Annotated in this window: 49 protein-coding genes and 6 pseudogenes (1 of these 55 cut by a window edge); 22 read left to right on the plus strand and 33 right to left on the minus strand. The window is 61.8% G+C overall.

Annotated features, from left to right (window positions below; translation table 11 throughout):
• Positions 1-156: 156 nt before the first annotated feature.
• Positions 157-2,043 (plus strand): M23 family metallopeptidase, encoded by a 1,887-nt coding sequence (locus QNJ43_RS18975; RefSeq protein ID WP_300472096.1) that lies wholly within the window; start codon positions 157-159, stop codon positions 2,041-2,043.
• Between the two features lie 124 nt (positions 2,044-2,167).
• Here QNJ43_RS18975 and clpB read toward each other — a convergent pair whose 3' ends face one another.
• The 6 genes from clpB to QNJ43_RS19005 form a co-directional block, all read right to left on the minus strand.
• Positions 2,168-4,786, minus strand: a complete 2,619-nt coding sequence (clpB, locus tag QNJ43_RS18980; protein ID WP_300472097.1) for an ATP-dependent chaperone ClpB — start codon at positions 4,784-4,786, stop codon at positions 2,168-2,170.
• A 311-nt stretch (positions 4,787-5,097) separates the two neighbouring features.
• Positions 5,098-5,844: a DUF4167 domain-containing protein gene (locus QNJ43_RS18985; RefSeq protein ID WP_300472098.1), complete on the minus strand. Its 747-nt coding sequence runs from the start codon at positions 5,842-5,844 to the stop codon at positions 5,098-5,100.
• Between the two features lie 258 nt (positions 5,845-6,102).
• Entirely contained in the window at positions 6,103-7,062 is a 960-nt protein-coding gene (prmC, locus tag QNJ43_RS18990) for a peptide chain release factor N(5)-glutamine methyltransferase (RefSeq protein WP_300472099.1), read from the minus strand.
• Positions 7,059-8,138: a peptide chain release factor 1 gene (prfA, locus tag QNJ43_RS18995; protein ID WP_300472100.1), complete on the minus strand. Its 1,080-nt coding sequence runs from the start codon at positions 8,136-8,138 to the stop codon at positions 7,059-7,061. The genes prmC and prfA overlap by 4 nt, the downstream gene beginning before the upstream one ends.
• Positions 8,139-8,232: 94 nt before the next feature.
• A complete protein-coding gene (gene ptsP / locus QNJ43_RS19000) occupies positions 8,233-10,506 on the minus strand; it encodes a phosphoenolpyruvate--protein phosphotransferase (protein ID WP_300472101.1) in 2,274 nt (757 codons plus the stop codon).
• Between the two features lie 109 nt (positions 10,507-10,615).
• The gene (locus tag QNJ43_RS19005) at positions 10,616-11,866 is read right to left on the minus strand and encodes an aspartate kinase (RefSeq protein WP_300472102.1); all 1,251 of its coding nucleotides are present in this window, start codon (positions 11,864-11,866) and stop codon (positions 10,616-10,618) included.
• A 223-nt stretch (positions 11,867-12,089) separates the two neighbouring features.
• On the opposite strand from QNJ43_RS19005, the gene ubiG reads away from it, so the two are divergent.
• Positions 12,090-12,830, plus strand: a complete 741-nt coding sequence (gene ubiG, locus QNJ43_RS19010; RefSeq protein WP_300472103.1) for a bifunctional 2-polyprenyl-6-hydroxyphenol methylase/3-demethylubiquinol 3-O-methyltransferase UbiG — start codon at positions 12,090-12,092, stop codon at positions 12,828-12,830.
• Positions 12,831-12,901: 71 nt separating this feature from the next.
• Here the strand turns inward: ubiG and QNJ43_RS19015 are convergent, their stop codons facing one another.
• Positions 12,902-14,068, minus strand: a complete 1,167-nt coding sequence (locus QNJ43_RS19015; protein WP_346433046.1) for a GNAT family N-acetyltransferase — start codon at positions 14,066-14,068, stop codon at positions 12,902-12,904.
• A gap of 484 nt (positions 14,069-14,552) precedes the next feature.
• On the opposite strand from QNJ43_RS19015, the gene QNJ43_RS19020 reads away from it, so the two are divergent.
• Positions 14,553-14,771: a hypothetical protein gene (locus tag QNJ43_RS19020; RefSeq protein WP_300472104.1), complete on the plus strand. Its 219-nt coding sequence runs from the start codon at positions 14,553-14,555 to the stop codon at positions 14,769-14,771.
• 156 nt (positions 14,772-14,927) lie between these two features.
• Here the strand turns inward: QNJ43_RS19020 and QNJ43_RS19025 are convergent, their stop codons facing one another.
• The 4 genes and pseudogenes from QNJ43_RS19025 to QNJ43_RS19040 all read right to left on the minus strand — a co-directional run bounded on the left by QNJ43_RS19025 (position 14,928) and on the right by QNJ43_RS19040 (position 17,449).
• Positions 14,928-15,422, minus strand: coding sequence for a DUF1178 family protein (locus tag QNJ43_RS19025; RefSeq protein ID WP_300472105.1), 495 nt, complete (start codon positions 15,420-15,422; stop codon positions 14,928-14,930).
• A pseudogene (locus tag QNJ43_RS19030) lies at positions 15,419-16,248 on the minus strand (carbon-nitrogen hydrolase family protein). Before QNJ43_RS19030 ends, QNJ43_RS19025 begins: the two are co-directional and overlap by 4 nt.
• 186 nt (positions 16,249-16,434) lie before the next feature.
• Entirely contained in the window at positions 16,435-16,689 is a 255-nt protein-coding gene (gene grxC / locus QNJ43_RS19035; protein ID WP_300472106.1) for a glutaredoxin 3, read from the minus strand.
• A 142-nt stretch (positions 16,690-16,831) separates the two neighbouring features.
• Entirely contained in the window at positions 16,832-17,449 is a 618-nt protein-coding gene (locus QNJ43_RS19040; protein WP_300472107.1) for a ComF family protein, read from the minus strand.
• 329 nt (positions 17,450-17,778) lie between these two features.
• Between QNJ43_RS19040 and QNJ43_RS19045 the strand changes: the two genes are divergently transcribed.
• Positions 17,779-18,681 (plus strand): methyltransferase domain-containing protein, encoded by a 903-nt coding sequence (locus QNJ43_RS19045; protein WP_300472108.1) that lies wholly within the window; start codon positions 17,779-17,781, stop codon positions 18,679-18,681.
• Positions 18,682-18,762: 81 nt separating this feature from the next.
• On the opposite strand, the gene QNJ43_RS19050 is transcribed toward QNJ43_RS19045, so the two are convergent.
• The 6 genes from QNJ43_RS19050 to QNJ43_RS19075 form a co-directional block, all read right to left on the minus strand.
• Positions 18,763-18,975: a Flp family type IVb pilin gene (locus QNJ43_RS19050; RefSeq protein ID WP_300472109.1), complete on the minus strand. Its 213-nt coding sequence runs from the start codon at positions 18,973-18,975 to the stop codon at positions 18,763-18,765.
• Between the two features lie 38 nt (positions 18,976-19,013).
• Positions 19,014-19,424 (minus strand): (deoxy)nucleoside triphosphate pyrophosphohydrolase, encoded by a 411-nt coding sequence (locus QNJ43_RS19055; RefSeq protein WP_300472110.1) that lies wholly within the window; start codon positions 19,422-19,424, stop codon positions 19,014-19,016.
• A 66-nt stretch (positions 19,425-19,490) separates the two neighbouring features.
• Positions 19,491-19,694 carry a GNAT family N-acetyltransferase gene (locus QNJ43_RS19060; protein ID WP_300472111.1) on the minus strand — a complete coding sequence of 68 codons (204 nt, stop codon included), beginning with the start codon at positions 19,692-19,694 and terminating at the stop codon, positions 19,491-19,493.
• Entirely contained in the window at positions 19,678-20,328 is a 651-nt protein-coding gene (locus QNJ43_RS19065) for a hypothetical protein (RefSeq protein ID WP_300472112.1), read from the minus strand. Before QNJ43_RS19065 ends, QNJ43_RS19060 begins: the two co-directional genes overlap by 17 nt.
• Positions 20,309-21,550 (minus strand): bifunctional glutamate N-acetyltransferase/amino-acid acetyltransferase ArgJ, encoded by a 1,242-nt coding sequence (gene argJ, locus QNJ43_RS19070; protein WP_300472113.1) that lies wholly within the window; start codon positions 21,548-21,550, stop codon positions 20,309-20,311. Before argJ ends, QNJ43_RS19065 begins: the two co-directional genes overlap by 20 nt.
• A gap of 246 nt (positions 21,551-21,796) precedes the next feature.
• A complete protein-coding gene (locus QNJ43_RS19075; protein WP_300472114.1) occupies positions 21,797-22,693 on the minus strand; it encodes a peptidylprolyl isomerase in 897 nt (298 codons plus the stop codon).
• Positions 22,694-22,964: 271 nt separating this feature from the next.
• Between QNJ43_RS19075 and secA the strand changes: the two genes are divergently transcribed.
• Positions 22,965-25,769, plus strand: coding sequence for a preprotein translocase subunit SecA (gene secA, locus QNJ43_RS19080; protein ID WP_300472176.1), 2,805 nt, complete (start codon positions 22,965-22,967; stop codon positions 25,767-25,769).
• 865 nt (positions 25,770-26,634) lie between these two features.
• Here the strand turns inward: secA and QNJ43_RS19085 are convergent.
• Positions 26,635-27,222 carry a hypothetical protein gene (locus QNJ43_RS19085; protein ID WP_300472115.1) on the minus strand — a complete coding sequence of 196 codons (588 nt, stop codon included), beginning with the start codon at positions 27,220-27,222 and terminating at the stop codon, positions 26,635-26,637.
• Between the two features lie 160 nt (positions 27,223-27,382).
• Between QNJ43_RS19085 and QNJ43_RS19090 the strand changes: the two genes are divergently transcribed.
• From QNJ43_RS19090 to QNJ43_RS19100, 3 genes and pseudogenes are all read left to right on the plus strand, one after another.
• Positions 27,383-28,429 carry a glycosyltransferase family 2 protein gene (locus QNJ43_RS19090; protein ID WP_300472116.1) on the plus strand — a complete coding sequence of 349 codons (1,047 nt, stop codon included), beginning with the start codon at positions 27,383-27,385 and terminating at the stop codon, positions 28,427-28,429.
• A pseudogene (locus QNJ43_RS19095) lies at positions 28,422-28,777 on the plus strand (GtrA family protein); the annotation flags it as partial. The gene QNJ43_RS19090 and the pseudogene QNJ43_RS19095, both read left to right, overlap by 8 nt.
• 347 nt (positions 28,778-29,124) lie before the next feature.
• Positions 29,125-30,249: an adenylate/guanylate cyclase domain-containing protein gene (locus QNJ43_RS19100; RefSeq protein WP_300472117.1), complete on the plus strand. Its 1,125-nt coding sequence runs from the start codon at positions 29,125-29,127 to the stop codon at positions 30,247-30,249.
• 68 nt (positions 30,250-30,317) lie between these two features.
• On the opposite strand, the gene QNJ43_RS19105 is transcribed toward QNJ43_RS19100, so the two are convergent.
• Complete coding sequence (locus tag QNJ43_RS19105) at positions 30,318-30,923, minus strand: L,D-transpeptidase (protein ID WP_300472118.1); 606 nt, start codon at positions 30,921-30,923, stop codon at positions 30,318-30,320.
• A gap of 341 nt (positions 30,924-31,264) precedes the next feature.
• Between QNJ43_RS19105 and QNJ43_RS19110 the strand changes: the two genes are divergently transcribed.
• From QNJ43_RS19110 to QNJ43_RS19120, 3 genes are all read left to right on the plus strand, one after another.
• Positions 31,265-32,050, plus strand: coding sequence for an alpha/beta fold hydrolase (locus tag QNJ43_RS19110; RefSeq protein ID WP_300472119.1), 786 nt, complete (start codon positions 31,265-31,267; stop codon positions 32,048-32,050).
• 446 nt (positions 32,051-32,496) lie between these two features.
• Positions 32,497-32,901, plus strand: coding sequence for a hypothetical protein (locus tag QNJ43_RS19115; RefSeq protein ID WP_300472120.1), 405 nt, complete (start codon positions 32,497-32,499; stop codon positions 32,899-32,901).
• Positions 32,902-35,562, plus strand: a complete 2,661-nt coding sequence (locus tag QNJ43_RS19120; protein ID WP_300472121.1) for an autotransporter domain-containing protein — start codon at positions 32,902-32,904, stop codon at positions 35,560-35,562. It begins immediately after the preceding gene.
• Positions 35,563-35,579: 17 nt separating this feature from the next.
• Here QNJ43_RS19120 and QNJ43_RS19125 read toward each other — a convergent pair.
• The 4 genes and pseudogenes from QNJ43_RS19125 to QNJ43_RS19140 form a co-directional block, all read right to left on the minus strand.
• Positions 35,580-36,566: pseudogene (locus QNJ43_RS19125) on the minus strand (FAD-dependent oxidoreductase).
• Positions 36,567-36,813: 247 nt separating this feature from the next.
• Positions 36,814-37,353, minus strand: a complete 540-nt coding sequence (locus QNJ43_RS19130) for a methyl-accepting chemotaxis protein (protein WP_300472122.1) — start codon at positions 37,351-37,353, stop codon at positions 36,814-36,816.
• Between the two features lie 33 nt (positions 37,354-37,386).
• The gene (locus QNJ43_RS19135) at positions 37,387-38,019 is read right to left on the minus strand and encodes a hypothetical protein (RefSeq protein ID WP_300472123.1); all 633 of its coding nucleotides are present in this window, start codon (positions 38,017-38,019) and stop codon (positions 37,387-37,389) included.
• 21 nt (positions 38,020-38,040) lie between these two features.
• A complete protein-coding gene (locus QNJ43_RS19140; RefSeq protein WP_300472124.1) occupies positions 38,041-38,742 on the minus strand; it encodes a hypothetical protein in 702 nt (233 codons plus the stop codon).
• Between the two features lie 301 nt (positions 38,743-39,043).
• Between QNJ43_RS19140 and QNJ43_RS19145 the strand changes: the two genes are divergently transcribed.
• Positions 39,044-39,379 (plus strand): EamA family transporter, encoded by a 336-nt coding sequence (locus tag QNJ43_RS19145; protein WP_300472125.1) that lies wholly within the window; start codon positions 39,044-39,046, stop codon positions 39,377-39,379.
• Positions 39,380-39,563: 184 nt separating this feature from the next.
• The gene (locus QNJ43_RS19150) at positions 39,564-39,827 is read left to right on the plus strand and encodes a hypothetical protein (RefSeq protein WP_300472126.1); all 264 of its coding nucleotides are present in this window, start codon (positions 39,564-39,566) and stop codon (positions 39,825-39,827) included.
• Between the two features lie 164 nt (positions 39,828-39,991).
• On the opposite strand, the gene QNJ43_RS19155 is transcribed toward QNJ43_RS19150, so the two are convergent.
• On the minus strand, positions 39,992-41,674 hold the full coding sequence (locus QNJ43_RS19155) for a methyl-accepting chemotaxis protein (protein WP_300472127.1): 1,683 nt from the start codon (positions 41,672-41,674) through the stop codon (positions 39,992-39,994).
• On the opposite strand from QNJ43_RS19155, the gene QNJ43_RS19160 reads away from it, so the two are divergent.
• The 3 genes and pseudogenes from QNJ43_RS19160 to QNJ43_RS19170 all read left to right on the plus strand — a co-directional run bounded on the left by QNJ43_RS19160 (position 41,673) and on the right by QNJ43_RS19170 (position 44,737).
• On the plus strand, positions 41,673-41,882 hold the full coding sequence (locus QNJ43_RS19160; protein WP_300472128.1) for a hypothetical protein: 210 nt from the start codon (positions 41,673-41,675) through the stop codon (positions 41,880-41,882). The two genes, QNJ43_RS19155 and QNJ43_RS19160, sit on opposite strands and share 2 nt — an antisense overlap.
• Positions 41,883-42,516: 634 nt before the next feature.
• Positions 42,517-44,195: pseudogene (locus QNJ43_RS19165) on the plus strand (acyl-CoA dehydrogenase family protein).
• A 332-nt stretch (positions 44,196-44,527) separates the two neighbouring features.
• A complete protein-coding gene (locus tag QNJ43_RS19170; RefSeq protein WP_300472129.1) occupies positions 44,528-44,737 on the plus strand; it encodes a cold-shock protein in 210 nt (69 codons plus the stop codon).
• A gap of 175 nt (positions 44,738-44,912) precedes the next feature.
• Here the strand turns inward: QNJ43_RS19170 and QNJ43_RS19175 are convergent, their stop codons facing one another.
• Positions 44,913-45,380 (minus strand): Lrp/AsnC family transcriptional regulator, encoded by a 468-nt coding sequence (locus QNJ43_RS19175; protein WP_300472130.1) that lies wholly within the window; start codon positions 45,378-45,380, stop codon positions 44,913-44,915.
• A 154-nt stretch (positions 45,381-45,534) separates the two neighbouring features.
• On the opposite strand from QNJ43_RS19175, the gene QNJ43_RS19180 reads away from it, so the two are divergent.
• The 3 genes from QNJ43_RS19180 to QNJ43_RS19190 all read left to right on the plus strand — a co-directional run bounded on the left by QNJ43_RS19180 (position 45,535) and on the right by QNJ43_RS19190 (position 48,527).
• Positions 45,535-46,530, plus strand: coding sequence for a mitochondrial fission ELM1 family protein (locus tag QNJ43_RS19180; RefSeq protein ID WP_300472131.1), 996 nt, complete (start codon positions 45,535-45,537; stop codon positions 46,528-46,530).
• 25 nt (positions 46,531-46,555) lie between these two features.
• Positions 46,556-47,521: a thioredoxin-disulfide reductase gene (trxB, locus tag QNJ43_RS19185; RefSeq protein WP_300472132.1), complete on the plus strand. Its 966-nt coding sequence runs from the start codon at positions 46,556-46,558 to the stop codon at positions 47,519-47,521.
• A gap of 115 nt (positions 47,522-47,636) precedes the next feature.
• Positions 47,637-48,527 carry a LysR family transcriptional regulator gene (locus tag QNJ43_RS19190; protein WP_300472133.1) on the plus strand — a complete coding sequence of 297 codons (891 nt, stop codon included), beginning with the start codon at positions 47,637-47,639 and terminating at the stop codon, positions 48,525-48,527.
• A gap of 864 nt (positions 48,528-49,391) precedes the next feature.
• Here QNJ43_RS19190 and QNJ43_RS19195 read toward each other — a convergent pair.
• A pseudogene (locus QNJ43_RS19195) lies at positions 49,392-51,435 on the minus strand (elongation factor G).
• 328 nt (positions 51,436-51,763) lie between these two features.
• On the opposite strand from QNJ43_RS19195, the gene QNJ43_RS19200 reads away from it, so the two are divergent.
• The gene (locus QNJ43_RS19200; protein WP_300472134.1) at positions 51,764-52,135 is read left to right on the plus strand and encodes a rhodanese-like domain-containing protein; all 372 of its coding nucleotides are present in this window, start codon (positions 51,764-51,766) and stop codon (positions 52,133-52,135) included.
• Between the two features lie 118 nt (positions 52,136-52,253).
• Here QNJ43_RS19200 and QNJ43_RS19205 read toward each other — a convergent pair whose 3' ends face one another.
• The 5 genes from QNJ43_RS19205 to QNJ43_RS19225 all read right to left on the minus strand — a co-directional run bounded on the left by QNJ43_RS19205 (position 52,254) and on the right by QNJ43_RS19225 (position 55,566).
• A complete protein-coding gene (locus QNJ43_RS19205; protein ID WP_300472135.1) occupies positions 52,254-52,430 on the minus strand; it encodes a hypothetical protein in 177 nt (58 codons plus the stop codon).
• A 19-nt stretch (positions 52,431-52,449) separates the two neighbouring features.
• A complete protein-coding gene (locus tag QNJ43_RS19210) occupies positions 52,450-53,055 on the minus strand; it encodes a hypothetical protein (RefSeq protein ID WP_300472136.1) in 606 nt (201 codons plus the stop codon).
• A 173-nt stretch (positions 53,056-53,228) separates the two neighbouring features.
• On the minus strand, positions 53,229-53,654 hold the full coding sequence (locus QNJ43_RS19215) for a DUF992 domain-containing protein (protein WP_300472137.1): 426 nt from the start codon (positions 53,652-53,654) through the stop codon (positions 53,229-53,231).
• Positions 53,655-53,714: 60 nt separating this feature from the next.
• A complete protein-coding gene (locus tag QNJ43_RS19220; protein ID WP_300472138.1) occupies positions 53,715-54,167 on the minus strand; it encodes a DUF992 domain-containing protein in 453 nt (150 codons plus the stop codon).
• 196 nt (positions 54,168-54,363) lie between these two features.
• Positions 54,364-55,566, minus strand: coding sequence for a pyridoxal phosphate-dependent aminotransferase (locus QNJ43_RS19225; RefSeq protein ID WP_300472139.1), 1,203 nt, complete (start codon positions 55,564-55,566; stop codon positions 54,364-54,366).
• Positions 55,567-56,032: 466 nt separating this feature from the next.
• Here QNJ43_RS19225 and QNJ43_RS19230 point away from each other — a divergent pair, with 466 nt between their 5' ends.
• Complete coding sequence (locus QNJ43_RS19230) at positions 56,033-56,341, plus strand: antibiotic biosynthesis monooxygenase (protein WP_300472140.1); 309 nt, start codon at positions 56,033-56,035, stop codon at positions 56,339-56,341.
• 68 nt (positions 56,342-56,409) lie between these two features.
• On the opposite strand, the gene QNJ43_RS19235 is transcribed toward QNJ43_RS19230, so the two are convergent.
• Positions 56,410-56,769, minus strand: coding sequence for a hypothetical protein (locus tag QNJ43_RS19235; protein ID WP_300472141.1), 360 nt, complete (start codon positions 56,767-56,769; stop codon positions 56,410-56,412).
• 227 nt (positions 56,770-56,996) lie between these two features.
• Between QNJ43_RS19235 and QNJ43_RS19240 the strand changes: the two genes are divergently transcribed.
• Complete coding sequence (locus tag QNJ43_RS19240; protein WP_300472142.1) at positions 56,997-57,152, plus strand: hypothetical protein; 156 nt, start codon at positions 56,997-56,999, stop codon at positions 57,150-57,152.
• A gap of 223 nt (positions 57,153-57,375) precedes the next feature.
• Here QNJ43_RS19240 and ppa read toward each other — a convergent pair.
• Positions 57,376-57,671 (minus strand): annotated as a pseudogene (ppa, locus tag QNJ43_RS19245) (inorganic diphosphatase); it runs 242 nt beyond the window's last position.

Below are 57,671 nucleotides of genomic sequence, written 5' to 3' on the forward strand. Positions count from 1 at the left end.
GTAGACGATTGACTTGGCCGTCCTCAGATGGTCAGAGAGATCATTCCAAGTTGCACGGTCGCAAGGCCGGCACGCTTTTCGGGGAGCCGACGCCTGCCGATGCAAATAGGTTTTCATCCCACTCCGGCCACGATCGACCTCGGTAACGAACCGCCTTTGGTTGCCTTCGAGGATCGCAATGGCCCGCCGACCCGGCGCGAGGTTTCGCTGCGCTGGCTGACGGGCACCGCGCTGACGGGCTTTACATCCATTGTTCTCATCGGTGGCGCGCTGACGGCAGCGCTCGACGGTCGGTATACAGTTGAAGCGGCAACGCCGCCGCACGACAGCGCCCAGATCGCGCCGCAGGAAGACAAGGCGGAAAAGGGTGACCGGATGACCGGCGCCGATTCCCAGTTCGCCACCCGCCAGGTCATTCAGGTGAACACCCTCACCCGCGAAGGCGACACCGTCCACATTCAGGCAAAGCCCTATGCGCTGGTGAACGCCACGCTGGAAACCCGCCGCTCCAACGAGATCGCGGCGAACATTCCGCCGTTCAATCCGCTCAAGCTGGTTTCGGGCAACGACGTTCTGCCCGACCGCAGTGCCAGCGACTCCATTTATGCCGCGCACGTGGAAGGCGAAGTCACCATTGCCGAACATGACTTTCCGCTGAACGAGGTATCGGTCGATACCCTCGATGCCGCCGACGACGCCGAGATCGAGCGCATCGTTCGCGGTTCCGGCCGCTTCCTGTCCGACGACAAGGTCGAGGTCGCCTCCCTGCCCGTCGTCGATCCGGGCCGGTTCGATTTCGACCTCGCCCAGCAGAGCGGTCTGTCGAATCTCTCCGTGCGCATCGCGGCGGAAAACGTCTCCTTCGTTTCCAAGACCGACAACAACCAGGCCTATTCGGACATGGAGGAGCGAATCGTCCCGATTCGCGAACAGACGTCGCTGAAAACGATCCTCCTCGACAACGAAGCAACCGAGGAAGAGGCGGAGGAAATTTCCGAACGCTTCGCCGACGGCTTCAATATCAGCGAGCTTCACCCCGAACAGCGGGTGCGCATCGGCAAGAGCCTGGACGACGTGAACGGCGACATGCGCGTCGAGCGTGTCTCTCTATATGTCGATCAGGTCCACCAGGGCACGGTCGCCATGTCCGACGAGGGTCGATACGTGGCTGCGGCAGCGCCCACCACCCTAATGCCGGACGCCTTCGCCGCCGCCGACCGCATGACGCTCTCCGGTCCGACGCCGTCACTCTACAATTCGCTTTACCAGACCGGCCTCGGCAACGACCTGGCCGAACCGCTGATCGAGGATCTGGTCCATATCTTCTCTTATGACGTGGACTACAATTCGCGGGTAAAACCGGGCGACCAGCTCGAAGTTTTCTATTCTCTCGACAAGCCCGGAAACGGCCAGCCGCCGGAGGTGCTCTACACCTCGCTCACAACCGGTAACGAGACGCATCACTTCTACCGCTTCCGCACGCCCGACGACGGCTCCGTCGATTTCTATGACGAGGACGGACGCAGCGCGAAGAAGTTCCTGACGCGCAAACCGATCGTCGGCGGGCGCGTGAGTTCGCCTTTCGGCAAGCGTCGCCATCCGATTCTAGGCTATGTGAAGTTCCACACCGGCGTCGACTGGGCAATCTCGCGCGGCACGCCGATCCATGCGACCGGCGACGGCGTCATTGAAAAGGCGGGCTGGAGTTCCGGCTACGGCCGCTTCACGCTGATCCGTCACGCCAACGGCTACGAGACCGGTTACGGCCACCAGCAGGCGATCGCCAAGGACATCAAGCCGGGCGTCCATGTCAAGCAGGGCGAGGTGATCGGGTATGTGGGCTCGACCGGCCGCTCCACCGGTCCGCACGTGCACTATGAAGTGCGCATCAACCAGAAGTTCGTGGATCCCAACCGCATCAAGCTGCCGCGCGGTCGCGTTCTGGAAAGCGACATGCTGGCAAGCTTCGAACGCGAGCGCGACCGCATCGATGCCCTTCTTGAGCGCGGCGGGAACTTCGCGAACCGGATCGCCTCGCGCTGAGGCGGAACCGTTCGCCTTGCGACCGGTCACACCCGAGCAAGATCCTCATCTTCTGCACCGGATATGAAAAAGGCGGCCCACAGGCCGCCTTTCCCGTTTTATTCCGCGATTTATCCGAACAGGCTCAGGCCTGCGCCGCGATCGGGGCTTCCCCCTCGCCTTGCGGCGAGAAGAGCAGCTTGTCGCTGCCGGCCGACACGGTCACCGTGTCACCGTCGCGAACCTCGCCCGACAGGATCCGTTCGGCCAACAGGTCCTGCACTTCCTTCTGGATCACCCGCTTCAGCGGACGTGCGCCGTAGACGGGGTCGTAGCCCTTCTCCGCCAGCCACGCGTGGGCCGAGATATCCAGTTCCAGGTCGATCTTGCGATCCGCCAGCAACCGTTCCAGGTAGCCGAGCTGGATGTCGACGATCGCCGCCATCTGCGACTTCTGCAGCCGGTGGAAGAGGATGATCTCGTCCAGACGGTTGAGGAACTCGGGACGGAAGTGCCCGCACACCACGCCCATGACCTGTTCGCGCACCGCGCCCGAATCCTGGCCCTCAGGCTGATTGGCCAGATATTCCGACCCGAGGTTCGAGGTCATGATGATCAGCGTATTGCGGAAATCGACCGTGCGCCCCTGACCGTCGGTCAGCCGTCCATCGTCAAGCACCTGCAACAGCACGTTGAAGACATCCGGGTGCGCCTTCTCGATTTCGTCGAACAGCACGACCTGATAGGGTCGACGCCTGACCGCCTCGGTCAGCGAACCGCCTTCCTCATAACCGACATAGCCCGGAGGCGCGCCGATCAGACGGGCGACGGAGTGCTTTTCCATGAACTCCGACATGTCGATCCGCACCATCGCGGTCTCGTCGTCGAACAGGAAGTCGGCCAGCGCCTTGGTCAGCTCGGTCTTGCCGACGCCGGTGGGGCCGAGGAACATGAACGAGCCCATGGGCCGGTTCGGATCCTGTAGACCCGCCCGCGCACGCCGGACGGCGGTCGAGACGGCATGCACCGCCTCCTCCTGCCCCACGACGCGCTTTGCCAGCTCGTCTTCCATGCGCAGGAGCTTTTCCTTTTCGCCTTCCAGCATCTTGTCGACCGGAATGCCCGTCCAGCGCGAGACGACCTGCGCGATGTTGTCGGAGGTAACCGCCTCCTGCACCATCACCTCGGAATTGGCGTTGGCTTCTGCGACCTCGACCTCGCTGATCTGCTTTTCGAGCTTCGGTATGATGCCGTAGGCAAGCTCGCCCGCCTTGGCCAGATCACCTTCGCGCTGCGCCTTTTCCAGATCGCCGCGCGCCTGATCGAGCTGTTCCTTAATCTTCTGCGCCAAGGACAGCTTTTCCTTCTCGCTCTGCCAGCGAGCCGTGTAGGCTGCCGATTCCTCTTCCAGATCGGCCAGCCCCACCTCCAACTTCTCGAGCCGGTCGTGCGAGCCCTGATCCGTTTCCTTCTTCAGCGCCTCACGCTCGATCTTGAGCTGGATGATACGGCGGTCGAGTTCGTCGAGTTCCTCCGGCTTTGAATCGACCTGCATGCGCAGCCGCGATCCCGCTTCGTCGACAAGATCGATCGCCTTATCGGGCAGGAAGCGGTCGGTGATGTAGCGATTGGACAAGGTCGCGGCCGTCACGAGCGCCGAATCCGCGATTCGCACGCCGTGATGCAGCTCGCACTTCTCCTTCAGGCCGCGCAGGATGGAGATCGTGTCCTCCACCGTCGGCTCATGGATAAAGACAGGCTGGAAACGACGGGCAAAAGCCGCGTCCTTTTCCACGTGCTTGCGGTATTCATCGAGCGTGGTCGCGCCCACGCAGTGCAACTCACCGCGTGCCAATGCGGGCTTCAAGAGGTTGGAGGCGTCCATCGCCCCGTCCGCCTTGCCCGCACCGACCAGCGTGTGCATCTCGTCGATGAACAGGATGACCTTGCTTTCTTCGGCCTGGACTTCCTGCAGGATCCCCTTCAGCCGCTCCTCGAACTCGCCGCGATACTTCGCGCCTGCAATCAGCGCGCCCATGTCGAGCGCCAGCAGCGACTTGTCGGCCAGCGATCCCGGCGCGTCGCCATTGACGATCCGCAGCGCCAGCCCTTCCGCGATCGCGGTCTTGCCGACGCCCGGCTCACCGATGAGCACGGGATTGTTCTTGGTCCGCCGCGCCAGCACCTGCATCGTGCGACGGATTTCCTCGTCACGCCCGATCACCGGATCAAGCTTGCCCTCGCGCGCATCCTGGGTCAGATCGCGCGTGTATTTCTTCAACGCATCGTAGCGGTTTTCGGCCGACTGGGTGTCGGCGGTGCGGCCCTTGCGCAATTGGTTGATCGCCTCGTTGAGGCCCGCAGGCGTAACGCCCGCATTGGCCAGGATCTTCGACGTCTCAGCGCCCTTCTCCATGGCCAGCGCCAGGAGCAGACGTTCCACGGTGACATAACTGTCGCCGACCTTCTCGGCGAGCTTTTCCACCCGCTCGAAGACCTGCGCCAAAGGCTGCGCCATGAAGAGCTGCCCGTTGCCGCCGTTCACCTTCGGCATCTTGTCGAGCGCAAGCTCCACCGCGGTAAGCGCGTCCTTCGGCCGACCTCCGGCGCGCGAAATCAGGCCCGATGCCATGCCTTCGCGATCATCGAGCAAAACCTTGAGAATGTGTTCGGGCGTGAATTGCTGGTGCCCCCGGCCAAGCGCGTAGGTCTGTGCGCTCTGGAGAAATCCGCGCACACGCTCGGTGTAACGTTCCATATCCATGGTCAAACCTCCTCACCGCAGCGCTACCCGAAGCATGGTCTGCGAAATCGGACAGGCGAGGCCGACAAGGCCCTCGCACGGCTTTTTCTTTCTAGGAAAGCAGCCTTGCCCGTGTTCGGACAAAGCCGGCTTTCAAGCCGCTGACTGGATATAGTGTTGCAGATTGACAACAAAAAGGGGAGGCGTGACCTGACGGCGAATAAAGGAAAATTCCGTACGCCAACGCAAAAAACCGCGGACAAAGCCGCGGTTCTTCATCGTAAGGCCGCCGGTCGAACCGACGCCTTATGGAAGGTTGCAGAGCGGAAGCCTCAGACTTCGCTGGCCTCGGCAGCCGGAGCATCGCTGCTGCCCGCCGCTTCTTGGTCGACCGCATTGGCCGCCGCGCGACGAACGTTGCGACCGCGGGCACCGCGAGCCCGACGACGCGGACGTGCGGGCTCTTCGCCCTCCTCGCTCGCACCGTTCTCCTCGGCACTCGCCGCTTCCTTGGCGTCTTCCTTGGCAGCGTCTTCGCCGCTGTACTTGGCAGAAGCCTTGGCCGAACTGCGGGACCTGCGAGGTGCGCGGGCCGGAGCCTTTTCCTTTTCCGCGTCCTTGTCGTCCTTCGCTTCGCCGTTAACTTCACCGTTGCCGTTCTTGGCATCGATGCCCGGCATGCGGTCAACGAACGGCTGCGGCGCATCTTCCGACATCACGCGCGGCTTGGCGGCAGTAGGAGGCGTGGCGGCGGCAGGCGTTTCGACCGCCTGATCCTCGTTCATGTCGTCGTCATTGTCGCTCGAGGCACGAGCCTGCGGCGCGGGACCGTTGTTCTGAGCCTGAGCCGCAGCGACGATGCGCGAATAGTGTTCGGCATGCTGCAGGTAGTTCTCAGCCATGATGCGGTCGCCTGAGACCATCGCATCGCGTGCGAGCTGCTGATATCTCTCCGCGATGTGCATAGCCGTTCCGCGGATCTTTACGTCCGGACCGTTCGATTCAAACGCCCGGGTCAGCGGATTCGGTCCTTTGCGACCGCGTCCGCGCAAACGCTTGTTCTGATTGTTTTGTCTCATACTGCCGTTATCTCTTCAGAGCGGCTCGCCATGCTCATGCATCGGCTTTTCGACCGAACCCAAGGGGTGACTCCGGGCATCGGGGACTTCACCCCCCTTGCCGCTAACCAGCGCGCGTGATTGTCCGAGCAATCGGTCCATCTAAAGTATCGGTGGTCTCTGACATCCCGCTGTCTCGGACAGGCGATGAACGCATCACCGCGGGCCGAATTTAGAATTGAACCGTAGTCCAAGTCCCATTGCGCTACCGGTCTTTGGCTATTCCCCAGCCCGGCTGGCAATGATGCCAAGCGGATCGACCGGCGTCATAGCGCCTCGGCGAGATGACCGTAGCCCCTTCGCATCATAAATCCAAGTGCAATTTTCAAAGCCGACAACGCGATCACGCTCCGCCAGATCCCGCACGATGTCCAGTTGGTTGAAAGCCGCTTCCCGAAAAATACTGATGACATCTTGCTCTTGATCGTATCCGATTTCAACGATCACGGCCGCCTTCGTTTCGCGGAGCTTTTCCGCAGAATCCCGAGCAATCACACGATAGGGCGCAAGCCCGTCCTCGCCGCCGTCGAGAGCCGTGAGCGGATCGTGTTCGCGCACCTCCGGGTCCAGACCGGGAATGATCCCGCTCCGGATATAAGGGGGATTTGAAACGATGAGATCCCAGCCCCCGCCGACACCCTCCATCCACGACGTGCAAGCGAAATCCATACGGTCTCCGACGCCGCACGCTGCGGCATTTCGCCGCGCAACATGCAATGCACCGGGTTGAATATCCGTCGCTAGCCCCCGCGCATTCGGCAATTCCGAGAGAAGCGCGACGAGAATTGCCCCCGTCCCCGTCCCCAGATCAACGATGTTCAAAGGCCGCTCGCGATCGCCCGTCTCATCGACGAATGCGAGGGCGGCTTCCACCAGCGTCTCGGTATCGGGACGCGGTTCCAGCGTTTCCGGCGAGAGCTCGAAATTGAGCCCCCAGAAATCCCGGTGGCCGACAATACGCCCCACAGGCTTGCGCTCCAGCCGGGCGGCCAGATGCGCCTCGAGACGCGCCTCTTCCGCCTCGCTCAAGGGACGAGTTTCTTCAAGCACCAGCCTTTGCGGAGAAAGTCCCGTGACATCGGCGACCAGCAGTCGAGCATCCGTTTCCGGGCTTGCCAGATCGGCCGCGCGCAAGGCGTCGCGAACCCATCGATAGGCGATCCCGAGCCGCGTGCTCACTGCAACTCGGCCGCATCGGCCGCCAGCAACTGGGCCTGATGCTCGGTGATCAGCGGATCGATGACCTCATCCAGCGCTTCGCCGGAAATGACCTGATCGAGCTTGTAGAGCGTCAGGTCGATGCGGTGATCGGTGACGCGCCCTTGCGGGAAATTGTAGGTGCGGATGCGTTCCGACCGGTCGCCGGAACCAACCTGTCCGCGGCGCGCCTCCGAACGCTCACTGGCCGCCTTTTCGCGTTCCCTGTCGAGAAGACGGGCGCGCAGAACGGTCATCGCCTTGGCGCGGTTCTGGTGCTGGGACTTCTCGGCCGAGGTGACGACGATCCCCGACGGCAAGTGCGTGATTCGCACCGCCGAGTCGGTCGTGTTGACGTGCTGTCCGCCTGCCCCGGAAGCGCGCATCGTATCGATGCGGATGTCTTCGGAGCGAATGTGGATATCCACCTCCTGCGCCTCAGGCAAAACCGCGACGGTGGCGGCAGACGTATGGATGCGGCCGCCCGATTCGGTCACCGGAACGCGCTGCACCCGATGCACACCCGATTCGAACTTGAGTCGAGCGAAAACGCCATTGCCCTCAACGGAGGCGATCGCTTCCTTGTAGCCGCCGACTTCGCCCTCGCTGGCGGACAGGACCTCGACCTTCCAGCCCCGCGTTTCGGCATAACGCTGATACATGCGGAAGAGGTCGCCCGCGAAAAGCGCGGCCTCGTCGCCGCCCGTTCCCGCGCGCACTTCCAGGATGGCACTGCCCGCATCGGCGGCGTCCTTCGGCAGCAAGGCGACCTGTAGGTCCTGCGTCAGCACTTCGACGCGCTCCACCAGTTCCTCGCGCTCGGCCTCCGCCAGCTCGTGCATTTCCTTGTCGATCCCCGGATCGGCGAGCAGCTCCTCCGCCCCGGCAAGATCGCCCTCGACCTGCCGAAGCTCACGGATCATCCCGACGACAGGTTCCAGCTCCGCATAGTCGCGCGACAACCGGACATAGGTCGTGGGATCCGGATTGGACGACATCCGGGCCTCGATTTCGGCAAAACGGTCGAGAAGGTGGTCCAGTTTTTCCTGCGCAAGCATCGCGCATCAACTCCAAGGCAAGAGCGAATTCAATTCACGGCCAGGCGAACGGGATCCGCGGGCACGCCGTCGCACGACATCATGCAGGCGTTCGCTACAACAGAACGTTGTTTTCGCTGGCAAAGGCCCGCAGCAGAGCGCGCACGGACCCGGCATCGGGCTGTCCCGGTTCCAGCCGGGCAAGCAACTGTTCACGCAAGCGGCCAACATCCAGTCCGTGCACCATCGACTTCACGGGTCCGACCGCCGACGGCGACATGGATATGGTCTCAAAGCCCAGCGCCAGCAAGGCCATCGCCTCCAGTGGACGTCCCGCAAGCTCGCCGCAAAGACCGACGGGAACGTTTGACACCTTCGCCCGTTCCACGATCATCTTCAAGGCCCGCAGGAACGCCACGTTGAGCGTATCGAAGCGATCGGCCACCCGCGTATTGCCGCGATCGACCGCGGTGAAGAACTGGAACAGATCGTTGGAACCGACCGATGCGAAATCGACCGCCGCAAACAGCTCTTCGAGCTGGAACAGCAGCGAGGGCACCTCGATCATCACGCCGAGCTTGATCGTGTCGGGCACCGGCCGCTCGTGGCGGCGCAAGTGGTTGATCTCGCGCTCCACCATCGCCTTGGCTTCCCGGAATTCCGAAACGTCGGACACCATCGGGAACATCAGCCGCAATTCGCGTCCGCCCGCAGCACTCAACAGCGCGCGAAGCTGGGGGCGCAGCAAACCCGGACGGTCGAGCCCGAGCCGGATCGCCCGCCAGCCCATCGCCGGATTTTCTTCCTGGATGGAACGCAGATAGGGAAGAACCTTGTCTCCGCCGATATCGAGCGAGCGGAAGGTCACCGGCCGGTCGCCCGCCGCATCAAGCACGGTGGAATAGAACCGCATCTGCTCCTTCATGCGCGGGAAGGTCGACGCGATCATGAATTGCAGTTCGGTGCGGAAGAGGCCGATCCCCGTCGCCCCCGATTCGTCCATGTGGGGCAAGTCGACCAGCAGCCCCGCATTGAGCTGCAGCGTGACCGGCTTGCCGTCCTTGGTGACCGACGGCTTGTTGCGCAACCGGCGATACTGCGCCTGGCGCCGCGCCCGGAACCGGACCTTTTCCGCGTAGGCGTTCTCAACGTCGGAGGGGGGCCGCAGATGAACCTGACCGGTTTCCCCGTCGACGATGACAGCGTCACCCGCTTCCACCAGCGAGACAATGTCGGAAACCAGTCCGACCGTCGCGATGCCTAGCGCACGCGCAACGATGGAGACGTGGCTGGTGGGGCTGCCTTCCTCCAGAACCAGGCCGCGAATGCTGTCGCGGTCATAATCGAGAAGCTCCGCCGCCCCCATGTTGCGGGCAACGATGACGGCGTCCGTGGGCAGCTCCTGACCGTTCGGCCCGTGCGGCCGACCCATCAGTTCGCGCAGCAGGCGGTTCGCCAGATCGTCGAAATCGTGCAGCCGTTCGCGCAAGTAGGGATCGGTCTGGCGCAGCATCCGAGCGCGGTTGTCGCTCTGGACCTTCTCCACCGCAGCCTCGGCCGTCAGACCGTTGCGGATCGCTTCCTCGATCTTACGAATCCAACCCCGGTCGTAGGCGAACATCCGGTAGGCTTCCAGAACCTCCCGGTATTCGCCTGCCTGAGCGGCGGCATCGCCGTGCGCCAGCATATGATCGAGCGAGAGCCGCATGCTCTCCACCGCACTCGCCAGCCGGCCCAGTTCGTCCTGAGTGTTTTCCGCGATCAGATTGGTAACGACGACGCGCGGCTCGTGCAGAATCGCATGGCCGAGGCCGACGCCGTCGCACAGCGCCACGCCTTCCAGATGCAGCGGCCGCGTCAGATCGAGCCGGGCGCCCACATTGGAGATCGCCTCCAGCTCGCCGGCGGCCAGCATTTCCGCGATCACCATCGCGGTGGTCTGCAGCGCCTCGACCTCGTCTTCCGAATAGGTGCGGTGTGCCTTGTTCTGAACGACAAGAACGCCAAGCGTGCGCCCTACCCTCAGGATCGGCACGCCGAGGAACGAATGATAGACCTCTTCCCCCGTCTCCGGCCGGTAGGCAAAGGAGGGGTGAGCCTGAGCATTGGGAAGATTAAGCGGGCGCGCCTCGGCCGCAATCAGACCGACAAGCCCTTCGTTGACGGCGAGACTGGTCTGGTGGACGGCGCTGGGATTAAGACCCTCGGTCGCATAAAGCTCCAGCAGGCCGTCGGCGCGCAGAATATAAACCGAACACACCTCCGCAACCACATTGGCCGCAATGTGTCTGGCAATCTGATCAAGCCGCTCCTGGGCGCCGCTCGGCACCGCCATGACTTCACGGAGGCGTCGCAGCAGCACGCGCGGACCGGCGGAATTGTCCCTCATCCTCCGCCAACTCCCCCTGTCTCGGATCGGCAGTCTAGCGCTCGCCCTTACCGGATCTCCGCAATGAGATCCCGTTCAGCGTTCGACGTGCCGGCGGGCGGTGGTCCAACTATCCGTCGAGCCCGTATAGCGAATGCAAAGTTCGAACCGCAAGTTCGGTATAGGCGGAATCGATTAGCACGGAAATCTTGATCTCCGAAGTGGTGATCGCACGAATGTTGATCCCCTTCTCGGCCAAGCCCCTGAAACATTGTGCCGCAACGCCTGCATGGCTTCGCATGCCGACGCCGATCACGGAGACCTTCACGACTTCCGTCGCCCCTTCCAGGACGCCGAACTGAAGCGTTGGCCGCCGGTCTTCCAGAACCTGCATTGCGCGGTTGTAATCGCCCTGCGGGACGGTGAACGTGATGTCCGTCGTCGATCCGTCGGGCGAAATGTTCTGGACGATCATGTCCACGTTGATATTGGCGTCCGACAAGGGCCCGAAGACGATGGCCGCCACGCCCGGTTTGTCCGGCACGTTCCGGATCGAAATCTGTGCTTCGTCCTTGGAAAAGGCGATGCCGGTGACGACTTGCTGTTCCACGATCTCGTCCTCGTCGCAAATAAGAGTGCCCGGGGGCAGGTTGTCGACGCCCACCTGCGGCGCGTCCGGATCATCGAAGGAAGAGCGCACGAAGGCGCGCACGCCATGCACCATGGCAAGCTCGACTGACCGCACCTGCAGCACCTTCGCCCCGAGCGATGCCATCTCCAGCATCTCCTCGAACGCGATTCGGTCCAGCCGCTTCGCCTTCGGCACGATACGCGGGTCGGTCGTATAAACGCCGTCGACGTCGGTATAGATATCACACCGATCAGCCTTGATGGCGGCGGCGACTGCGACAGCGCTGGTATCCGACCCGCCGCGCCCGAGCGTCGCGATGCGGTTGTCGGGCGACAGCCCCTGGAAACCGGCCACGACCGCAACCTGCTCGATCTCGAGCCGTTCGATCAGCTTGTCGCCGTCGATTTCCGTGATGCACGCCGCGCCGTGGGCTGAATCCGTGTGGAGCGCGATCTGCCAGCCGAGCCAGGAGCGGGCATCCACGCCCATGTCCTGCAGCACGATTGCCAGAAGGCCCGCGCTGACCTGCTCGCCGGATGAGACGATCGTGTCGTATTCGCGCGCATCGTGCAGCTTCGACGCCTCGCGACACAGGGCGACCAGTTCGTTGGTCTCGCCCGCCATGGCGGAGACGACGACGGCGACCTGATTGCCCGCATCGACCTCGCGTTTCACGCGTCGCGCCACGTTGCGGATGCGGTCGAGATCTGCGACGGACGTGCCGCCGAACTTCATTACCAGTCGGGCCATCGGGATCGAATTCTGGAACAAAATACTGATGTCGCAAACCGCCCCCCAAGCCAAGGCGTACGACAGCTCGTAACGGCGCGTATGCATACATAGAAGCCGGGGAACCTGCAACTGGCCAGAGTAGAAACACCGTGCGAGAACGAGCCGCGGGCGCTTGACAAGAGCCCGGCGAAGACCCACGAACGAGCGGCCGTTTGGGGCGTGAACGAGGAGATGTCCGGCAATGACGACGAAGACGACCGTAAACGATCGGGAAATCGCCCGCTTTTCGGCGATGGCCGACGAATGGTGGGATCCGACCGGCAAGTTCCGGCCCTTGCACAAATTCAGCCCCGTCCGCCTCGGCTACATCAAGGAACACGTGTCCGCCCACTATGGGCGAAACGCGGAAGACCCGAAGGCCTTCAAGGGTCTGCGCTGCCTCGACATCGGCTGCGGCGGCGGTCTTTTGTGCGAACCTATGACGCGGCTGGGCGCCGAGCTCGTGGGTGTCGACCCCTCCCCCGTCAACATCGAAGTGGCTCGGCTTCATGCCGAACGCTCCGGCCTCGACATCGACTATCGCGCAACGAGGGCTGAAGACCTTGCCGCGGCGGGCGAGCGTTTCGACTTTGTTTTCAGCATGGAAGTGGTGGAACATGTCGCCGACGTTCCGGCCTATCTCAGCGCCTGTGCGGAGATGGTGAAGCCGGGCGGATTGATGTTTATCGCGACCATCAACCGCACCCTCAAGGCCTATGCGCTTGCCATCGTGGCGGCCGAGAGGGTGCTGCGCTGGCTGCCGGCCGGCACCCATTCCTACAAAAAGCTGGTGAAGCCGTCGGAGATCGAGGGCCCACTGCAGGAATCGGGCATGACGATCATCGAGCGGTGCGGCGTCACCTACAATCCGCTGTTCGACCGCTGGGGCCGCTCGCGCGACATGGACGTCAACTACATGATGCTAGCGTCCAGGCCGAAATAGGACGGTCGAAACGGCGCTGCGGGTGGGCTTGCAAGCCCAAAAGACAGGCCGCCGAGCGCCCTCCGCCGCTCTCACGACAGATCCAGTTCCCAGATTTGACCGACCAGATCATGGCCGAAACTGTGGTGCGGCTCCTCTTCCACGAGCTTGAACCCGGCGCCTTGATAGATCCGCCGCGCCGCAATCAGCACGTCGTTGGTCCAGAGTTTCACGCGAGCATATCCCCGCTCGCGTGCAAACCGGACAATCTCCGCCACCAGCCGCCTGCCAATGCCATGACCGCGGGCCTTGGCCTCCACATGCAGAAGTCGGATCTTGGCCGTTCCCTCCTCGCCGGAATCGATCAGGAAGATCGCCCCGACCGGTTCGCCGTCCAGTTCCGCGATGAAACAGGCTTCGCGCGCAGGATCGACATTCTGCAGGAACGTCGCGACGATTTCCGCAACCAGCGCCTCGAAACTGTCGTCCCAACCATATTCGCCCGTGTAGAGACAGGCCGGGACGATCAGCACGGGCTCGCGCTGAACGGTCTCCGTGGTCGGCGAGTACTGGATGAGCTCGATCAGCCGGTTGCGGAAAACCACCTTGCCCGGCGTCGCTGCGAGATCCTCCCCGACGTTGAAATTCTCCGTTCCGGCGGGAGGTTTGTCGCCGATGTAGCGATCGAAATCCTCAAGGAAATTGGCAAAGCCACGGGCAAGATTCACCCTGCCTTCGCAGCGCGTGCGCTCCAGGACTTCCGGATTCGTGAAGGGATTGTTGGACGGCGAGAAGATATAGAGCATCTGCCGCGTCACGAACTCCACCACCTTCTCATGATGGTGGAAGACCCCGTGATGGTGGAAGACCCCGCGCACGCCCGTTGTGGCGTTGTACCAGAACTGCTGATTGAGCAGGAATCCCTGGTACATCATGTTGAAGGGGAAGCGGTTCCAGCCCTCATACGCAAACCGGTGGTCTTGCGGCAACGGCTCGATACAAGGCTCCGATGCTTCGCCGCCCGCGCATTGCCCCGCATAACGCGCGAGCCGCGCGCCCTTGCGCCACACCTTGCCCGCCAGCCGCATCTGATGGCCGGGAGAAATGGCCAGATGCGACAGCCAGTCGACATAGGCGAGCGCCAGCGAACTCGGCGAAATGCCGCCCGTCATGTTCGCCAGCCCGGATCGCGTCGCCCGGTCAACCAGCTCGGAAAAGGCGCGCGCGGTGTGCCTGTCCTGATCCCCGTCGAAGGGGATTCGTTCTGGGTCACCGGATCACCTGTCGTTCTGAGCACGCATATCTGATCACCTTAGGCTCAATCTATTTCGAAAACATGCCGCTAGGGAATTGCGTCGCCACGAACCGCAACATGCGACATTCCACCGCACCATAATTTGATACCGCAACGCACATTTCCAAGCATCGCGCCATCTTTCCGTTACGTAACATGGCAAATTGTAATGTATCGGCCCGGTGCGGTCCCATTCGCCCGCACCTCCATGTTTCCGCCGAACCCGGGTTTCCAACGAAGTCACAGGGAGTATTGCCATGCCGCACCAGACAAAGCCCCCCGCCAAGGATCCCAACGTCGTGCCCATGCCCTGGCTCAACCCGTCCTGAATGGAAAAGGCGGATGTTTTCGGCAGCCGTTTCTTCGATCAGTTCACGAAGGTCAACGTCGAGACGATCTCCAAGACGGAAGCGCTGGTGGAAGATCAGCTGAGCTTCGTCTAGGACCGTGTGCGCGCCGATTTCGAATGCGCCAAGGCGATTACGGAAGCCCGCGATCCGATCGAAGCAAGCCGTATCCTGACCGAGTTCTGGGAAAAGCTGTTCGCCGACTACAGCGCCTGCGCGGAACGCCACGGAGAGAAGCTGCGCGAGCTCGCCGCCAAGGCATGTGAAAGCAGCATGGAACTGGCGGAAATCTCAAACGAGGCGGTCACGTCGGTCGAGTAGGAAATCGAGAAGACGGCGAAGTCCACCGCCGCCTGAACCGCGCGCGGGAACGCTGCCGTCCGCGAGAGATCGAGGACGGCTGACAATCGCGGAAACAGATTCGGGATATACTGGAGACGGAATGAACCGTGCCGAGCGTATGCGGGCGCGGAACGTCTAGTTCTTGTCTTCCGGCAACACGGGCAAGGGAAGGATCTCGATTCCTTCCTCGATCAGATCGCGCGCATCCTCCGGCGTCGCTTCGCCGTAGATCCCGCGCTGTTCCACTTCACCGTAATGCATGCGGCGCGCTTCGCTGGCGAAACGGGAACCGACATTGTCGGCGCTCTCGGTGATCAGGTTGCGCAGCTTGCGCATCATGTCGACGATCTGCGCCTGATGCGGATTGGGCATCGCCATGACGGGCACCGCCCCGGCATGAGCCGGTTCCGCAACCGCATCGGTCTTCGCCACCGCCGGCGGGGTTTCCTGCGTCTGCGCTTCACGCGTACCTGACACCGCAGGCGCCATCAGCGCCTTCGAAATACGGTCGTCGCCGCAGATCGGGCAGGTCAGATGCCCCTCTGCCGCCTGGCAATCGAAATCACCGGCATTTCGGAACCACCCCTCGAACTCATGCCCCTCCGAGCAGATCAAGCAATAGTGGATCATGGAACGGGCTCCGTACGCGCAAGCGCGACTGTATCGAGAGTGAAGGGACGCTCATTGACGAGTGCAGGCACGCGACTGCGCGCCTTGGCCGCCTCGTCTACGTCAATATCGGCGAGGGTGAAACCGGATTCGTCATGATCGGCTTCCGCCAGGATCTCGCCCCACGGACCGATCACCAGCGAATGGCCGAAGGTCTCGCGCCCATCCTCGTGTCGCCCGCCCTGCGCCGCCGCGAACAGGAACGCCCCGTTCTCGATCGCGCGGGCGCGCAACAGCGTGTGCCAGTGCGCCTGCCCGGTCTGGCGGGTGAAGGCGGCGGGAACGGTCAACACGTCCGCCCCGGCCTTGGCCTGAGCGCGGAAGATCTGCGGAAAACGCACGTCGTAGCAGACGGCAATGCCCAGTTTCGCCCAGGGCAGCTCGGCAACGATGCTGTTCTCGCCCGGCCGGTAGGTGCGCGATTCCCGCCAGCTCTCGCCATTGTGGAGATCGACGTCGAACATGTGGATCTTTTGTCGTAGCCCGCCGCGATCTCTCCGTCCGGCGAAATCAGGAAGCCGCGATTGGCGACGCTGCCGTCTTCATTGAGAATGGCGAGCGAACCGATATGCAGCCAGACCCCCAGTTCCCCGGCGAGCTTGCGGTAGCGGGCAAGGGCGACGTCCTCGTCTTCGATCGCAATCTTCGCCATCAAGGCGGCACGGTCGCGCTCCAGGGCGTTGATCATTTCCGGCGTCAGGACGTAAGACGCCCCGGCCTCCGCCGCCTTGCAGATCAAGGCCTCGCTCTGCGCGACGTTTTCCGCAACATCACGTCCGGACCGCATCCGAACCGCATCTGGATGCAGGCAGCCTTGAATGCACTCATTCTCACGTTTCTCCAGGCCCGCTTGCCGCTCAGTATGGTAGCGCACAAGCCTTAATCATTCCGGATCGGACAGGCGCCGCCTTCTGCCTTCGCCAGTCGACCAAAAACGAGCGTCCGGGCGAAACCTCATGTAAACGCCAGTTTATCAGGCCGCAATCATCGCGTCGAGCTTGCCCGCGCGTTCCAGCGCATGCAGCTCATCGCAACCGCCCACATGGGTTTCGCCGATGAAGATCTGAGGAAACGTCATGCGATGCGAACGGGAAATCATTTCCTTTTTCTTTTCATGTGCATAGGTTGCATCTATCTCCTCGTAGGCAACGCCCTTGGAATCGAGAAGATGCTTGGCGGCCGTACAGAAACCGCAGAACTGTCGCGTATAGATCACGATCTTCGGCATGGACTTTCCATTCGAAACAAAGGGGCGGGCTCACGGCATCGGCCTCGCCCCGAAGGAAATGAAAACCGGACACAGCCTTGCTGGCGCACGTCACCGGAGCCGTACGCCATGCAAGAATTCGGAGCCGGATTGGTGTTGTGATTTATATTGTTGCGGCAGCCGGAGATACAACCCGCGCAAAAGTTAAGAACGTCGACCTGCAACGCGCGCGCGCGTTTGAGCGCACGCGCGCACGCCTTGACCGTGACTCCGGTCGTATAACGTCATCGATCAGCAAAACGCGCCGCCCTTCGATCATCGCCCGTTGCTCACGATCAACCACGAAAGCCCCGCGCACATTATCCCGCCGCGGATCGCGATGAAGCCCAACCTGGCGCGGCGTCGCCCGGATCCTGGCCAGAACGGCCGGGTCCATCGACTTGTTGCATTGCCGGGCGATCGATCCCGCCAGCACCGCCGCCTGATTGAACCGCCGCGACCACAGCCGACGCCGGTGCAGCGGCACCGGCACGATGATATCGGCCTCCGCGACAAGCTCCGCCCCGGCCCGCGCCATCCATCCGGCCATGGCAGGCGCCAGTCCCAAACGGTCGCGATATTTCAGTCCGTGCACGAGTCCGCGCGAGATGTCGTCGTGAATGCAGGCCGCCCGCGCGCGCTCAAGCGGCGGCGGATCGGCAATTGCCTCCGCCGACAGCCCCACCTCGCCCAGATCATAGGCTAAGGGGCACACCGAGAACCACGCAATAGGATCGTTCAATCCAGGTGAGCTTCGACCAGCACGTCATACAGATCTCGGGCGCGGCATCGAGCGGCCGATCGCAGACAAAACAGACCGGCGGCAAGGCCAGATCCAGCAGCGCGGTGGGACGCCAATGTTTCAGAGCACTGTAAGAACACTGTAAAAGCCTGAGGTCGCGCCACGTCGCGAGCCATCCTCGGCCCGTTTTATGCCTGCCGTCTCATCGTCTGCGGCCTGCACGGCGATCACACCCCTCCCCTTGCGCGCAAAGAAGTTTGGTCCCGGCGCCGGAATTTTGACGCCCGGCCCTTTCCGCGGCATAAGCAGCCTACCATGTTCCGTGGGCCATGCCGATGAACTCTCCCTTCAACCGTCGCCTGCTCGCCCTCCATCGCGCCCGCGCCCTTGCGCAGCGTACGGAAGGAGCGGATTTCCTGCTGCGCCTGGTGGCGCAGGATATCGAGGATCGCCTCGCGGTCACCACGCACAAATTCGCGCTGGCGCTCGATCTCGGCGGACATACGGGGCAGGTCCGCAATGCGCTTGAGCGCTCCGACCGCGTCGAGACAGTCCTGCGCGCGGACCTCTTCGTCCCCGATCAGGGAAGCGGCAAACCCGACCTCGTCGTCGACGATGAAATCTTGCCCTTTGCCGACGGATCGCTCGATCTCGTTGTCTCCGCGCTATCGCTCCATTGGGTGAACGACCTGCCGGGCGCCCTGATCCAGATCCGGCGCGCTCTGAAACCCGATGGGCTCTTTCTGGGCGCTCTGGCGGACGGCGACACCTTGTGGGAATTGCGCGACGCGTTGCTGAGCGCGGAAGCGGAACTGACCGGTGGGGCGAGCCCGCGCGTTTCTCCCTTTGCCGATACGCGCGAGATGGGCGGTCTCCTGCAACGTGCGGGCTTCGCGTTGCCCGTTGCCGATCAGGACCGGCTGACAGTGCGCTATGACAGCGCCTTCCATCTGATGCGGGATCTGAGAGCAATGGGCGCGACCGGCATTCTGGCCGAGCGCGGAGCTCCAGCGAGCCGGGCGCTTTTCATGAAAACAGTCGAGATCTACGCCGAGCGCCATGCGGACCCGGACGGCCGTATCCGCGCGACGTTCCAGATCCTGTCCGTCTCGGGCTGGGCACCGCACGAAAGTCAGCAACAGCCTCTGAAACCGGGATCTGCGAAGATGAGTTTCGCCGAAGCGCTGGGGACGAATGAGATCGCCACGGGCGACAAGCCGTCCCGGACATAACAAAACCGGCACACCCACAAGAAGCGCACCGGTTCGAACATTTTCCGAAAGCCTGGAAGATCGGCCTTTTCCGACGAGGGGTTACTCGATCCCGCTCAGCCCGGCACTGACCGGCTCGTAATAGTCGGTCTTCAGGCTCTCGCCGATGGCGCCGACCGTGCCGACGATCGCAAGCACGATGATCCCGGCGATCAAGCTGTATCCGATCACCGTCGATCCCTGTTCGTCTGCCCAGAAGGCCTTGAACGTTTCGCGGAGCCGGCACGATTTGGTGGATGCGGGATCATGCGACATGGAAACTTATTTTCTTCCGGCCCATGCCGCCGCCGATCCTAGAGAAGATCGAGAAGGTGCGGAATGAGCGGTTCGTCTGCTGGCGGCATCGGATAATCCCTCAAGGCCGTCGGCCGCACCCATTTGAGCGCCTGACCTTCACCTCCCTGAACGATTCCTTGCCACCGTCTGCAAACGTAAAGTGGCATCAGGAGGTGAAAATCGTCGTAAGCGTGACTGGCGAAGGTCAGCGGCGCGAGGCACTCTTTCTTAACCGTGATCACCAGCTCTTCAGACAGTTCCCGGATCAGAGAATCCTCCGGCCGCTCGCCCGGCTCCACCTTGCCACCGGGGAATTCCCACATTCCCGCGAGCGCCTTTCCCTCCGACCTTTGAGTAATGAGAATCCGGCCGTCGACATCGATGAGAGCGCAGGCAACAACAAGCAGTAAATCAGGCATGTCAGGCATGTTCCATGGTGAGACGCGAAAGGAACCGGCGATTAACGATAACGAATCTCTATTTATTGGGCTCGCTCATACGAGCGGTCGCATCCAGAAATAGTGATAGGAATAGAGCGGCTTGAAGCCGAATCGACTGTAGAGCGCCTTGGCCGGAACGTTGTCGGCCACGACCTGCGACCACGCTTTCTTCGCGCCGCTCCGCCCGCCATGGGCAAGCGCGGCAGTCACGAGTTTCGCCGCCAATCCGCGCCGCCGCCGCTCAGGCGCGGTCGCCACGTCGAAGATCCCGACAAGCCCCCCCGTCGCATACCGCGAGAAGCATTACCTGCGGATCTCCGTCCTCACCGCGCAAGGAAAGGGCCAGCAACTCCGCCGGCACCTTTTCAAGCGAAGCACGGAGGGTTGCGAGAGCCCCGGGTGTCACCTTGTCCGCCCCCGTCCCGCCGACGGCAGCAAAATCGCGCAACCATTCTCCGCGCGGCAAACGGACGATCTCGTTCTCCGCCGAAGTATCGGGGACAGTTCCGTCGCCCGCAATCGCCACCGACCAGACCTCCGTCTGCGCATAACGCTGCCAGCCGCGGGCATCGATCAGATCGTCGAGCGCCTGCGGCACGAGCGGCGTCCAACGCAGATGCATCGGAATGTCCGCGTCAGCGAAGCGCACGACCGCCCGCTCCAGCCGAGCCTCGACATCCCTGTCGTCGGCCGGGTCGTAGATATTGAGCGAATTGACCCGGCGCACGGGATTGCCCAGCGACAGCCACGTCAGCCAGGCCCCGTCGAAATGCAGCATCAGGCTCGGAAAGGCCGTGAGATTGGCCTGTTCGAGAAGGAAGATGTCGCTCAGATCCTCGGGCCGCTCGCGCCGAATCGGATCATCAAGCAGCTCAGCTTCGGTAGTCTCCATTGATTTCGACATATTCTTTCGTGAGATCGCAGGTCCACACCGTCGCCGCGCCTTGGCCGAGGCCGATATCGGCGCGGATCACGATCTTGTCCCGTTCCATGACGGCAGCGGCCGCTTCCTCGCTGTAGTCGGGATCGCGTTCACCGTCGACGGCAACGCGCACCTCGGCGAACCAGATGGCGAGCCGGTCGCGATCGGCGGGCTCGCCGGCCTTGCCGACGGCCATCACGACCCGGCCCCAGTTCGCGTCCTCGCCCGCGACCGCCGTCTTGACTAACGGCGAATTGGCGATGGAAAGCGCGATGCGCTTGGCCGAAGCCTCGCTCTCCGCCCCCGTCACGCGAACCTCGACGAATTTGCGCGCGCCCTCGCCGTCGCGCACGACCTGATGCGCAAGATCCCGCATCAGACCGGCGAATGCGACACGGAACGCGTTCATCCGCGGATCCGTCAACGCCTCGATTGCAGGCGCGCCCTTGGCCGCCGCTTTCCGGGTGGAAAAGGCCAGAACCGTGTCGGACGTGGAGGTGTCGCTGTCGACCGTCACCGAGTTGAACGAACCGCCGACGCCCTCGTTCAGAAGATCCTGCAGTACATGGACGGCAATCGGTGCGTCGGTGACGATGAAGGAGAGCATGGTCGCCATGTCGGGCGCGATCATGCCCGCGCCCTTGGCGATACCGTTGATGGTGACGGTCGTGCCGCCCAGATCGACCGTGCGCGTGGCGACCTTCGCATAGGTGTCCGTGGTCATGATCGCCTTGGCCGCCTCGATCCACGGCCCGGAAGCAACGCGCGCAACAAGATCGCCGATGACCGGAGCGAATTTCTCCGCCGGGAGCGGCTCACCGATCACGCCGGTAGAGGCGAGGAAGATTTCGGACGGCTTGCACCCGACCGCCTTTGCGACGATTTCGGAGGATAGTTCCACCGCGGCCCGCCCCTTCTTGCCGGTGAAGGCGTTGGCATTGCCGGAATTGACCATCAGGGCCCGTGCCTTGCCCTGGGCAAGGTTGGCGCGGCACCAGTCCACCGGCGCCGACGGGCAGCGCGAGCGGGTAAAGATGCCGGCGACCTCCGTCGCCTCATCGAACAACATCAGCAGGACGTCGGTGCGCCCCTGATACTTGATGCCGGCCTCGACGGTGGCAAATCGCACGCCGTCGACCTCGGGCATCTCGGGAACAGTCTTGGGAGCAAGCGGAGAGATGGCGGTCGACATGGGATCCTCGTTCAAAACAGGGCGGAAAAGCCCCCGCTCCGTTTTAGCGGGGGCCGTTCAGCGCGCAAGCCCCCTTGTTGCTTGACCCACCGCCTGTGACGGCGAAGGTCGCGGGACCAGGTCACCGACATTGCCCCTTTTTCGAGGGGCGCATAATGGTTCGAGGCGCCCTGAAAACGAAGAAGCCGGGCACAAGGCCCGGCTTCCTACACTTAAATTTTCTATAAGGCATTCTATTAAGGCGGCTTATTTGTCCGCCTTCTCCGGAGCGGCACCGTTCGCGTCGGCCTTGTTGGCATCCTGGGCGGCCTTTGCATCTTCATCCAGGATCTTGATGTCGGCCTTTGCCTTCAGCCCATCCACCACCTCATTGTATTTGGTGCGAATGGCCTCGGCGCGAAGCTGGTTCTTGACCGCATCGAATGTCGGCGCGGGCTGATCGCGGACATCTTCGACCTTGATCACATGCCAGCCGAACCGCGTCTGGACCGGCTCCTTGGAATAGGTGCCCGGCTTCATGGCAAAAGCGGCGTCGGCGAACTTTGCCACCATGCGATCCTTGGTGAAGTAGCCGAGGTCACCGCCGGACTGCGCGGACGGGCCGGTCGACGTCTCCTTGGCGAGCTCGGCGAAGTCCTTGCCCGCATCCAGTTCCTTGATGACCGCCTTCGCCTCGTCTTCCGTTTTCAACAGAATGTGACGAGCGTGAATTTCCTTGGGGCCCTGAAAATCGCCGGACTGCTTGTCGTAGAGCTTTTTCAGCGTCGCCTCGTCCGGCTCGAGGGAGTTGCCATCGTTGAAATAGGAATCGCGCAGCGTGCGCAGGCGGACATATTCGAGATGCCGCTTGACCTCGGGATCGTTTTCCCGGCCGGCGTCGATCGAGGCCTTCGCCAGAACACGCATGTCCACGAGCACGCCGATCAGCAGATTGCGGCGCAGCTCCTCCGGCACCTGAGCCAGATCCTGCGCATAATTGTCCTGGGCGATGGCGAGATCAGCTTCTGTAATTTTCGCCCCGTCGACGGTGGCGATCACCTTGTCGCCGTCCTCCGCCGCATGGAGCGGCGCGGCGGCAAAAAGCGCGATCATGCAACCGGTGATAAGCGGACGCATCGCGGCAGCCTTCGGTGTCTGGAACATGTAAGCATCCTGTTTGTAGGTGTTGAGTACGAATCCGCTCTCAAGCGGTCCGCAGGACTTAAGCGGCAGTTATGCCGAACGGAGCGACGTTGACAACCTTTCAGGCCCCTCTTATCTGTCGGTCGGCCGGGCCGTAACCGGGCGCAATCCCCGTCCGGACGGTTACTCCCCCGCCAGAGCGCGGAAAGGCCGTTCGATCGAAACCGCATTGACGTCACGCTGGAGCCGCATGATTGCGACTTGGCACGGCTTTGCCAAAGGAAGGACCATCATGGTCGGCCTCGGTGCTATCGCCCGCAAAATCTTCGGATCCGCGAACAACCGAAAAGTAGAAACATATCGCGGCAAGGTTGAGGCGATCAATGCGCTCGAGCCGGAAGTCGCAGCCCTTTCCGACGAGGAATTGAGGGCGCGCACAGCCGAGTTCAAGAAACAGATCGCGGACGGTGCCTCGCTGGACGACATTCTCCCGGCCACCTTCGCGACCGTGCGGGAAGCGGCCAAGCGCGTGCTCGGTCAACGCCATTTCGACGTCCAGCTCATCGGCGGCATGGTTCTTCACGACGGCGATATCGCCGAGATGAAGACCGGTGAAGGCAAGACGCTAGTGGCGACGCTCGCCACCTACCTCAACGCGCTTGACGGCAAGGGCGTTCACGTCGTCACCGTCAACGACTACCTGGCCAGCCGCGATGCGGGCTGGATGGGCCGCGTATACAGGTTCCTCGGCCTGAGCGTCGGCGTCATCGTCCACGGCCTCGACGATGCCCAGCGCCACGCCGCCTATGCCTGCGACATCACATACGGCACGAACAACGAGTTCGGTTTCGACTATCTGCGCGACAACATGAAGTATGAGCGCAACTCGATGGTCCAGCGCGGCCACCACTTTGCCATCGTCGACGAGGTCGATTCGATCCTCATCGACGAAGCGCGTACGCCGCTGATCATTTCCGGCCCGCTCGAAGACCGCTCCGATTTCTACAACACCATCGACACCTTCGTGCCGCACCTGATCGAAGAAGACTACGAAATCGACGAGAAGCAGCGCACGGCGAACTTCACCGAAGAGGGCAACGAAAAGCTGGAGCATCTGCTCGGCGAGGCGGGTCTTCTGAAGGGCGAGAGCCTTTATGACGTAGAAAACGTCTCCGTCGTGCATCACCTGCAGCAGGCGTTGAAGGCGCACAAGCTGTTCCAGCGCGACAAGGACTACATCGTCAGGAACGGCGAAGTCGTCATCATTGACGAATTCACTGGCCGCATGATGCCGGGACGGCGCTATTCCGAAGGCCTGCATCAGGCGCTGGAGGCGAAGGAACACGTCACCATCCAGCCCGAGAACCAGACGCTCGCCTCCATCACGTTCCAGAACTATTTCCGCATGTACGACAAGCTTGCGGGCATGACCGGTACGGCGGCGACGGAAGCGGATGAATTCGCCGACATCTACGAGCTGGAAGTGGTCGAGATCCCGACCAACCTGCCGGTGCGCCGCATCGACGATGACGACGAGGTCTATCGGACGGCTTCGGAGAAATACAAGGCGATCGTCGATCTGATCGGCGAGTGCAAGGACCGCGGCCAGCCTGTGCTCGTCGGCACCACGTCGATCGAGAAGTCGGAACTGATCGCCGACATCCTCAAGAAGAGCGGCTATCGCCAGGCCGACGTCAGCGATCCGCACGCCTTCCGCGCGCTCTATGACGGCGATCAGAAGACGAAGCAGGAGCGTGTCTTCGCAGTCCTGAACGCCCGCTACCACGAGCAGGAAGCGGCCATCATCTCTCAGGCCGGTGTCCACGGTGCCATCACGATCGCTACCGACATGGCCGGTCGCGGTACCGACATCCAGCTCGGCGGCAACGCCGACATGCGCATCCAACTCGAACTGGGCGACATGGAGGAAGGTCCCGAGCGTGACGCGAAGATCGCCGCCATCAACGACGATATTGAGCGACTGAAGCAGGTGGCGCTCGATGCCGGCGGCCTTTACGTGGTCGCCACCGAACGCCATGAGAGCCGCCGCATCGACAATCAGCTGCGCGGCCGTTCCGGCCGTCAGGGCGATCCGGGTCACACCCGCTTCTTCCTGTCGCTGGAAGACGACCTGATGCGCATCTTCGGTTCCGACCGCATGGATTCGATGCTGAAGCGTCTGGGCCTCAAGGAGGGCGAGGCGATCGTCCATCCCTGGATCAACAAGGCTCTGGAAAAGGCGCAGCAGAAGGTCGAGGCACGCAACTTCGACGCCCGCAAGAATATTCTCAAGTACGACGACGTGATGAACGACCAGCGCAAGGTCGTCTTCGATCAACGTCTGGAACTGATGGACGGCGAGGACCTTGCCGAGACCATCGCCTACATGCGCGAGGAAGTCATCGAGGACATGGTCTCCCGCTATATCCCCGAGAAGGCCTATCCCGAGCAGTGGGATATGGAAGGCCTTCTGCAGGAGGTGCACGGCGTCCTCAACATGGATCTGCTGGTCAAGGACTGGGCGGAAGAGGAAAGCATCGCCGATGAAGAGGTGCGCGAGCGCTTGAGGCGGGCAGCAGCCGAAACCATGGCGCGCAAGGTTGGCCAGTACGGCCCGGGCATCATGCGTCAGATTGAAAAGGCCGTGCTGCTGCAGACCCTCGACCAGCTCTGGCGCGAACATCTGGCCACACTCGACCACCTGCGCTCGGTCATCGGCTTCCGCGGCTACGCCCAGCGCGACCCGCTGCAGGAATACAAGACCGAGGCCTTCACGCTGTTTGAGGCCATGCTCGGCAACCTGCGCCAGATCGTGACCGCCCAGCTGATGCGGGTGGGATTGGTTCAACAGGAAGCGCCCGAAATGCCGAACGATGAGGACCTGCCGGAAATGCAGGTGACCCACGGCGACCCGGCGGATGACGGCGACGCCTATGCGGCCACCGAGGGCAACGTGGCTCTGGCTCCGCGCCCGGCCCGCACTCAGCCCACCGAGCGCGATCCGAACGATCCCTCGACCTGGGGCAAGGTCGGCCGCAACGAGCTGTGCCCCTGCGGCTCCGGCAAGAAATACAAGCACTGCCACGGAGCACTGTAGAGAGTCGAAACCGGTGCAGAAACAAGACAAAACGGCAAGTATGACTGTGCTAACATCGAAATTTGATATACAAAATCATAATTTATCCACCAACTGAAGTTAAGAAATACAGTTGGCGTATAAATCATGAGAAGAGAAAGTAATCGTTTTCTCCGTACGTTCATAAAAATTTGAAAACATGTAAAAGAAAAATAAAAAGTGTATGGGCTGACGCAAACACTCTAGGCCTAATCGGAGATAAGTTAAAAGAGCTGTTTCCTGGCAGAAAGCTGCGTGGCCTTTGCCATGGCAGCAGGAACGGGTTCGAACAGAATTTTCTCACCGAAAAATTCGGATTTAATACGATCGGTACAGATATCTCCGATACGGCCTCCCAATTCTCAAACAGTGTCCAGTGGGATTTCCACAACCGAGAAGAAGAGTGGGTCGGCCAGTTTGACTTCGTTTACACAAACTCGCACGATCAAATCTGGAATCCAAAACAAGCTTTTGCGACGTGATTGGAGCAAATCAAAGACGATGGCGTCTTGATTATCGAGCACACGTCAGTTCATGGACCAGAGCACGCTTCGGAAATGGATCCTTTCGGAGTGCGACCTGTTGCATTTCCTTATCTCATGTGCGAATGGTTCGGCTCCAACATCTCCATCTATTTCTTCAAAACAAACAAACGGGACAAAAAGAATATCGAGGCCCACATATTCTTTATTAGAAAGAAGGCGTAGACTGCCTCTATCACGCCTCCGAAATGGAATCAGGGCTCCCTTCCGCTTTCAAAGGTGTTCCGTGTCTATTTCGATCCACTCAAAAATCTCCGCGTAGAGCCCCCTGGCACCGCGAAACTTGTCGGAGCGCGGCAGATCGATCAGCACGATCTCGCCTTCGTCCCACAACTCCGCATCGATATCCTCCTCGCGTCCGACAAAGACGAAGCGCGGATCCCGATAGACTGCCCGGGCAGCCGTGCGAATTCATCCCGTCGCATTTGCGTCAGGCGGAAATCGCTCCAATCGAGCCGCGTGTTGTCTTCGATTTCCTGACGCAGGTTGGGCTGAAGGTTCGACCACAACAGCCAGACCGGCCCATCGACCGCGCACATGTTCTCCCCCAGATACGCCATCTTCCGCGTGAACCGCTCGAAATCCTCCGCCTCGCGGTCAAGCACCGCGGCTGCATCCTCGTGCCAGTGATAGAAGCCCTCGAAATGACGGTTCCGCATGTGATCGCCGTCCATCTCGAAATCGGATCGGTCGAAAAAGAGATCGGCCAGCGCGCCCCGTGAAGCGGCTTCCAGGATCTCGACGCTCGTGCGCGGCGTCGCAATGGTCCACTGAAACGGCAACCCACTGCAACGTTCCTTGCCGAAATAAAACTCGATCTGAAACTGATTGATGCAACTGCATCCGATCGGGATGATGGCCTTGTCGTCCAGGCGGATCATGGCGGCCTCCATGCGCGACGTCTCTCCGTCGCGCGAACCGCACCATCATCAGCCACTCGACCGTTCCCGACCATACGCGGAAACCATAGGTCGCGCATGTCATGTGACAAGCGCCGCAAACCGGTCTAAGCAACCACAAGATACACGCGGCGCGGCCGTACAGTGCGAAACCTTGTCGATCAAAGAGACCATGTCCGATCCCAGTCTTCCCTATATGGCGCGCAGCAAGACCAACAGATCCACAGATCCGCTGGTCAGCCTGATCGTGCCCGTCTTCAACGAGGAAGAAGTCATCGGCCATTTTCTGGACGTCGTGACGAAGGTCATGCGTGAGGGCAACATCGCGCACAAATTCGTCTTCGTCGATGACGGCAGCAGCGATACCACCGCCGCTCTCCTGAGCGAACGGCTGGAAGCGGGGCTCCCCGGACATCTCATCGGCCTGTCGCGCAATTTCGGCAAGGAAGCCGCACTGACCGCGGGTCTCGACCATGCTCACGGCGATGTCGCCGTCGTGCTCGATGCCGACCTTCAGGATCCGCCGGAGCTCATTCCGCAGATGATCGAGGGCTGGCGCGCGGGCTATGATGTCGTCTACGGCCTGCGCGTGGACCGCACCAGCGACAGCCCGCTCAAGCGCGGCTCGGCCTCCGCCTTCTACAAGCTCTTCAACCGACTCTCCAATATCGATCTGCCGCACAATGCCGGAGACTTCCGCCTCATCGACCGCACCGTGATCGAGGCGCTGAAAGAGCTGCCGGAACGCAACCGCTTCATGAAGGGGCTCTTCGCCTGGGTCGGCTTTTCCGCCATGGCGCTCCCCTACGAGCGCCCGGCACGTGCCGCGGGCACGACCAAATGGAATTACTGGAAGCTGTGGAATTTCGCCCTTGACGGGCTGACCGGCTTTTCCACTGTGCCCTTGCGCGTGTGGAGCTATTGCGGTGCGGGTGTCGCCGCCCTTGCCTTCGCCTATGCGTTGTTCCTCGTGCTGCGCACGCTTTTCTTCGGCATCGACATGCCCGGCTACGCCTCCACCATGACGGCGATCCTGTTCTTCTCCGGCATCCAGCTGCTGTCGATCGGGATTGTCGGGGAATATGTCGCCCGGCTCTTCAACGAAACCAAGAAGCGGCCGATCTATATGGTGCGCGACGTGATTTCTGACCCGGAAAGACCGCGTGAGAGCGCCGAACAATCTCGTGAAAGCGATGACTGAGCGCTCGCCCTGGTCTGGACGCGCCGTCAGCGAGATCCTGGCGGCCTCGCGTTTCGGCATCGTCGGACTTGCCGCGACCGGTGTTCATGCGGGCGTCGCGCTGGCGCTTGCCATACCCGACATCCTGCCGCCGCTTCTGGCCAACACGGTCGCCTTTCTGACCGCTTTCATCGTTTCGTTTGCCGGCCATCACACCTTTGGAGCTTTCCGCAAGCCCCGCAATCGGCGCGGAAATGGCATGCGCGCCTGCCGCGCTTCTTTCTCGTCGCCCTTCTGGGCTTTGCGATCAATTCCGGCGCGCTTGCAAGCTGGCTTGCCCTGACCGACTGGCCTGAATCCGTCGGTATCGTGATCGCCATCTTCGTCGTGCCCGTTGTCACCTTTCTCGGCTCACGATTGTGGGCCTTTGCCGACATCCGCACAAGTTCCAGGCGCGATCGCGATCACGACTGCGTGTAATTGCTCTTGTAGAACCGGGACCGCAGCCCGATCTTATGCGGACTTTATCGTCGTCTGTCGCAGTTTTGAGCACAGACCGAAGCTTCGGCCCGATTTGGCCCAGGCGCACCCCGAGCGGACCAATTCGCCGACCGGAACGATCTCATGTCCCACGACGCTCTCATCACTTCGCTGGAAGACTGGCTTGTCGACCAGGCACTCGGCTCACCGCGCATCGTCCAGATGTTTCGCGACGTGTGCGAACGCTCTATTCCATCGGCGTTCCCGTGGTCCGTTCCATGCTCTCCTGGCCCACGCTCCACCCTCTGATTGAGGTGGAAGCAGCCAAATGGAACCGCGGACAGAATGTGGTGCTGGAACAGTTCGCTCACCGTGATCAGAAATCCGATGAATGGAACCACAGCCCCTTCAAGCATCTGGTCGACTCGGGGTCCGACGTGCTGCGCCGCCGTCTTGCGGGCAATCAGGCCGTCATCAACTTTCCGCTCCTCCAGGACATGGCGACCAGAGACTACACCGACTATCTGGCCATGATCACCCGCTTCGATGCGGCCACCGCGCCGACGACGCCGAAGAAGGCGGGCATCATCATCAGTTGGGCGTCCGACCGGGCGGGCGGCTTCACCAACAGCGACATCCAGGCCCTGCGGCGTATCCAGCGTGGCTTTGCCGTCGCGTGCCGCACGGCCATTAAGGCGAGCATCGCCACCAACATCACTGAAACCTATCTCGGCAAACAGGCGGGACGCGAAGTGCTGGCGGGCAATATCTGGCGTGGCGACGGCGCGACCACGAACGCCGTGATCCTCTATTCCGACCTTCGCAAGTTCTCCACCCTCGCCGAAACCCTGCCCGGCGATGAATATCTGACGCTCCTCAACGACTATTTCGACGACACCGCCGGAAGTGCCATCGAGGAGGGAGGCGAGGTTCTGGATTTCATCGGAGATGCCGTGCTGGCGATCTTCCCGCTGGCCGGGGATGAAGACAACGCATCCGCCGCCCGCCCAGCGAGCAGGGCCGTCAGCAAGGCGATCGAACGGCGCTACGAGATCAATGCAGATCGCCGCAAGAAGGGCCTCGACGAAATCACCTTCGGATTGTCGGCCTCTCTGGGCGAAGTGATGTTCGGAAATACCGGCGTGCCCTCACGCCTGTCCTTCTCGATCGTCGGTCCGGCGGTCAATGCCGCAGCGCGCATCGAGACGCTGACGAAAGATCTGAACGCCACGGATGCCGTGGCCCGCTTCTGTCCCGATAGCTGGGAGAGCATCGGCCTGCACCGGCTGAAGGGCATAGGACGGCCGGTGGAACTCTATCGCTGGCGCGAAGATGAAGTAACGCGCGCCGCCGTCGCCTGATAGCCGCGCGCGAATGTCGTTTGCCGGAGAGGGGACGTGAACCGGTTGGCCCCGTCCGCCAACTTCGATCAGTGAACGACGACCGGCGAGCCGACCTTGACGCGCTGGTAGAGGTCGATCACGTCCTCGTTGAACATGCGGATGCAGCCCGACGACACCTGCCGTCCGATGCTCCAGTTCTCGTTTGTGCCGTGGATGCGATAGATCGTGTTGCCGAGATAGAGCGCGCGGGCTCCCAGAGGATTGTCTTCGCCGCCCGGCATGTAGGCCGGGATCTTGCGACCGGCCTTGGCCTCGCGCACACGCATCTCCGCCGGCGGCGTCCAGCCCGGCCACTTGGCCTTGCGGGTGACCTTCTCGCGGCCTTCCCAGGTGAAGCCTTCGCGCCCGACGCCGATGCCGTAGCGCATCGCGCGGCCATGCGGCAGAACGTAGGTCAGCGTGCGGTTGTCGGTGTCGACGATGATCGTCCCCGGCTCTTCGCCGCCCGAATACCGCACCTCACGGCGTCGGTACTTGCGCTTGGCAATCTTCGCCGCCGCATCGCGCGAGACATAATACTTCACCCAGGTCTTTGAGACCGGATCGAACACCCGCTCCTGAGCCTGCGCGGGCATCAGGAAGGGAAAGAATATCGCCGCGATGGCGGCAAAGAGAAACAGCGTACGGCGCATTCAAGCCACTCCGTTCAGCCGAACGTTGGTCGGGGGAAACATGCCGGCGCACGGCCATCAGCCGGAATCAGCATGTGATAAGCGAAATCGGACAAAAAGCGCGCTGCCCCGCCGAATCGCTCAATGCCAAAGATAATAATAGGCAATCGCCCAAATGTATGTGATCAGCGGTACACAGTTTCCGGCAATTTCGATACTGGTGCCGCAAGGAATGCGGTATCCACGCACCCAAACCGTTGCCGACCTCGCGGTTTCGGGGTTTGATGCCGCCCGGCTACATGGAATCCCGTAGCGGAATCTTTAGCCTTATCGACCTTGCACAGACATAACCGGAGACATTCATGACCGACGATGCCCGCCTGCTGCCCGTTTGCAAATCCGGGTCCGACAAGACGGGACCACCCGTCGTGCTGCTGCACGGTTTCGGCGGCGACGCGTCAAGCTGGCTCAACATCCAGACGGCACTTGCCCGCCACGTCTGTTCTCTGGCCATCGACCTGCCCGGCCACGGGCAGGCAATCAACTGGCCGCAAATCGGCCATGCCGGACTGTCCGCCAAGGCGATCACCGCCACGCTCGATGGACTGTCGCTCGACCGGATCCATCTGGTCGGCCACTCGATGGGCGGAGCGATTGCCACGCTGATCGCCCTGCGCTCGCCGGAGCGGATCGCCAGCCTGACGCTCCTTGCCCCCGGCGGTTTCGGCGAAGAGATCAACCACCGTCTGCTGCGTCGATACGCATCCGCACGCAACGAGGAAGACATCCAGATTCTGCTGGAACAGTTCTTCGGTTGGGAAAGCTCCCTGCCGCGCAAACTGGCCCCCCATATCGCCGAAGGACGGAAAACGCCCGGCGCAATCGAGGCGCTGGAAACGATCGTCGACGCGATCATCGACGGAGAGCGCCAGAAAACGCTTCCCCGCGACAAGCTGGGCGATCTGCCGTGCCCAGTGAAGATGGTGTGGGGCACGCAGGATCGCGTTCTGCCGACCCGTCAGGCCCACCGCCTGCCCGGCACCGTCGCAGCCCATGTATTCGAGCGTGTCGGCCACATGCTGCAGCATGAGATCCCACGTGAAGTGAACCATCTGATCCTGGAGAACGTGCGCGCGGGCACCTACTGACCCGAAGGCCCCGGCCTCCCCACCTGACAAGGCAGGCATAAAGCGTCCCTTTCCGACTTTTCCGCCAAACGTGCGACAGCCCGCTCACCTCCTCGCGGCTGAACGCATACGCACGCCTTGTGAAACTCCCCAGGCGGTCCCGAGGACAATTTCTTCGCATTTCCCAGACACCGCGAACGTGTCGATCAGCGACAAATCCGCCCGCAATTTAAAATGCCGTTTACTTCCGGTTCGATTTCTTTACTAGATATTCTTACCCATAGTTGCCGCTGAGACATCCGCCGAGATTCCAGCATTCCGCACGGATCCGGAACTATAAATCTCACGGCCAGGGCTCCGTCGGCTCGCAAATCGACAGCAACAACCGGACACTGAAGATGGCTTTCAATAAGTTGTCGCTGGGACAGGCCAGTTCTCTCCCCCGCGATTACATTCGGAAAGATGACATGTTTATCTTCGCTCCGTCACAGAAAATTGCTTCAATCCTCGCGGCAACGACGTTTCTCACCCTGATCGGCATATCGAATACGGCCTGGACCTTCGATAATACCGTCTCCGGCGATGTCATCCTTTACAGCGACGATCCAATCTTCCAATTGGCCATCAACTCCGGAACCATTACCGCAAGCGTCAGCGGCATGGGAACCGGCATCGTGGTCTATCCCACGGGAACGGCGACAGGCCCGCTCGACGTGACCCTCGACATCCTGTCCGCGGGCGGCACGACGGATCTCTATCGGAGCGACGATCCCGCTGTTGCCGTCTCCTCCACGATCGCCGACACGGACTTTACGGTGAATATCGAGAACGGTGTCTCGATCCTCAGCGACCACAACTTCGGCGCGGTCTGAGTGCGGAACAACGTGTCCGGCGATATCGCCATCAATTCCGCAGCCAGCGTGACGGCAACGGAAACGGATCAGTTCGGCATATCCGCCACATCGAACGGCGGCACGGTGCAGATCACGAACAGTGGAAAAGTCTCGTCGGCAATGTCGATCGGCCTTTATTCGGACGGCACCGGCGATGCCAGCGATCCCGACGGCACCATCGTTTCCCAGATAACCAACAGCGGCTCCGTCGATTCCTACGCCGCCGGCGCGCGTACCATCGCCTATACCGGCGACGCAAAGATCATCAACACATCGAGCGGTTATTACGTCGAATCGACGAGCCGCCAGGGCCTCGTGGCATGGTCGTCTGCCGGCAACGTCATTATCGAAAACGCCGGCGAGGTCATCGCCCACGACGATCACACGATCCAGGCAATGACGCAAACGGGCGACGTCACCGTCACCAACAGCGGCACGCTGACCAGCGAGGACGACACGAGCCTCACCGATGGTGGCACGGGCCACACCGACATTGCCGCGACGATCAATGTGTCCGGCGACGTGAGCGCCACCAACGAAACAGGCGTCACGATTACGGCGCTGGCTGCAACCGGCATCGGCATCGATGCGGAAACGCCGTCAGGCACCATCGACGTCACCAATGACGGCGAGGTGACGAGCACCAGTTCCGCGATCTTGGCCTCCGACACCACCATTCTGATCACCAATACCGGAAAGCTGACGACCACGGCTGATGCCGCAGCTGCCGTCAACATCACCTCCGGATCTGCAACCGTCACCAACAGCGGCACAATCGAAAGCACGGGAACGGACGGGATCGCCATCCGCTTCGCCTCGGGCTCCAATATACTTGTGCTGGAATCTAGTTCCACGATCACCGACACCGTGCTCGGCGACGGCGACGACACGCTGCGTCTCGACACCGGTTCCACCGCCTTCGATATCTCGCTCATCGGCACGACCAGCCAGTACCAGGGGTTCTCGACCCTCGATGTCGCGGCAGGGGACGAAACCGATCTGACCGGGATCACCGATGCCACGTTGACTGCGATCACCGTGGAAGGTACGCTGGCCTTCTCTGGTGCCGAAGCGGCCTCCGCGCAAGTGTGCGTGCTGTCCGGCGTCATTTTCGACGGCTCCGGCACGGTCTACAGCCTGACGGTCGCAAACGGCACCAGCCTCTCAAACGGCCTCGGCACGCTCTCGGTCGTCTCCGATGCGACCCTCGCCACCGGTTCGACCTACGACGTCAGCGTCAGCAGTGACGGCAGTTCCGGGAGTTTGTCCGCGACAGGCACGGTGACCATCGAGAGCGGCGCGATCCTCTCCGTTTCCTCCGCTGTGCTGGGCGATGACGGATCGGGATACAGCCTGGCGACGCTCTACATGATCATCAGCGCCGATACGAGCATGACCGGAACGTTCTCGACCGTCACGGACGATTTCGCCTTCCTCGACGCCTCGGTGAGCTATACCTCGACCACCGTCGATCTGACGATGCAGCGCAACAACCTGAGCTTCGCCTCCCAGGCCAAGACCTGGAAGCAGGCCTCGACGGCCGCCGCGATCGAGGAACTCGGCAGCTCCAATCCCCGTCTATCAGGCCTACCTGACATCAACGACCTCCATTGCCGCGAAGGTCGCCAAGCAGCTTTCCGGCGAGTTGCACGCATCGGCCACCGGCGTCCTGTTGATGGATGCCCAGGTGCCGATAAGCGCCATCGGCAGCCGTATCCGCTCCGCATTCGGCAGTGTCGGATCGAACGCGCAGCAGGTCGTGGCCTTCCACGGCGACAACGAACCGGACCTTGCCCCGGCAACGACGTCCGCCCCGGCGTTCTGGATGTCGACCTTCGGCACGTGGGGCCATTTCGACGGCGACGCCAACGCCACATCGCTGGACCGTCGTGCGGGCGGCGCCTTCATCGGTTTCGACGGCCCGCTTCCCGCCGACTGGCGCGCGGGCGTGCTGCTCGGCTACGGCCATTCCAGCTACGACAGCAACGGACGGGCCTCGTAGGGCTCCTCCGACCGACAGCTATCATGCAGGTGTCTATGCAGGAACCGCATTACGGCCCGATCGGCATGCGTATCGCCGGTGCTTACACACTGCACAGGATCGACACGGAGCGCCGCGTCGTCGTCGGAACCCTCGATCAGACCCTGACCTCGGATTATGACGGCTCGATGATCCAGGCCTCGGCAGAACTCGGCTACGAGATCGTTCTGGACAAGACGCGGCTGGAGCCGTTCGCCGGTCTGAGCTTCGCCCATCAGCATACGGACAGCTTCCAGGAAAGCGGCGGCTCGGCAGCGCTTTCCGGAGACGATGCGGATTTCGATACGACCTCCAGCATCCTTGGCCTGCGCGCGGACGCAAAGCTCTTCTCCATCGGCGAACTGGAAATCAGTGGCCGGGGATCTCTGGGCTGGCGCCATGCCTACGGCAACGTTTCGCCGGAGACATCAGTCCGCTTTGCCGGGGGCAATTCATTTGCCGTTTCCGGGCTTCCGATCGCCCGCGATACCGCCGTGGTCGAGGCAGGGCTCGGCATCGCCTTTACCGGCGGCGCCAGCCTCTCGCTCGACTATTCCGGCGACATTGCCGACAACGCCCAGGATCACGATTTCAGCGGCACGCTGCGCATTCGCTTCTGAACCGGCGGAACTGCCCGTCAGGCGGCCGGCAGAAGATCCTCGCGCCAGGCCTCTCCGAGCGAACGGCGCGCCATCATGTGCGAGCGCGGGTGAGCGACGGAATCGACCGCGAGCAGGCGATCATCGCGCAAGTACGCGATGTCGAACGACCCACCGGCGGGATCGCCCACCTGCTTTGTCTCCTCGTGCATCTAGGAAAGCCCGGCGATCTGCAGCTTGACCTCGTACTGATCGGACCAGAACCACGGCACGGGATCGTAGGTGACTTCTTCGCCCATGATCGCCTTCGCCGCCGCCTTAGCCTGATCGACAGCGTTCTGCACACTCTCAAGACGGATCGTGAGGCCATACCGGGCGGCGGGAAAACGCGTGCAGTCAGCAGCAGCGAAAATGGCCGGATCGGATGTGCGGCAGGAGGCATCAACGGGAATTCCGTCCTCCACCGCAAGCCCGACTGCCTGCGCAAGCTCCGTGTTTGGCACGGCCCCGACCGCCACCAGCACCAGATCGCATTCGATGCGCTCGCCGGAGGTCAATTGAACGGCTTCCACTTCGCCATCGCCTTCGACGACGGCGGCGGATACTCCGAACCGCAGCACCACGCCGCGAGAGGTATGCAGGGTCGCGTAGAACTGTGAAAGCGCCGGCGCCACGACGCGGTTCAACACCCGAGCCTGCCTTTCCAGCACCATCACCTCGTGCCCGAGCCCGCGCGCCACGGCCGCGACCTCAAGCCCGATATAGCCGCCGCCAACAATGACGATGCAGCGTGGAACTTCCAGAAGCGGGCGCAGGTGGTCCACGTCGGCAAGGGTTCTGAGCGGCAGAAAGCCTGGCAGATCGAACCCCGGCAGGCCCAGCATGCGCGGCCGGGTACCGGTGGCCAGCAGCAGGCTGTCGTACCCATACGAGGTCCCGTCGGCACACTGGATCCGCGCGCCTTCCCGGTCGATTTCCGACACCGACGTGCCGAACTTGGCACGACATCGCAACCGGAATTCCACATGGGGTTACGAAATGGCGGAACGAAGGCGCAAGGTAATTCGTCGAGGCGCGTTCGGACAAGGTCCGTCGTCCGTCGGGTGGCCCATCCTTCGAGACAGCGCTCACGCGCCTCCTCAGGATGACGTTGTGTATGTTGAGCGCATCTTCAAAACCATCCCCTCAATGACGTCATCCTGAGGAGGGCCGACAGGCCCGTCTCGAAGGATGGGCCACTCAACAAAACCCGGCGCCACCTCGCAAACGACCTCAAAGCGCGCGCATGTTGGTGAGGAAGCCCTTCATCTCGTCTTCCACGCGGGAGGCTTCCTCCAGCATGATCGCAGCAAGCCGGTCGACCGCCGCGCTCATCTGAGCGGTCTGGCCGCGCGCCTTGGTGATCACGGCAATCGCCTCTTCCCCATCAGCCCCGAGACCGACCGCCGCCTCCAGACGCGCTGTCAGCGCCGCAACCTGCTCCTCCTGAGTGCTCACGGTCTCTCGGACATCGCTCGCCACGCCGTCGACCGTGTCGATCACGCCCGCCACCTTCGAGAATGCCGAAACAGCGTCATCGCTTGCCGCCCGGATCGCGCCGACCTCCGCCTCGATATCCTCCGTTGCCCGCGCCGTTTGCACGACAAGCTGCTTCACCTCTTGTGCAAAGACCGCAAAGCCCTTGCCCGCGGCACCCGCCCGTACAGCCTCGATCGTCGCATTGAGCGCCAGCAGATTGGTGCGCTCCGCAACGGCGCGGATTGCCTCCAGCATGCCCTTGATGCGCTGCGTCGATCCGGAAAGCCGCGTCATGACGCCGTCGCCGCCATCCGAACGACCGCGCGCTTACAGAACCGCCTCATCAGCGCGCTCCGCCAGAGCTCCGATGGAACGAAGCGACCCGGCAAACTCATCGCGCTGGGTCTGAGCTGCGGCCAAAGCTTCGATCACGGCCCGGTGATTGTCTCCGCTCCAGTCCGCCGCCGCCCCCAGAATGTTCTTCGACATGACCGCAACGGCCTCCACCGCCTCGTTTACCGCGCCGGCGGCCATCTTGAGGCTAGTGAGCGCCACCGAGACCGTTTCCTCCAGATGCACCGCCATATCCTGAATGCGCGTATTGCGCCTGGTCCATTCCTCGCCCACCTTGCGAACTTCCTCCAACGCGGCAGCCTGCTGTGCCTGCACATCCACGTCTTCGTCAACTTCGCTCTCAGGCTCGGAAGGTTGCGCCTCTGTGGCGGAAGAGACTTGCGAGCTCGGGATCACGTCATCCTGCGCGCACAGGGCAAGTCCGACGGCCAGCAAAACGCCCGGCGTAACGAGATGGCGGACCTGCCGGATACTCCCCGCATCCACCTGCTCCACGCTGCCTGAGGACCGCAAGGCCTCCAGCCGCCCGGACACATCCCCGACCAGAAGATCGATACCCCGCTCCGCGCTTGATGACGCCTGACTGCGGCGCAGGACCGCCTCCACATAGGCAACAAAGGCATCGCATTAGGAGGAAAGAAGACCAGCAAGCTGCGCCTCGGTCTTTGCCGGGATGCGGGCGGCGCGCAGCGTCTCGAAGAGAAGGTCCAGTTCGCCCTTATAGCTCGAAGGATCGACCGCCCCCGCACTTACCAGAAAGACCGTCTCGACCCGACGGGCCTTCTCGAAGTCAGCCGCAAGTTTCTTGAGTGCCGCGGGCGCCTTTCGCGCCGACGCACTTTCCTCGAGGGTTCGGGAGAGCACATCGCCCGCGCCCTTCAGCCGTCCGAGCAAGCCGCTCGTCAGGTCCGGACCGATGACTTTCTGGGTCGAGCGCACCGTTTCCAGAAGATTGTGCAGCCGGTCGAGTTCGGCGATGATCTCCGTGGTTCCCTGTCCGCCGACACCGAGCTTCTGAAGCCGGGCACGCAGGCGCCACTCCGCCTCGCTTACGGGGCCGATCGGCTCGTGCGCGGGCGCCGCGAGATAGGTTCGCGCCGCCTGCCGGAAGTCGCGAACGGAAATCAATGTGTCGGTCAGATCCAGCCGAGCGGCATCGAGGGCGCGGGCTGCCGCAGCACGATCAACCTGCGCCACATGAGCCGTCCACATGGCCAGACCGACAAAGACGATCCCCAGACACAGGAGCGCAAGCCGAAAGACGGATCGCCCGCTTGCGTGCGCACTCCCTCGAGCCTCGATCACCGATTGTCCGGATAGTCCCGCCATGCTCCTCCGCCAACGTAGCGTCCGCAAGAGGTGCGGAAATCTCCCGCACCCGGTTGCGCCCCAGCTCCCCCGTTGCTGCAAGTCTCCTTTTTCGCTCGTTATGCTTGATAATTCGTTTCGATCACCGGTCGCATCTCTCCTTGTCACGACCTTGAGTTCCGTTAAGGCACCGCCGCACCCTTGGAGGGCCCGCCGATTTCCTGCGACTGCGCCTGCGCCGATCGTCGGGTTTTCACAGTTCAATTGCCCGGATGCCTCGGAATGGATGCCGGCTCGGCGTCCGCACCTCTCGGATCGTTTCATGTCCCTGCTTCTCAGCGCCGTACCGGCGATTTTCGTGCTGCTGTGGTCGATCGGTTTCATCGGATCGCGGATGGGCGCGCCCTATGCCGATCCGCTGACCTTTCTCGTCCTGCGCTACGCACTTGCTCTCGCCATCCTCGCCGTTTCCATGCTGCTCATCCGCCCGACGCGCCATCTGACCATGCGCGAGCGAGGCCATGCGGCAATCGTTGGCGTGCTCATTCACAGCGTCTATCTGGGATCGGTTTTCTGGTCTATCGACAACGGCCTGCCCGCGGGCGTCGCCGCCCTCATCGCCGGACTGCAACTGCTCGTTACCGCCATGTTCGCCTAGGTCGTTCTGAGAGAGTGCATCGACGGCCGCTACTGGATCGATCTGGATGCGGGGCTCCTCGGCGTCGGTCTGCTGATCGCACCGAAGGCTGGTCTTTCAACGCAAGGCATCCAACCGGAAACCGTCGGCGTGTGCCTGATGGCCGTTCTCGGCATTTCGTTCGGCACGATCTACCATAAGCGCTTTGCCCAGCACATCGAGATGCGCGGCGTCATCTTCTACCAGTATACTCAGTGCCTTCCTCTTCACCGTCGTCGTCGCCGCACTGACCGAAGAAGGCCACGTGGAATGGACGGGGGAATTCGTCTTTGCGCTGTTCTGGCTGATCTTCGTGCTGTCGCTGGGCGCGATCTCGCTGTTGATGCTGCTCATCCGCAAGGGCGAGCTCTCCCGCGTGGCCGACCTCTTCTATCTCGTGCCCGCGGCAACGGCGACGGAGAAGAGCTGAGAAGGGCTCTAGGCCATCGAAGAATTCGACAGGCCATCTTTCTGATACCATTCACCGTCATTGCCCGGCGAAGTCCGGACAATCCAGCAACATCGGCATATGCGGAAAGAAATGGATCCCCCCGGACAAAGCCGGGGGATGACGGCCGAGAGAACCTTACCCCCTCAGGCCGCGCACACACCTTCCAGGAAGGTCTCGACCTCGCACCGGATCGTCTCCACCTGGGTGCTCAGGCGTTGGGAGAGTTCCTCCACGCCGTGTCCCTGCCTGCGCGCATGTTCGCTGGCGTTCCCCACGCCGCCCATCGCATCGGCTCCTTCCTGGGAGCGTGCCGAGGCGCCATCGATATTGTGCGAAATGGCCGCCACCGATGCGCTCTGCTCCTCCACCGAAGCCGCAACCGTCTCCGCAATCGCGTTCATGTCTTCGATGATCTGGCGGATATCGGCGATGGAGATGGAGGCATCCGACGAAATCGACTGGATGGAATCGACCTGCTGGGCGATCTCCTCCGTTGCCTTGGAGGTCTGGTTGGACAGTTCCTTCACTTCCGCCGCCACGACCGCAAAGCCCTTCCCGGCTTCACCCGCACGCGCTGCCTCGATGGTAGCATTGAGCGCAAGAAGGTTGGTCTGTTCCGCAATGTCGCGGATCAGGTGCATCACCTCGCCGATCCGATCGGCGATCTGCGCGAGTGTCGCCATGGTCTCCGACGTCTCTTCGGCCCCGGAAAGCGCCCGACGCGCGATCTCGCGCGATTTCCGGGCCTGTCCCGTAATTTCTCCGATGGAGGTTGCCATCTCGCGTGCAGCGGTCGCGGCCGAACCCACATTCTCGGTTACCACCCCGACGCATTCACCTATCCGGCGCGCTTCGCCGGATACGTTGTTGGACGCCTCTTCCACGGCCTGGGCTGCGCCGCGCATTTTCATCGACGCGCTGTTGAGCTGATCGAGCACGCCCACAACCGTCGTCTCGGAGGAGGAAATCAGATTGGAAATCCGCGAGCCGCGTTCATTGCGTGCCTCCGCTTCCTGCATCTGTTCCGCCCGCAGCCGTTCCCGCTCAAGCGCATTGTCGCGAAACACCACCAGCGTGCGCGCCATTGCGGCCATTTCGTCCCGCCCGCGCGTGCTCGGGATGTCGACGTCGTTCCCGCCATCGGCCAGACGTTCCATGACCCGCCGAAACCCGACGAGCTGGCCCGTGATGGAAGACGCGATGATGAGCCCCAGCAATGTCGCGACCACGATGGCGCCACCGATCATCACTGTCATCAGAACCAACGTGGAGTTGCGGACCCCGCGAAGGGTGGTGGTCGCCGTCGCGCGTCCCTCCGCCGCCACCGTCTTCAGCGCTTCCAGTCGCAGCGGCGGCAGCGAGAACAGGGTCTCCATCAGTTCGATCGTCTTGATCTGCTCGCTGACAAGACCGGCATAGGAATCGAAAGCCGCGCGGTAGACCTCCAGATCGACGGTCACCTCGCTGCGCACCTCCTCGGGAATCTTCGCCCGTTTCAACCAGCGCGCAAAACGGCTGTAGGAGACTTCGAAGGCGCCTTCCGAAATGTCCGATGGGCTCAGCAGAAACGCCTTCTCGTCGCGTGAGACCTGGATGATGGCGCGCGAGAGCTTGTCGAAGGCATCACCGCCCCCGAAGCGCGCTTCCTTCACCAACCGGCGCTCGATCTTGTCGGAGAGGGAAGAGAGTGTGCCCTGCAGGCCGGTTTCCTGATCAAAGCCGATACCGGTCTGCACCTCGTGCAGCTTTTCGAACGTACCGTGAATGCCGTCCAGCGTATCGAGCACATCGGCCAGGTGTTCCTGATAGGGCCCGGCAACCGGCATGCGCTCGATCTCCGAGCCGGCCGAACGCACTTTTTTCCAGCCCGAAGATGGTCTCCATTGCGGTATCCGAAGGCTTGCGCAGATATCCCTGTTCGGCGTCGTGCAGGCTTTGCGCGGCAACCGCCATGTCGCGAACCCGCGTGGCAAGCTGGGTATAGGCGGCTTCATTCGCACTCGCCCGCTCGACCTGCGACTGCCCCACCAATAGATACCCGCCACACCCAGAAGGCTCACGGCCGAAATCACGACAAGACTGAAAACCCGCGCCTTGAGCGACAGGTTGGAGAGAAAACCGGCCTTCCGCCTTTGAAAAAAATCGCATCGCACGTATCCCAGTCCGACAAACAGGTCGACGCAGCTTCAGTCGGGCGCCTTTTGCGCGAAATGCCCGATGACAAGCGTCCGAATTGATCTGCACAATAGTCAGGAGTGGTTTACGAAGCAATAAGCGGATTTCTCAAGCCATTGATTCAATGAATCTATTTTATACGCAACACTACCTGTCCGCACAGGTTTCGCAAGAAGATCCGAAAAATCAAATGGATGACTGACACCCCGGCGCAGGATCTCAGCGTTACAAACGGCGATTTTAGGCAGGCGAGGCGGGTTTGATTGTCAAAATTGTCCAGTTAATAGGCAGGAGACGATGGAAACTTGTGCGCATCCGGGGCGTATTTTGCATTGCGGCATGAGGAAGGCGACGCCGGACGCGACGTTCCCTGCACACCCTTCGGCAAAGCCCCCTCCCTTCCTTAGACGGACTCGACAAGAACATTGTTTGCAGCGCAACATAACGCACGGGAAAAGCAATCAATACGAACAATCAGTTTGGGGGATTCAAAATGACACTTGCTGCGCCTTCGGCGTCCGGAACCGTTCCGGGTTTCACCGATCTCGCAGGCCCGGCCATCGCTTCGGTCGATGCACTCGTGGCGCAGGCCGCGCTCTCCATCCGCGGGCGCGTCGCCGTCGACGGCCGCATCGATGCCGTCCGGATGGATCAGGAACAGCGCGCCACGCATGGACTGGCCTGGCTGGCGACTTATGCCGAAGCGCTCCGGCAGGTGGGCGACTACGCCGTCCGCATGAGCGAGGCTGGGCATTATAGGCGGATCGAGGATCAACTCGCCCGGCTGGCCTTCGGCGAATATCTGGCGCAGATTTTCGGCGGCATTCCCATGAGCCAGGGGGAAATCGTCCGCCTCTCCGATATGGGCATCAACGCCGAGACGATCGCGCACGCGCGCTCGCCGGAAGTCGAGACGCTGATTGCCACCGGCAACACGCCTGAGACGCGCGACCATCTGGTCGAGCTGATGTTCAGGGCTTCGCCACCGTGGGCGATGCCGGTCTTGAGGACACCTACGAGCAGATCTGCAACGAGATGCGCTGCTTCGGCGAGGCGGAGGTCGTGCCCCATGCCCATGAGCGACACCTCGCCAACGACTATATTCCGCTCGACGTCATCTCCCACATGGCCGAACTCGGCGTTTTCGGGCTGACCATCCCCGAGGAATATGACGGGCTAGGGCCCGGCAAGGAATCCATGTGCGTGGTCTTCGAAGAGCTGTCGCGCGCCTATATTGGTGTCGGCTCGCTTGGCACGCGCTCGGAAATCGCCGCAGAGCTGATCCTGTGCGGCGGCACGGACGAGCAGAAGGAAAAGTGGCTGCCGCTGATCGCGTCGGGTGAAGTGCTACCGACCGCCGTCTTCACCGAACCCAATACCGACTCCGATCTTGCGTCCCTAAAGACCCGCGCGATCAAGGAAGGCGACGTGTGGAAGGTCTACGGCAACAAGACCTGGATCACCCATCCGGTGCGCGCCGACCTGATGACCCTGCTTGCCCGCACCAACCCGGACGAGCCCGGATACCGGAGATTGTCCATGTTCCTGGCGGAGAAGCCGCGCGGCGACGATGCCGAACCCTTCCCTGCGGAAGGGATGACCGGCGGCAAGATCGAGGTCATCGGCTATCGCGGCATGAAGGAATACGAGATCGCCTTCGACGGCTTCGAAGTGAAGGGCGAAAACCTTCTGGGCGGGGTCGAGGGTCAGGACTTCAAGCAGCTCATGCAGACCTTCGAGGGCGCCCGGATTCAGACGGCGGCCCGCGCCATCGGCGTGGCTCAGTCTGCCCTGAAACTCGGCCTTCGCTATGCGCAGGAACGCATCCAGTTCACCCGTCCGCTGATCAAGTTCCCGCGTGTCTCCGACAAGCTGGCCATGATGGCGGCGGAAATCCTCATTGCCCGCCAGCTCACCTACCATTCGGCCCGTGAAAAGGACGAGGGACGACGCTGCGATCTGGAGGCGGGGATGGCCAAACTGCTTGCCGCCCGCGTCGCATGGGCAGTTGCCGACAACGCAGTGCAAATTTACGGCGGCAATGGCTTTGCTAAGGAATATCCGATCAGCCGCGTGCTCTGCGATGCCCGCATCTTGAACATTTTCGAAGGTGCGGCCGAGATTCAAGCGCAGGTCATCGCTCGGCGAGTGCTCGAAACAACTGCGACATAAATTCCCCTGGGGCACTCCGACAATCTCGGCAACGAATGTCATGGCGGCGTTTCGAAATGCCGCCAAGACCATCGTATTTATGAATTTTTTCTAACCGGCCTCGCGAAAATAAATGAGTCCTCACGAGAATTTTTACGAAATGAAATCGTGCGAACCGCGCGAAGGCCTTGACTTATCCGCAATCTGGCTTTACGTCGCCTAAACCAGTTATTTCGCTCTTCTATGATACTGCCTGTCCGACAAAGGTAGCAGTTTCGAGACGATATCGATAACTGCGTTAAGCCGCTGCAATGTCGCAATGCGGTCAATTATGAGATGATGGAGACAGGTAGATGGCTACCGGCACCGTGAAATTCTTTAACACCACCAAGGGCTACGGCTTCATTTCGCCCGATGCTGGCGGCAAGGACGTTTTCGTCCACATTTCCGCGGTGGAACGCGCGGGCATGAACGGCCTGGCCGAGAACCAGAAGGTCGAGTACGAGCTCGAGACCGGCCGTGATGGTCGCACCTCGGCCGGCTCCCTGCGCACGATCGACTGATCTCGCTGCAAGGCACACGAGTTTCGAAGCCCGTCGGGTCCGCCCGGCGGGCTTTTTCGTATCCGGAATTGTGGGATTCCGAATGTCCCGACAAAATATCGGAACGTAGAAATGGTTCGGTTCGGCACCGCGCCCGCCTTCTCCGCCGCTCATCCGGCGACGGCCGTGCAGGCCTTCAGTCGAGCGCGACGAGCGGCTCGTCCTTGGTGCGGCGGATGGTGAGCGAGGTACGCACGCTGTCCACGTTCGGCGCCGCCGTCAGATCAGAAATGATGAAATTCTGAAAGGTCTGAAGATCGGGCGCCACGCATTTCAGCAGGAAGTCGATCTCGCCCGACAGCATGTAGGCTTCGCGGACCAGCGGCCAGTTGCGCGTCGCCGCCTCAAACGCCTGCAGATCGCTTTCCGCCTGGCTGTGCAGGCTGATCATGGCGAAGGCAATGACATCCAGCCCGAGCTGCTTTTCGTCGACCAGCGTCCGGTAGCCGCGAATGATTTCGGCCTCTTCCAGAGCCCGCATGCGACGCAGGCATGGGGGAGCCGAAATACCGACCCTGCGTGCCAACTCCACATTGGTCATGCGACCGTCTACCTGGAGCTCCTTCAGAATCTTCCAGTCGATCGCATCAAGTCGTGCCTTCACGCTCAAACCCCCGATTGCCTCATTGGCCCCGACATGGCAGGACACGTGCTGGTCACTGCATCAACGTATGCTTTTTTGCATCGTTTTGAAAACTTATATCAATAATGCGCACGATTCGGAAAGAATATGAGAGGTTATCCTCGTGTCAGCCCCTGTGACAGATGGCAGCATTCAGGCTCCGATCAGGTCCATCTGGGTGCAGAGCGACGGCAAGGCCGGTGACGAAAACCAGTGCATTGCGGTCGCCGATGCCCTCGGTTGCCCCTTCGAGGCGCGGCACGTCGCCCCGCGCGCGCGCTTCGTGTGGGCCATGCCGCGCGGCCCGATCGATCCCCGCGAGCACCCTTCCCGGCCCGACAGCCCCGTTCGCCCCCCCTTTCCCGATCTCGTGATCGCCTCCGGTCGCCGCACCGTGCCGTATCTGAAATGCATCTCGCGCGCCTCCGCGGGCGCGACCATGACGGTGTTCCTCAAGGACCCTCTGACAGGCCCCGGGGCGGCCGATTTCATCTGGGTGCCCGAACACGACAAACTGCGCGGCAAAAACGTGCTGGCAACGCCCACCCCGCCGCATCGCTTTTCACAGGAACGCCTGGCGGCTCTGCGCGCAGCACCACCCGCCGACATCGCCCGGCTGACCGCCCCTCGCGTCGCCGTCCTTGTGGGAGGCGACAGCCGCCATCACCGCTTCACCGCCTATGATGTGGAGACATTCGGTCACCGGCTGGAACATTTGGCCCAAACGGCGCGCCTGATGATCACACTCTCGCGCCGCACTCCCAAGCTTCTGGCGGATCGAATCGCCCGTCTGAAGGACAAGGGGCCCCACCTTATCTGGGACGGAACGGGCGAGAATCCGCTCGCGGCCTATCTGGCGAATGCAGATGCGGTGGTGGTGACGGCCGATTCAACCAACATGGTCGGGGAAGCGGCTGCGACCGGTCGCCCCGTTCTTGTCTATGAGCCGAGCGGTGGACACAGGAAAATCAGCAGCTTTCTGGATAGAATGTCGGAATTAGGGGTTACCCGCCCCTTTGCCGGACGCCTTGAAACCTATAGGTACGAGCCACTAGATTCGACACCTGTCATTGCGGAGGCGATCCGCGCTCTTTGGCAGGCCCGACACGCCGGAAAATCCGGTGAAAGCTGAGACCACGCAAGACCGGACGATGCCCATGACCACCAAACACACCAAGCTCCTCATCATCGGCTCCGGTCCCGCCGGCTACACGGCCGCGATCTACGCCGCCCGCGCCATGATGGAACCGACGCTGATCGCAGGCCTCCAGCCGGGAGGTCAGCTCACCATCACCACCGAGGTGGAGAACTATCCCGGCTTCGCAGATCTCATCCAGGGCCCCTGGCTGATGGAGCAGATGCAGAAGCAGGCGGAAAACGTCGGCACCGACATCGCCTGGGATCTGATCACCGAAGCCGACCTCACCTCCAATCCGAAGCGTCTGGTGACCGACAGCGGCACGACCTACACCGCCGACGCGGTCGTCATCGCCACCGGCGCCCAGGCGAAGTGGCTCGGCATTCCCTCCGAACAGACCTACATGGGCGCGGGCGTTTCCGCTTGCGCGACCTGCGACGGCTTCTTCTATCGCGGCCGCAAGGTGATCGTGGTCGGTGGAGGCAACTCCGCGGTCGAGGAAGCGCTCTATCTGGCCAATCTCGCCGACGAGGTGACCGTCGTTCACCGCCGCGAGGAATTCCGTGCCGAAAAGATCATGCAGGAGCGTCTCTTCGCCCACCCCAAGGTCACGGTTCTCTGGAACCACACGCTTGACGAGATCCTGGGCGACGGCACGCCGCCTGCGGTGACCGGCGCGCGGCTGAAGAACGTCAAGACCGGCGAGACGACGGATCTCGCCGCCGACGGCGTCTTCATCGCCATCGGACATGCCCCGGCTGTCGACCTCTTCAAGGATCAGGTCAAGCTGAAGCCGGCCGGCTACATCTGGACGGAAGCAGATTCCACCAAGACGTCCCTTCCCGGCGTTTTCGCCGCCGGCGACGTGACAGATGAAGTCTATCGCCAGGCCGTGACTGCGGCGGGCATGGGCTGCATGGCTGCACTCGAAGCGAAAAGATATCTGGCAGAATTGGGTTCGAGTGCAGAAGAGGCCGCCGAGTAGGCGTCACACAATCCTGTTGCCGCACGCTGTCCGCCTGGCGGGCAGCGTGACCACCCTTGCCGGACACGACGAGGACGGCGCGCAAGGGGAAGACAACGCCTGAGAGGGACGAAATATGGACTGGGATAAACTGCGGATCTTTCACGCCGCGGCACAAGCCGGCAGCTTCACCCATGCCGGTGACATGTTGAACATGAGCCAGTCGGCCGTTTCCCGTCAGGTTTCCGCCCTCGAACAGGAATTGCACGTCTCCCTGTTCCATCGCCACGCCCGCGGGCTGCTGCTGACGGAACAGGGCGAGATGCTCTACCGCACCGCCCAGGACGTGCTGCGCAAGCTCGAGGCCGTGCAATCGCGGCTGACCGACACCAAGGGCAAGCCCTCCGGCCTGTTGCGCATCACCACGACGGTGGGGCTAGGCACCGGCTGGCTCACCTCCCGGCTCAACGATTTCGTCGATCTCTATCCGAACGTGAACCTTGAGCTGCTGCTGACCGATGACGAACTGGACCTCTCCATGCGCGAGGCCGACGTCGCCGTCCGCCTGCGCCAGCCCATTCAGCCCGATCTGATCCAGCGCAAGCTCTTCACCGTCCATTTCCACCTTTACGCCTCTCCCACCTATCTGAAGCGCTTCGGCAGCCCGGTCACCGAGCGCGACCTGGACAATCACCATCTCATCAGCTTCGGAGAGAAGGTGCCACTGTACCTGCGCGACATGAACTGGGTGGAAAGCGCCGGCATGCCGGAAGGCCAGAAGCGCCGCACCGCGCTCCGGGTCAACAATGTCGTCGCCATCAAGCGCGCGGTACGCCGCGGCATCGGCATTGCGCTCCTACCCGACTACCTGATCGAACCTGATTCGGGGCTTGTGCAGCTCATTGCGGGCGCCGACGTGCCGAGCTTCGACACCTATTTCGTCTACCCTTCCGAGCTGAAGAATACCGCCCGCATCACCGCGTTCCGGGACTTCCTCCTCTCCAATGCGGAGCACTGGGCTTACTGAGGGGCCATCGCGCTTCAGAGCGCGGTTTCATCGTTCCGGTAGCGGCCGAAACGATTCATGCATTTAACGCATATCAGACTTGCACGGCTGATAGTTGTTTGGGCAGCCCGTGCTGCGCATATAGGCACTGTCTGATGGTTCTCGGCCGTCGCAACCTCCTCCCTGCGACGCGCCGTTTCAGCCATCTGTTCCCTCTGGAAGGTGAATGTCCACGAGTTTCTCGTGGTCAGAACTGCCGGGCTCTTCGTGAGCTCGGCTTCTTTTTTTGTGCTTCGCAAATCGCCGACATCCCCCAGCGGCAGACGCACCTTCCCCCAATCCTCCTCAACGACTGTCAACACTGCGCCACAGCCCTTGCGCCCGGTTTCAGCATTCCGTCTCCCGGCGGAACTGAAAATGACGGCGAGCGCAAAAAGCGTCTAAATTTCGTATTTCTTTCAGAATACGGGCTCTGGCACGACCGTGCGCAAGCCGCGGTTTGCAACCTGCGTCCTCCCGACACGTCACGAAGAAATTGAAGCGGATCCCGCGAAGGACGCCCCCACCCATCGGATCCAACGCTTGCGCCTTTTCCCGAACGAAGCCGTCAGGAGCGCTGAAACCGGCCCACGACGCGCGACCTTCCCCGCCTGCATTGCAGGGGGGAGCAACGTCTCAACCGGTTGAAAGTGGGAAAATCTGCCGTAACGGGAGAAAACGCACAGCATTTGAACCTGTCTATATCTTAGGTAGACACAACGGGCTTGCAGCCATGCACAGGGGTTATGACTTCATTCATCGGCGGCGGGGCCGATCGTTCAGACATCTGAGTGAGGGAAACGGGCGAACATAGTCGCCCGTTCCACACAAGCCTTCTCAGGCCGCTTAACGGCCGTGCTTTTGCAGCACCTGTTCCGCCGGTTTGCCGGTCAGTTCGAACAGATGATCGGACCGGGCCGTGAAATTGCCCACGCCCGCGGTGGCGGAACCCATTTCCACGATCAGGTCCTGGAGCTCAGCCTCCAGCATGGTCGCCTTCACCTGATCCCAGCCCGGCCAGTCCGGCCTTGCGTCGGACCCGAGTATCTGCTCGCGCCGTGCCGAAACGATGGCATTGATCTTCGCCGTCGCTCGCTCGGGCAATTCAACGTCACCTCCATGATGGGCTCCAGCAGCACCGGTTTGCAGGCTTCCATGCCCTCTCGCATGCCAACCTGCGCCGCCCCTTGAAGGCCTGATCGGAGCTGTCGACGGTGTGATAGGACCCGTCGGTGAGCGTCACCGCGACATCGACGACGGGAAAGCCCAGCAGACCGTGGCGCAGGTAGTCCCTTGACCCCGGCCTCCACCGAAGGAATGTACTGCTTGGGCACCACGCCGCCGGTGATCGTATCGGAGAAGACGATCCCCTCGCCGCGCGGCAGCGGCGCGATGGTCAGCACCACATCCCCGAACTGGCGGTGCCCGCCCGACTGTTTCTTGTGTCGGCCGCGCACCGAAGTCTTGCCACGGATGGTCTCCTTGTAGGGCACGTGCGGCTGACCGGTTCCCACCTGAATGCCGTCGTACTTGCCCGTCAGCCGCTCCAGCGCCACGCGCAAGTGCATTTCGCCCTGCCCGCGCAACAACGTCTTGCCCGTATCCTGAAGTTGCTCCACCATAAGCGATGGGTCTTCCTCCACGATCCGCGTGAGAGCGGCCGAGAGCTTGACCTCGTCCTTGCGTTCGCCCGGCGCGACCGCAAACGCCATGACGGGCTCCGGCGGTGAAAGCTTGAACAGGTTGCCCACAGGCGCCTTGTCGGCCTTCAGCGTATCGCCCGTTTGCGCCGTTTCCAGCTTGCCGAGCGCCACGGTCTCGCCGACCTCGGCCGGTCCGCACTTGGTCGCCTGCGTGCCCATCACGTTGAGCACCCCGGACACCGGCTTTCCTGCTCGTCGCTGCGCAACAGCACCGTTCCGTCGGAAACGGTGCCCGCCAGGACCCGGACGATCGAAAGCTTGCCCGCATGCGGGGTGTAGAAGGTCTTAAGAACCTGCACGACCGATCCCGCATCCTCTTCCAGTCCGAGGCGTTCACGGGTCTGCTCGATGGCCGGAGTTTCATGGCGCAGCGCCTTCATCAGCCGCAGGATGCCATTGCCGTGTTCGGCCAAACCGATGAAGACGGAACAAATCATGCCGTCCCGCGTCTCCTTGACGAGATCGGTAAACACATAGTCGGTTCCTGGCTGAATGTCCTCCAGAAGCTTCTCCATCAGGCCGTCATCATAGTCGGCGATGGCCTCAAGCATCTCGAAGCGCGCTTCCAGCACTCGCTCGCGCTCGGCGGAGGGAAAGTCGATCACCTCACTTTCGGAATGTTCCTGGTAGATGTGAGCGCGTTCCAGCGCCAGATCGATGAATCCCGTGACATTACCGTCCTTGCGGATCGAGATCTGGCGCAGCACCAGCGGCACCGAGGAGGCCGGTTGCAGCATGGTCAGGATGTCATGGAGGCGGCGGTCGAACTTGTCGACCTTGATGATGAACAGAAGATGGGGAACGCCACGTTCTTCAAGCTCCTTCAAAATGAGCTGCAGGGCGGCGACTTTCTTTTCGTCGGGCTCCGCCACCACGATTGCAACATCGGCGCCGGCCAGCACACCTTGCGCCTCGAAGAGAAATTCCACCGATCCGGGGCAATCGATGAACGTATAGGAATCACCCATGAAGGTGGTCTCGGCGACATTCGCCTCCACACTCATTGCGTGGGCGCGGGCTTCCGGCGACGCATCGCCGACCGTGTTGCCCTGAGAGACCGTACCTTGCCGCTGGATGGCCCCCGTGCGCGCCAGGATCGCTTCCAGCAGTGAGGTCTTTCCGCTTGCGAACGGATCGACCAGCGCGACGCACCGGAGCCCGGCTACTCTGCCGTTAGCATCTCCCATGATGGTCTCTCCTTCTTGGTTCTCGGGTACGAGAAAGCGATGGACGCTACGGAGAGTTTGTAGTCCCGAATGAGATATTCCCTATTTGTTCGTCTGCGACCATCCTCCGCAATAGGGGGGGAACCGGGCACCGGCCCAAGCCCATCGTCTCAGCCCCCCATCCCGAGACGCAAGGGAATCCGATGTCGCGGCGCAACAAGTCCGCCGCCGGGGTTCCTTTCCCGTGCGACATGAAAATGCTACCAGTCTACGTATAATATTCTAGAACGAGTATGTGACTTTGCCCGGCACCGTCCCGACCGGCCTTCCCCAAACGAGGAGATACGCAATGCAGACAGAAACAGTCAGTGGCGTCGAGCTGCAGGTACTCACGCCGGAAGAGGTGAAGGAGCGTTTCGATAACGACGAGATCGTCCTGATAGACGTGCGCACCCCGGCAGAATACTCCTTCGAGCACATTGCCGGTGCGATGCTGTTCCCGATGTCGTCCTTCGATCCAGGCAAGTTGCCGGTACAGACCGAAAAACCGATCGTCTTCCACTGCGGCTCCGGCATCCGTTCCAAGGCTATTGCCGATCGCTGCGCGCAGGCAGGTCTCTCACCATTGGCGCATATGGGCGGGGGCTTCAGTGCCTGGAAAGCGGCCAAGCTTCCCTATTCCGCCATCGACCCGGCGACCGGTGCCGTGGTCCGGAGGTAGCGGCATGAAATCTCCCGCAGCGCGTGCCCGCCTTCATAAGGCGCGAACGTGCTGCGGGTTTCAGACTCGCCGGATAGATAGAGGGACCGACCACCCGTGCAGCGTGTGGAGCTCAGCCTCACCCGAAGACAGCGTGTCCCCAGTCCTTGTTAGTGCCGGATTTCTCCTCCCGCTCCTGCAAGTGCTCAAGCGCCTGTCCAATCGCTCGCAGTCCCTGATCTCCCGGATCGTCCTCGCGATGACGCTGGATAAGCGTCCTGGACTTGCCGCCCAGATAGAGCCGTACGCCAGCCATTGCGCTCCAGTTGTCATCCTCACCGACAAGACCGTCCGCAAACAAGGAGACATTCGGAGCAACCTCGAAACCGGGCTGCCATTCCGCCCCCAAGGTCCCGAAACTGACATCGGCTGCGTGAAGATAACCGCCGTAAAGACGCAGGTTGTCGACCGGGTAGTATCAGCGTCGCGCTGCCGAAGAAGTTGGTCTCACCGTAGCCGTAGTCAACGCCCGCGAGGCCTTCCAACGAAACCGGCCCGAAATAGACCTCGCCTTCGCCCGCCACGGTGCCGACATTGACATCGCGGTCACCGTCAATTCCGGAATAGGAAGCGTAGATACCCAGCAGGGCCTTTTCCGGATCACGCCAGAAGGCATGCGCCCCGACACCGAAATCACCGTCTCCGTCGTTAGAACCGACAGCCCCGTCGAGTTGCAGGCCGAACGCATGACCTAACGGCGTGACGAAAGACCCGGTCAGAGTGCCCGTTTCCTTGTCATTCATCGCATCGAAGGCCGCCGCAATCTTACCGTTGACACCGGACACCGCCGGAAGATCGGCGGCGAACGCCCCACCGAACGTCAGAGAACTCACCGCGCCGCCAAACGCGACAGCGACCAGCGAGTGGTATCGCTTTACCATCGAACAAAACCCCCGATCTGTAGTTGCAGACTGCTGTGCCACAACGATCAGGGTTGCCGACAAAAATAAATTAAATATTTTAAATTTCACCGACCCGTGTGACCGACAAGCCACTAGAAAGCTTGTTTTTCCGAATAAATTGCGCGACGGCATGAAACAGAATACCACACACGTCAGTCCAGGGTCCGCAATTCCAGCTCCGCAATTCCGGCGGCCAGATTGAGCCCGACGCCCAACGTCGCCTTCGCCGAAACGCCGACATAGTCACCACCGGCCAGCGCACCAGCTCCGATATCGCTGGAGTGAGCAAAGACAAACCAGCGGATCACGCCGCCCTCCGTCTTGCCCAGATCCAGATCGGTTCGGCGGATCTGGCCGAAATAGATGTCGGCAGGCCCGTCTTCGCCGCGTTGAAACGTGCAGGAGAGATCCTTGGTCGATTGCAGCAGGGTGCTCCCGCCGCTCTTGATGGCGCAGTCGAGAAGCCCGACCTTGATCTGGCCTTGCCCCTCCTTTGGCTGATCCTCCGCGCGCGCCTGGCTCACACAAAGAGCCAGGGCGCACACGAGGGCCGACAGCACGGCCTTTCCCGATGACATCACGACACGTCCTCGACGTTCGTTCGGCCACTCGGTCGTGCTGCGGCTGTTATCGTCCACTTACTTCGCCGCGGTCAGCTTGAGCTTGGCGATACCGGCCACCACGTTGAGGCCCTTTTGCACCTGGACGTTGAGCGGATTGAGCGTGATGGACTTGTCGAGCCCGCCGACGAGCGCATTGGCCCCAACGCCGCCACCGACCGTCGCCTCTGCGGACACGCCCGCATAGTCTCCTTCAAGCGCGCCCGGCTCGACGTCGGAAGCCGGAGCCAGCACACCCCAGGACAGCTTGCTCACATCGTTCTTGCCGACGTCGATGCCACACTTGGTGATGCGGCCGTGATAGCGCTCCTTGGGGCCGGAAACCGGCGAGAAGACGCAAGTCAGATCCTTTGAAGACCCGAAAATGAAGCCGGAGCCGCCGGCAACGGTGCAATTGAGGGCGCCGCCCTTGACCCCGGCCCCTTCAGCGGCGGCAAGACCGGCCAAAAGAGCACCGGCAACGGCAGCCACGGCAAAACATGCAGCAATATGTTTAGTTATCGAAGTTCCTCCTTGTTCAAAGCCCGCCATGACGGCCCGACCCGGCTGAATTCTGAGTTGGGCACGGCGCGCCCGGGCCTGTTTTCCCGAACGCGCCGCCCATCAATTCAACTTACCAACGCAAGGTCGGCAGGAGGGTTCCACTATTGACCCTGCGCGGAAGACGTCACCCGATATTCCCGCAGAAACGCTGGATGCGCGTGCACGCCTCTTCCAGCGCCTCGTTGGAGGTCGCATAGGAAATGCGGAAGTTCGGGCCAAGCCCGAATGCCGATCCCTGAACCACTGCGACGCCCTCTTCCTCCAGAAGCGCGGTGACGAAGTCCTCGTCGGTCTCGATCTTCTTGCCCTTGGCGGTCGTCTTGCCGATCAGCTCCGCACAGGAGGGATAGACATAGAAGGCGCCTTCCGGCGTCGGGCAGGACAGCCCGCGCGCCTGGTTGAGCATGGAAACGACCAGATCGCGACGGCCCTTGAAAATCTCGGCGTTCTTCGGGATGAAGTCCTGCGTGCCGGTCAGAGCCTCGACCGCAGCCCACTGCGAAACCGAGCAGGGGTTGGAGGTCGACTGCGACTGGATCTTCGCCATCGCCTTAATCAGCGCGGTCGGCCCGCCCGCATAACCGATACGCCAGCCGGTCATCGCATAGACCTTGGACACGCCGTTGACCGTAAGGGTGCGATCCTTCAGGGCCGGCTCGACCTGCGCGATGGTCGTGAACTCGAAGCCGTCGTAGACGAGATGCTCATACATGTCGTCGGTCATCACCCAGACCTGGGGATGCTTCAGGAGCACCTTGGCGATCGCCGCGAGTTCCGCACGCGTATAGGCGGCGCCCGACGGGTTGGAAGGCGAGTTGAAGATCAGCCACTTGGTCTTGGGCGTGATCGCGGCTTCCAGCGCCTCCGGGGTCACATTGAAGCCGTTTTCGATCTTGGTCTCCACGGCCTTCGGCGTACCGCCGCCCAGAAGCACCATATCCGGATAGCTGACCCAGTAAGGCGCAGGAACCAGAACCTCGTCACCGGGGTTCAACGTCGCCATCAGCGCGTTGTAGAGAACCTGCTTGCCGCCGGTGCCGACGGTGATCTCCGCCGGGATGTAGGTCAGGCCGTTCTCGCGCGCGAACTTGTCGACGATCGCCTGCTTCAGCTCCGGGATACCGTCCACAGCCGTGTATTTCGTCTTGCCGTCCGTGATCGCTTTGATCGCCGCCTGCTTGATGTTTTTCGGCGTATCGAAATCCGGTTCTCCGGCACCCAGGCCGATGACATCGCGCCCGGCCGCTTTCAGTTCCCGGGCCTTGTTCGTGACTGCGATGGTCGCAGATGGTTTCACCCGGGCGAACGAGTCGGCAAGAAAAGCCATAATTCTGTTCTCCGTGAGGATTGGCGCCATCCATGAAAAAAGGCGCATGGGACCCTATGCCTCCTCGTGCCCGGGCGCAACCGCCTGCACACGCAAGAGGCCCGGTTTCACGCGATTATCAGCCCCTGAAAACCGCGTGTGGCACGGGCTCTAACGGCAGGCAGGCTCCCCGGATCGCCTCGCCGACCGTCCGTCTTCCACGGTCGATACACGTTTGTATACTGCAAATTTTAACAATGTTCGATACATTTGATACGTTAGGATACAAGTAAAATATCGGCACCGGCTCCCATATGCCCTATGAGGACGATTGACAGGGCAAAGCGGGGTCGCACCGGCCGGTTCGCCGACCGATGCCGAGGTCCGGGGACAAGAGCCCCCGGCGAAATCGCCCGAGCAAAGCCTGAATGAACGAGCACAACCGGTTTAACAAGAAACAGCCCGTAAAACGTCGGCGGAAGGTGTCGTGACAGATCTGTTCACCATTATCGAGATCAGGATCAAGCCGCCGCACCGCGAGGCCTACCTTCAGGCCGCACGCGCGTTCCTCGACAAGCGCCGCGTCAATGACGACTGGACCCATCACACGACGCATATTGACGCTGCGGATCCCTGTCACTGCGTCATCACGGTTCGCTGGCACGACGAGGACAAGATGAAAGCCCATTTTACCTCGAGCGAGCTGAAGGCCTTTTCCGCAGAGACGGAGAGCTACCTCGCCCAACCGGCGATCTATCGGACATTTACCATCGAGATCGCGCGCACCCTGCTATGACCACGACAACCCTTAACGGACGACACATTTTCTGCGGGAGGCCCGCATGTCGCACGTGACGATCCTGTTCAATATCCGCGTCCGAAGCCGAGTACCGCGACGATGTCGTCAGGGACATAGGCAAGATCGCGAACAAGAACCGCGAGGAAACGGCATGCCTCGCCTACGACTGTTTCCGCACCGAGCAGTCCCAGACCGATATTCTCGTCATCCAGGTCTGGGAAACGATGGAAGCCTATGAGGCGCACAACCGGTGCGACTATGTCGGCGCACTCTTCGAACGGTATGCGGCGATCCTTCTGGAGCCCGCCCGACGCACCGTTTTGAACCCGACTCGCGAAACCACCGCTCTTTAACTCCTCGCGCCTCAAATCGTGCACAGATGATCGCAATTGCCCCAATTGCGCCACAAAGTTGACTATCGCCACACTTTCGTCGCCAAAACAAACCGTTGCCGACGAAATCCCGGCGCGGTCGGGACCCAATCATCTGGATAATCGATACTGTCAATGAAACGGACCAAAGGGGACGGTACCATGCAGTTCAGCGTAAAGAACCCTTTCGTGCAGGTGGCAAGAGAGCCGGCAACTCAGCTCTGCGATCCCATCTGCCCCTTCGCTCTTTCCGTGTCACAGGAATAGCCGCGGCTCTGGCGTTGACGCCGGTCGTGGCCTTCGCCGCCACAGAACCCGCCAGCACAGGGCTCTCCCCAAGCGTGGCCTGGATCGCCTTCGTCGCCATGATCGTCGTGGTCGCGGCCATGTGGCGCCATTTCACCCGCCGCATGCTCTCCGACCAACGTCCGCGCTGAGAAGACTGGGGCTTAAGAGCTCTTCCCGTCGGTACGGACCATTGCCGGAGCGACGCGACAGGACACTGCACCACGCTCGACAGCCCTGAGTGCTCCCCGACAGGGAGAGGGCGCGCCGCGCATCTCTTGTCAGAAACGAAAAAAGCGGAGAGCCATGCTCCCCGCTTGTCGGTAAACCGTCAGACCGGGCGCCCTGATCGGACGTCGAGCCTGTTTCGGTTCGTCAGGCCTTTTCGTTCTTGGCCCGCTCGATGGCTTCCACGATCAGTTTCTTGGCGACGTCGACGCCTTTCCAGCCGTTCACCTTCACCCACTTGCCGGCTTCGACATCCTTGTAGTGCCTCAAAGAAGTGCTCGAACTGCTTGATGGTGATATCAGGCAGATCCTCGTAGCTGTTGATCCGGTCGTAGCGCTTGGTGAGCTTGGGGTGCGGAACCGCCAGCACCTTCTCGTCCATGCCGTGTTCGTCTTCCATCATCAACACGCCGATCGGACGGTAGTTGAGAATGGCGTCGGGC

This window comes from Breoghania sp. (genome assembly GCF_030066895.1).
GTDB lineage: Bacteria > Pseudomonadota > Alphaproteobacteria > Rhizobiales > Stappiaceae > Breoghania.

Coding starts and splice junctions, on each gene's coding strand:
- QNJ43_RS19205 (WP_300472135.1), bottom strand. CDS start 52,430: ATGGCTGGCGTACGGCTCTATCTGGGCGGCAAGTCCAGGACGCTTATC.
- QNJ43_RS19005 (WP_300472102.1), bottom strand. CDS start 11,866: ATGGCCCGACTGGTAATGAAGTTCGGCGGCACGTCCGTCGCAGATCTC.
- prfA (WP_300472100.1), bottom strand. CDS start 8,138: ATGCTTGCGCAGGAAAAACTGGACCACCTTCTCGACCGTTTTGCCGAA.
- QNJ43_RS19130 (WP_300472122.1), bottom strand. CDS start 37,353: ATGACGCGGCTTTCCGGATCGACGCAGCGCATCAAGGGCATGCTGGAG.
- ubiG (WP_300472103.1), top strand. CDS start 12,090: ATGACGACGAAGACGACCGTAAACGATCGGGAAATCGCCCGCTTTTCG.
- QNJ43_RS19190 (WP_300472133.1), top strand. CDS start 47,637: ATGGACTGGGATAAACTGCGGATCTTTCACGCCGCGGCACAAGCCGGC.
- QNJ43_RS19170 (WP_300472129.1), top strand. CDS start 44,528: ATGGCTACCGGCACCGTGAAATTCTTTAACACCACCAAGGGCTACGGC.
- ptsP (WP_300472101.1), bottom strand. CDS start 10,506: ATGAGGGACAATTCCGCCGGTCCGCGCGTGCTGCTGCGACGCCTCCGT.
- QNJ43_RS19110 (WP_300472119.1), top strand. CDS start 31,265: ATGACCGACGATGCCCGCCTGCTGCCCGTTTGCAAATCCGGGTCCGAC.
- QNJ43_RS19210 (WP_300472136.1), bottom strand. CDS start 53,055: ATGGTAAAGCGATACCACTCGCTGGTCGCTGTCGCGTTTGGCGGCGCG.
- QNJ43_RS19055 (WP_300472110.1), bottom strand. CDS start 19,424: ATGCCTGACATGCCTGATTTACTGCTTGTTGTTGCCTGCGCTCTCATC.
- QNJ43_RS19215 (WP_300472137.1), bottom strand. CDS start 53,654: ATGTCATCGGGAAAGGCCGTGCTGTCGGCCCTCGTGTGCGCCCTGGCT.
- QNJ43_RS19225 (WP_300472139.1), bottom strand. CDS start 55,566: ATGGCTTTTCTTGCCGACTCGTTCGCCCGGGTGAAACCATCTGCGACC.
- trxB (WP_300472132.1), top strand. CDS start 46,556: ATGACCACCAAACACACCAAGCTCCTCATCATCGGCTCCGGTCCCGCC.
- argJ (WP_300472113.1), bottom strand. CDS start 21,550: ATGTCGACCGCCATCTCTCCGCTTGCTCCCAAGACTGTTCCCGAGATG.
- QNJ43_RS19075 (WP_300472114.1), bottom strand. CDS start 22,693: ATGTTCCAGACACCGAAGGCTGCCGCGATGCGTCCGCTTATCACCGGT.
- QNJ43_RS19140 (WP_300472124.1), bottom strand. CDS start 38,742: ATGGCGGGACTATCCGGACAATCGGTGATCGAGGCTCGAGGGAGTGCG.
- QNJ43_RS19160 (WP_300472128.1), top strand. CDS start 41,673: ATGCGCTCGATCTCCGAGCCGGCCGAACGCACTTTTTTCCAGCCCGAA.
- QNJ43_RS19045 (WP_300472108.1), top strand. CDS start 17,779: ATGCCGATGAACTCTCCCTTCAACCGTCGCCTGCTCGCCCTCCATCGC.
- QNJ43_RS19145 (WP_300472125.1), top strand. CDS start 39,044: ATGTCCCTGCTTCTCAGCGCCGTACCGGCGATTTTCGTGCTGCTGTGG.
- QNJ43_RS18985 (WP_300472098.1), bottom strand. CDS start 5,844: ATGAGACAAAACAATCAGAACAAGCGTTTGCGCGGACGCGGTCGCAAA.
- QNJ43_RS19025 (WP_300472105.1), bottom strand. CDS start 15,422: ATGATCCACTATTGCTTGATCTGCTCGGAGGGGCATGAGTTCGAGGGG.
- QNJ43_RS19115 (WP_300472120.1), top strand. CDS start 32,497: ATGTTTATCTTCGCTCCGTCACAGAAAATTGCTTCAATCCTCGCGGCA.
- QNJ43_RS19065 (WP_300472112.1), bottom strand. CDS start 20,328: ATGGAGACTACCGAAGCTGAGCTGCTTGATGATCCGATTCGGCGCGAG.
- clpB (WP_300472097.1), bottom strand. CDS start 4,786: ATGGATATGGAACGTTACACCGAGCGTGTGCGCGGATTTCTCCAGAGC.
- QNJ43_RS19085 (WP_300472115.1), bottom strand. CDS start 27,222: ATGGAGGCCGCCATGATCCGCCTGGACGACAAGGCCATCATCCCGATC.
- QNJ43_RS19155 (WP_300472127.1), bottom strand. CDS start 41,674: ATGCCGGTTGCCGGGCCCTATCAGGAACACCTGGCCGATGTGCTCGAT.
- QNJ43_RS19200 (WP_300472134.1), top strand. CDS start 51,764: ATGCAGACAGAAACAGTCAGTGGCGTCGAGCTGCAGGTACTCACGCCG.
- secA (WP_300472176.1), top strand. CDS start 22,965: ATGGTCGGCCTCGGTGCTATCGCCCGCAAAATCTTCGGATCCGCGAAC.
- QNJ43_RS19050 (WP_300472109.1), bottom strand. CDS start 18,975: ATGTCGCATGATCCCGCATCCACCAAATCGTGCCGGCTCCGCGAAACG.
- QNJ43_RS19105 (WP_300472118.1), bottom strand. CDS start 30,923: ATGCGCCGTACGCTGTTTCTCTTTGCCGCCATCGCGGCGATATTCTTT.
- grxC (WP_300472106.1), bottom strand. CDS start 16,689: ATGCCGAAGATCGTGATCTATACGCGACAGTTCTGCGGTTTCTGTACG.